Genomic DNA, 46,490 nt, shown 5'->3' on the forward strand with positions numbered 1-46,490 from the left:
CCGGTCGCATCCGACAGGAACTCGATGGCAAAGCCCATATGCACGGCGTGGATAATGGTCGACAGGTCACAATTATGCGTCATGTAGCCGACCACCGTGATCGTATCGATGGCATTGGCGCGAAGCCAGTTTTCCAGGTCAGTGCCGGTGAAGGCGGAGGGCAGGTTCTTTTCGACATAATGGTCGCGCTCGCGCCTGGCGATTTCGGGATGCAGTTCGCCGCCGTGACTGCCCTTGGCAAAGATCGGCGAGGTCTCGGGCGCCATCTGCTTGACGACCACCACCTTGATGCCGGCAGCAGTCGCTGCATCCATGGCGCGTGCCACATTGACGACGCTGTCGCGGAACGGCGGATGCTGGATGGCGAGATTGCCGCCGTCGTAATCGTTCTGCACATCGACGACGATCAGCGCCCGGCGCGGCGTGGTGTTGGCTGGGTCAGACATGGTGTTTCCTTTCCGGCTTGAATTCGATGGATGGAAGATAGGCGGGCTGCCAGACAGCCGAAAGTGACCCGATTGACATCATTCGAAAGAATTGGGACAATCCGCATCCAACCGCTGGAAGCACCCATGAACGACCCGATCATTGCCGTCCTCGCCTTCGACGGCATCAGCCCGTTCCATCTTTCCGTACCGTGCCTGGTCTTCGGCGAGGACAGGACGGCGCTTGGCCTGCCGCGCTTCGACTTCCGCATCTGCGCGGTCAAGGCCGGGCCGATCCATACCGAAGCCGGGCTGACAATTGCCGCGCCGCATGGGCTCGAAGGGCTCGACGGCGCCGATATCGTCATCATCCCGAGCTGGCATCATCTGAGCGAACCGGTATCGCCGCTGCTGATGGAAGCGCTGCGCCATGCGCACCAACGCGGCGCCTTGATTGTCGGCCTGTGCCTCGGCACCTTCGCCATTGCAGCGGCCGGGCTGCTTTCGGGCCGACGTGCCGCGACGCACTGGGCCTATTGCGAACAATTGCAAACACTCCATCCCGACATCGCTGTCGATGCCGCGGTGCTCTACGTCGACAATGGCGATGTCGTGACCTCGGCCGGCGTCGCCGCCGGCCTCGACTGCTGTCTCCACATCGTGCGCGCCCGCTATGGCGCGGAAGCAGCACTCCGGCTCGCCCGCCAGATCGTGCTTTCTCCGCACCGGCAGGGTGGCCAGGCACAGTTCATCGAGCATCCGGTGGCAAGAAGCGCGGACGCCGACCGCTTCACCCAGGCCCTCGACGCGGTTCGCGCGACGCTTGGCGAGGCGCATAGCCTGGACCGCGTCGCCGAGGCCGCCGGCCTGACCCGCCGCACCTTTACCCGTCGCTTTCAGAAATCGATCGGCGCCAGCTTTGGCGATTGGCTGACCAGCCAGCGGATCGAACTGGCGCAGCGTTTGCTGGAAGCGACGGAGAAATCGATGGACATGATCGCCTTCGAAGCCGGCTTCGGCAGCGCCACCTCGTTGCGTCAGCATTTTGCCGCGAGACTGAGGACATCGCCGGCGCAATACCGGCGCGAGTTTTCCAGGCGAGGCGATCAGGAAGAGCGCATGACGTATGTCCTGTCGTCCTGACCTGTTCAGCCCCGCTTGACCGGCCGCGCCGGATTGCCGATCACCGTGGCGTTCGCCGCCACGTCGCGCGTCACCACCGCACCGGCGCCGACGATGGCGCCTTCACCGATGCTGACGCCGCCAAGGATGACGGCTGAGCCGCCGATCCAGGCATTGGCGCCGATCTCGATCGGTCGGGCGATCTCCAGTCCGGCCTGCCGCCCACTGGCCTCCTTGTGGTGCTCGGCGCAGTAGATCTGCACGTTCGGGCCGAGCAGCGTTGCCTTGCCGATGCGCACGCTCGCCGTGTCGAGGATGGTGCAGCCGGCATTGAGGAAGACGCCGTCGCCGAGAAAGATGTTGAAGCCATAGGCGCAGTGGAACGGCGCCTCGATACGGGCGCCCTCGCCGGCTCTTCCCAGCAGTGCCTTCAGACCCGGCCCGAGATTGCCGCGTTGACGAGGCGGCAGCAAGTTGTGCTCGAACACCGCATCGCGCGCTATCATCCGCAACGACTCCAGTTCGTCATCGAGGCAGGTATACCATTCGCCGGCCACCATCTTCACGCGCTCGCTCTCAGCCATGATGCGGTCTCCAGTTCACGTCCTTGCAAAGCACAAGTGCAGCCAAAAGCGCCGATGCCAGTACTGGTCAAATATTGGACCTATGGTAGCCTGTGACTCAAGGCCATCTTGGCCCGTGATCGAGGGGGATCGACCATGCTCTACATTCTGGCACTTCTGATCGGCGTCATTGCCGGTCTTCGCGCCATGACGGCGCCGGCCGCCATTGCCTGGGGCGCTTATCTCGGCTGGCTGACGGTTGCCGGCACCTGGGCGAGCTTCATGAGCCACTGGGCGGCTGTCGGCATCTTCACCATCCTGGCCATTGTCGAGTTGGTCACCGACCAGTTGCCGTCGACGCCGAGCCGTAAAGTGCCGCAGCAATTCGGCGCCCGCATCGTCATGGGCGCCTTCACAGGCGCGGTGATCGGCGCGACAGGCGGCGCCACCATCGGCGGCCTGATCGCGGGGGCCATCGGCGCTGTCATCGGCACGCTGGGCGGCGCCGAAGCTCGCGGCCGGCTCGCGGCCGCCTTCGGCAAGGATCCGCCCGCCGCCTTTATCGAGGACGCGGTGGCGATCATCGGCGGCCTGCTGATCGTAGCGGCGGTGGCATGACGACGAAAACCTTCGACGCCATCATCATCGGTGCCGGACAGGCTGGCCCTCCGCTGGCCGGGCGGCTGACGGCCGCCGGCATGAGCGTCGCGCTGATCGAGCGCAAGCTGTTCGGCGGCACCTGCGTCAACACCGGCTGCATGCCGACCAAGACCATGGTCGCCAGCGCCTATGCCGCGCATCTGGCGCGCCGCGCCGCCGACTATGGCGTGACGCTCTCCGGGCCGGTCGGCGTGGATTACAAGGTGATCAAGGCGCGCAAGGACAAGGTCACAAACGACGCTCGCGGCAATCTCGAGACCTGGATTGCCGGCATGGACAAGTGCACCCTCTATCGCGGCCATGCGCGTTTCGAATCCGCCAACACGGTGCGCGTCGGCGACGATCTGCTGACCGCCGAAAAGATCTTCCTCAACACCGGCGGCCGCGCCTCGGTGCCCGACCTTCCCGGCATCCACGACATCGACTATCTGACCAACTCGTCGATGATGGATCTCGATGTGCTGCCGCGCCATCTCGTCGTCGTCGGCGGCAGCTACATCTCGCTCGAATTCGCTCAGATGTTCCGCCGCTTCGGCGCGGAAGTCACCGTCGTCGAGAAGAGCCCGCGCCTGACCGGCCGCGAGGACGAGGATGTCTCCGCCGCCATCCTGTCGATCCTCGAAAACGAAGGCATCGCGGTCCATGTCGGCGCCGACGACATTGCCTTCGCCAGACAGGGTGACGACATCGCCGTGACCTTCTCCGCCGGCAAGCCACCGGCGGTCGGCTCGCATGTGCTGCTGGCGCTGGGGCGCACGCCCAACACCGACGATCTCGGCCTGGAAAGGACCGGCGTCGAGGTCGACAAGCGCGGTTTTGTCACCGTCGACGACCAGCTGCGCACCAGCGTGCCCGGCATCTGGGCGATGGGCGACTGCAACGGCAGGGGCGCCTTCACCCACACCTCCTACAACGACTACGAGATCGTCGCCGCCAATTTGCTCGACAACGATCCGCGGAGGGTCAGCGACCGGATCGAAGCCTATGCGCTCTACATCGACCCGCCGCTTGGCCGCTGCGGCATGACCGAGGCCGCAGTGAAGAAATCCGGCCGTCGCGCGCTGGTCGGCCAGCGGCCGATGACCCGCGTCGGCCGCGCTATCGAAAAGGGCGAGACGCAGGGTTTCATGAAAATCCTGGTCGATGCCGACACCAGGGAGATCCTCGGCTGCTCGGTGCTCGGCCCCGGCGGCGACGAGGCTATCCATTGTGTGCTCGACCTGATGTACGCCAAGGCGCCCGTCGACACGCTGGCGCGTGCCGTGCACATCCATCCCAATGTTTCGGAGTTGCTGCCCACCATTGCCCAGGAGCTGAAGCCGCTGGCGTGACAGCCCGTTGAAGACCCCATTTTAAAGCTCTTCCTTTTCTGCATCGCTGCAATGCAGCAATGCAGCTTGCGTACGGCGGCGTGCTTCGCGCAGTCTGGAATTGAACCGATTCAGTCTGGACGCACCATGCCCTTGCCGATCCTTGCGCTTGCCATTGCGTCCTTCTGCATCGGCACCACCGAATTCGTCATCATGGGCTTGCTGCCTGAGGTCGCCGCCGACCTCGGCGTGTCGATCCCCGCGGCGGGCCTGCTGGTTACCGGATATGCGCTGGGCGTCGTCTTCGGCGCCCCGATCGTCGCCATGGCCACTGCGCATTTGCCGCGCAAGCCGGTGCTGGTCGGGCTGGCCGTGCTGTTCGTCGTCGGCAATCTGTTTTGCGCCATCTCGCCCAACTACTGGACGCTGATGGCCGCGCGCGTCTTCACCGCTTTCGGCCACGGCGCCTTCTTCGGCATTGGCTCGGTCGTTGCCGCCAGCCTGGTGCCGCGCAACAAGCGCGCCAGCGCTATCGCGCTGATGTTCGCCGGGCTGACGCTGTCCAACATCCTGGGTGTTCCCGCCGGAACCGCACTTGGCGAAGCGTTCGGCTGGCGCTCCACCTTCGTTGCCGTGGTCGGTATCGGCCTGATCTCGGTGGCAGCGATCGCCTGGTTGGTGCCGTCCGATGTCGCCGAGCCAAGCGGTGGCGGCCTGCGCGGCGAGCTGCGCGTGCTGGGCAAGCTGCAGGTCTGGCTGGCCATGCTGATCGCGGCGCTGACCTCCGCAAGCCTGTTCACCGTCTTCACCTACATCAAACCCTACCTCACCGAGGTATCGGGCTTGTCGACCTCGGCAGTCACGTGGGTTCTGCTGCTGTTCGGCGCGGGCATGACCATCGGCAACATCATCGGCGGCAGACTGGCCGACTGGAAACTGATGCCGACAGTGATCGGCACCCTGCTGCTGATGGCCCTGCTTTTCGTTGGATTCAGGCAGTTCGGCGCAATCGCCAGCGTTGCCATCGGCATCGTCTTCCTGTGGGGCCTGCTCATCTTCGTCGTCGTGCCGCCGTTGCAGATCCGGGTCGTCGAGGCGGCCTCCGAGGGACCGAACCTTGCCGCCACGCTGAACCAGGGCGCCTTCAATATCGGCAATGCCAGCGGCGCCTGGATAGGCGGCGTGGCCCTGTCCGCCGGTGTTTCCTATGCCAATTTGCCGCTGGTCGGCGCAGCACTCGCTCTTTTGGCGGTCACCGTCGCTGTGCTGTCGCAGGCGCTGGACCGGCGCGCGCCGGTCATCCCGCTTCCGGCTGAATAGTCTCTTGCGCCCATAGCGCGGCAGGCTGGACCAATCGACATCGGCGCCTTCAAATCGCATGTCTCTCGCTCCTGATGGAGGAAGTCATGCAGAAATCGATCGAACGCATCGCCGGCGAAAGCGAAGGGGTTTCCTACGAATTCCCGCTGTTCCGCTTCACTGGTTCCGACAAGGCTGCTCCTTCAGCCTATCTGCAGGCGGCACTCCATGCCGGCGAGTTGCCGGGTGTCGTCGCCATCGACGCGCTGATGCCGATGCTTGCCAGGGCGGAGGCCGAAGGCCGCATCAAGGGCAACCTCACCATCGTGCCCTGGGCCAACCCGATCGGCCGGGCGCAATATCATTTCGGCGAGCATCAGGGCCGCTTTCATCTCGGCACGCGCACCAATTTCAACCGCGGCTTTCCGCTGCTAACGGCGCCCGACACAGCGCTCTTGCCCGACACCACCCTTGGCAGCGTCGACCAGCGGCTGAAGACGCGGCTGGTGCAGCTGTCGCTCGGCCACGACATCGTGCTCGACCTGCACTGCGATGACGAGGGCCTCGCCTATCTCTACGTCCACACCAGCCTGTGGCCTGATATGGCCGATTGCGCCGCGGCCATGGGCGTCGACGCGGTCGTGCTGTGGAGCGAAGACACCGACGGCACCTTCGAGGGCGCCTCGATCATGCCCTATCAGAACGTCCCCGCCGATGTGGCCAAGCTCGACCGTCGCGTCGCCACCACCGTCGAATATCGCGGCATCCTCGATGTCGACGGTGCCTTGGCCGCCGCCGACGCCGACGGCCTCTACCGGCTGCTGGTGGCGCGCGGCGTGATCGCCGACAGCGCCCTGCCCGCGCCGGGTCCTTTCACCGGCTTCGTGGCGCCATTGGAAAACATCGACATGATGCCGGCGCCACGGGCCGGTGCCGTGCTCTATGACGTGAAGCCCGGCGACCGCGTCGCCAAGGGCGCGCGCCTCGCCACCATCGTCCATGCACCGGGTGAAGCCGATGGCCGCACCGAAGTGTTCGCGCCGCAGGACGGCATCATCCTGACCCGCCGCTCGCGCCGCATCATCCGCGCCGGCGAAGATCTTCTGAAGCTGGTCGGCGACAGGAAGAGCACTGATGCCCGATCGGGAACGCTGGAGGACTGACTTAGCCCGAAATAGCCAGTCGCGCCTTCGCCTCCAGCCATTCCGCCATCTGCCGGTAAGGCACCGGGCCGTGACTGATGCGGGCGACACCCAGTTCCGCCAGCCGCTGGCGCGGCGGCACATGCGCCAGCGCAATGATGTTGACCGGCAACGCAATTGCCTTGCAGAGCGTCTCGATCAGGCCTTCGTCGCCAAGGCCCGGCGCAAAGAAGCCGTGCGCGCCGGCTTTTTCGAAGGCCTGTGCGCGCTCGATGGCCTGGTCGAGCAGAACGTCATCATGCGCATCCGGTTTCGCCTTGAGGAAGATGTCGGTTCGAGCGTTGATGAACGCCGGTATGCCGGAAGCCTTGACGGCCGCCGCCGCGGCTTCGATGCGCTTTGCCTGCACGGAAATGTCATGCAGGCCGCTGCCACCGACAATCTGATCCTCGAAATTGAAACCGATAGCGCCGGCCCGCAGCGCCAACGTCACCGTGCGAGCGACGATTTCCGGGTCAACGCCGTAGCCGCCCTCGAGGTCCATGGTCACCGGCAGGTCGACCGACCCGACGATGCGCTTGATGTTGTCGAGCGCCAGTTCCAGCGGGATTTTCTCGCCATCGGCGTAGCCGAACGCGGCCGCGACCGGCCAGCTTCCGGTGGCGATCGCCTTGGCACCCGCTTTCTCGATGATCTTGGCCGAACCCGGATCCCAGGCATTGTAGAGGACGACCGGGTTGCCCTTGACGTGGAGGGAATGAAACGTCCGCGCGCGCTCGATCTGCTCGGTCATGGTTATTTTCCCGTCTTCCTGCTGTTGGATGAGCACTCTAAGCGGCACTGTCGGCTCTGGCGATGTGCCATGAGCCTGAGAAGCGGCGGCCAACGAACAGACTTTCAAACCTGTTGCGCATCCTTCTTTTCGCAGCTATGGATTTCGCCATGAACATGCGTTCGATCAAGACCATTTGGTGGTGGGCCTGCTGACAGCGGCCTGTTCGAACACGTGCGCGTGAATAGAGAAGGTGGCCGCAACGGAAAGTCCGGGCGGCCATTTGTTTTTTCCAAGCCATTCCCGGGTCCGTTGCCCCAAGAAGCTGATGGAGACGGCAATGACGATGAAGGTTCTGGAAAACGGCGCGGAAAGTTTCGTGACCGCGGGTGGCATCACCATCACCCGCGCGCGCCACGACCGGCCGTATGCGGGCGCGATCGACGCTTACGTCGACGGCCTGAATTCGCGCCGCGGCGCGGTGTTTTCCTCAAACTATGAATATCCCGGCCGCTACACGCGCTGGGACACCGCCATCATCGGCCCGCCTCTGGTTATCTCCGCGCGCGGCCGCGCCATGCGTGTCGAGGCCCTCAACGGCCGTGGCGAGGTGTTGTTGCCGGTCATCGGCAAGGCGCTGGGTAGCCTGGCCGATATCACCATCGCCGAGACATCGAAAAGGCTCATCCGTCTCGACGTCGCCAAGCCCGGCCGTGTCTTCACGGAAGAAGAGCGCAGCCGCGTTCCTTCGGTGTTCACGGTGCTGCGCGCCATCACCGCTCTGTTCAAGACCGAGGAAGACGCCAATCTAGGTCTCTACGGCGCTTTCGGCTACGATCTCGCCTTCCAGTTCGACCCGGTAGACTACAAGCTCGAACGCAAGCCAAGCCAGCGCGACCTGGTGCTGTTCCTGCCTGACGAGATCCTGGTCGTCGACCATTATTCGGCCAAGGCATGGACCGACCGCTACGACTATGCCGGCGAGGGTTTTTCGACCGAAGGGCTGCCGCGCGACGAAATCTCCGAGCCGTTCAAGAGCCCCGACCGCATCCCGCCGCGCGGCGACCATGAACCCGGCGAATACGCCGACCTGGTGCGCAAGGCGATGGATTCGTTCAAGCGCGGCGACCTGTTCGAGGTCGTGCCGGGCCAGATGTTCTACGAGCGCTGCGAGACGCAGCCGTCCGAGATTTCGCGCAAGCTGAAGGCCATCAATCCGTCGCCCTATTCCTTCTTCATCAATCTGGGCGAAGGTGAATATCTGATCGGCGCCTCGCCCGAAATGTTCGTGCGCGTCAACGGCCGCCGCGTCGAGACCTGCCCGATCTCGGGCACCATCAAGCGCGGCGACGACGCAATTTCCGACTCAGAGCAGATCCTGAAACTGCTCAACTCGAAGAAAGACGAATCCGAGCTGACCATGTGCTCGGACGTCGACCGCAACGACAAGTCGCGGGTCTGCGAGCCGGGTTCGGTGCGCGTTATCGGCCGGCGCCAGATCGAGATGTATTCGCGCCTGATCCATACGGTCGACCACATCGAAGGCAGGCTGCGCGAAGGCATGGATGCCTTCGATGCCTTCCTGTCGCATGCCTGGGCGGTCACCGTCACCGGCGCGCCGAAGCTATGGGCCATGCGCTTTATCGAGCAGAACGAGAAGAGCCCGCGCGCCTGGTATGGCGGCGCGATCGGCATGGTCAATTTCAACGGCGACATGAACACCGGCCTGACGCTCCGCACCATCCGTATCAAGGACGGCATTGCCGAAGTGCGCGCCGGCGCCACATTGCTGTTCGACAGCATTCCCGAGGAAGAAGAAGCCGAAACCGAACTGAAGGCATCCGCCATGCTCTCCGCCATCCGCGACGCCAAGACAGGCAATTCCGCCAGCACCGAGCGCACCACCGCGCGCGTCGGCGACGGCGTCAACATCCTGCTGGTCGACCACGAGGACAGTTTCGTCCACACGCTGGCCAATTATTTTCGCCAGACCGGCGCCAACGTCTCGACCGTTCGCTCGCCGGTGCCTGAGGAAGTCTTCGACCGGCTGAAACCCGACCTCGTCGTGCTATCGCCCGGCCCCGGCACGCCGAAGGACTTCGATTGCGCCGCAACCATCAAGAAGGCGCGCGCCCGCGAACTGCCGATCTTCGGCGTCTGCCTTGGCCTGCAGGCATTGGCCGAGGCCTATGGCGGCGAACTGCGGCAGCTGCACATACCGATGCACGGCAAGCCGTCGCGCATCCGCGTCTCCAAGCCCGGCATCATCTTCTCGGGCCTGCCCAAGGAAGTCACCGTCGGCCGCTACCACTCGATCTTTGCCGATCCGGTGCGGCTGCCCGACGATTTCATCGTCACGGCCGAGACCGAGGACGGCGTCATCATGGCCTTCGAGCACCGCAAGGAGCCGATCGCCGCAGTGCAATTCCACCCGGAATCGATCATGACGCTCGGGCACAATGCCGGCATGCGCATCATCGAGAACATCGTCGCCCACCTGCCGCGCAAGGCCAAGGAAAAGGCCGCCTGACGATCATGGCCGAAGCCGAGAACACGATGGCGATCGCGGCCAAGGCGGCCGCGAAGCGCAAGGTCGCGAACCTCGCCTTCTGGTCGATTATCGTCGCCTTTGTCGTGCTCGCGCTGAAAGCTGCCGCCTGGTACGTCACCGGCTCAGTCGCACTCTATTCGGACGCACTGGAATCGATCGTCAACGTCATCGCCTCGGTCGCCGCCTTCTGGGCGATCCAGATCAGCCACAAGCCGGCCGACCAGGATCATCCCTTCGGCCATCACAAGGCCGAGTATTTCTCGGCAGTGCTGGAAGGCGTGTTGATCGTGCTTGCCGCGCTATTGATCCTCAACGAGGTCTGGCGCTCCTGGCAGACTCCGTCACCCTTGGAACAGCCTTGGGAAGGTCTTGCGGTCAACGGCGTTGCCACGATTATCAACGCCTTCTGGGCCTGGACGCTGATCCGCGCCGGCAGGGCGGAGAAATCACCGGCACTGGTCGCCGACGGCAACCACATCATGACCGACGTGGTGACCTCGATCGGGGTCTTCGGCGGCCTGGTCGGGGCGATCCTGACCGGTTGGCAGATCCTTGACCCCGCACTTGCCGTCCTCGTGGCTTTGAACATCCTGTGGCAGGGCTGGCATGTCATAGGCTCGTCGATGAACGGCCTGATGGACCGCGCCGTCGACACCCAGGAACACATGCGCATCCGTGACGTCATCTCGGCCAATTGCAAGGGCGCGCTCGAGGTGCACGACCTCAAGACGCGCATCGCCGGCCGCGCCACCTTCATCGAGTTTCATCTGGTCGTCGACGCAGACATGTCGGTCGGCGCCAGCCATGTCATCTGCGACCGCATCGAGGACGCGCTGAAAGCCGAAATCCCCTCGGTGCGCGTCACCATCCATGTCGAGCCCGACGACGAGGCCAAGCTGCCGAAGGGCACAACCGCCGTGCCGTTTGCCTGAGGCGATTTCCTGTAGCGACTTGGGAAAATTAACCGAAGCTTCTCGACTTCGTCATCCACGGGCGAAGCAGGAGCGAAGCTCCGTCGCGGAGACCCGAAGATCCATGCCGCGACCTTGTCCGTAGAGTGCAGCGGAACAGAATTCTGCACCGCAGCAGCGCTCAGATGTCACGCATGAATCCTATGGTCTGCGCCGCCAGTCTCTATCGGCCTTCCAAAGCTGCCTCAACAAAATCGTCGTCAAGTGGCCCGGTCAAACTGTCGAGCCAGACCCAATCCTGCGCAAGCGGTTCGAGAACGACCGCTCGGCCCTCGCGACGGATTGAAATCTCGCCGGTATCGAAACGGTATTTCTTCGGCATGCGTACTGCTTGCGATCCGCCAGACCAAAAGACTTTTGCCTTATCCATTCGCGCCCTCCATTGAAGCTCAAGGCGAGCAGGCCGATTGCGGCATCGGCTGCAGCCGATAGACCTTGTCGTCGGATTTCGTCTTTCCGGCGTCCGCCTTCGAACACAGGTCGACGATTGCAAGCGCGCTGTTTGGGTTGGCCAGCATCATCGTGCCGTTGGCGCCACGCTTGAGGAAAATCTCCTTCTGCGCGATGTCGCAGGAGAAATCGCTCATCTTCGTGCCGGCCGCGCAGCGCCACTGGTCGGCTTCGCCCTGGCAGGAATAGGTCTGCGTCACCTTAGCCGATTTCTGCCGTGTGGTGACGGTAACGGCAATGTCGGCGCCGTCTGGCCAATTGGCGGTGTCACCGCCCGAGGCGAAGGACGCCAGTTCTACCTTGCCGCGGAAAACCCGGATCGACTGGGTGAGTTGATCGGGGTGCGAGCCGAGATGCGCTGCATCGTAGTCGCGCCCGTAGCAGAACGCCTGGTCCGGCTTCAGCCGCTCGCGCAACGGAGCTCCGAGCGCAGCGGCGACTGGATCGATGCGCGCGAACTCCGCCTGGCAGGTCGCTGCCGGCATCGGGTCGAGGCGGAAATTGTCATCCTCCGAGCCGAGCGCCTGCCTGTCATATTCCGCTGCGCCAAGCTCCTCTTCTGATCCGGCATCGAGATAGATGTCGGGCTGCAGATCCGAGAGGAACAGCCGACCCTTGTCATCGACCTTCAGCGACGCAAGCGTCCGGTCGCATTCCATGCCGCAATGGACCGGGCCCGTCTTGCCGTCCTCGGAAGCATGATTGCACCAGCCGCCGGCCCATTCAGGCGACTTGGCGCCGCGCACGGTGGTGGCGATGAAGGCATTGTAGGACGTGTCGGAATTCCCGGTCGGCTCCTCGTTCGGCCGGCTGACCGGATCATGGCCGTAGTAGAAGAAGATCCGCCCCACCTTCTGCTTCGGGTGCGCCTTGAGATGCCCCGCATCATAGACGCGGCCGAAACAGGCGTCAGCGCCGTTCGGACTGAGTTCGGTGAGCTTCAGCGCATCGTCGGCGGAGGCCGATCCGGCAAGCGCGCCGAGCAGCACGGCGCCAAACCCGGCGCCGGCAACCGTCTTCCATTCCCCCAACCCAAACGCCCATTCCTTCAACGCCATGTGACCTCTCCTCCGCATCGAAAGGACGCAACGGCAATTTATGCTAGTATTGCGGCTGGAGTCACGCAATTCGCGGTCAGCCGCCAAGCGGAGGAGGATGCCATGCGCAGGCGCGATATGTTCCGCACGGTTCTTGCCGGAACCGGAACGCTTCTCGGTCTGCGGGCAGCACAGGCAGCCGCCACCGAGCCCACAAGGCAAAAAGTCGCCTACCACTTGAGCGACACCGACAAGGTCAATTTCGTGCTCGGCAACATCAAGAACCATTATGAAGGCACCGGCGGCAAGGTCGACATCGTGCTGGTCGTGCATGGTCCCGCGCTCGCGGCCTTCAAGTCGAAAGGCATATCGGCCGCGATTTCCGGGCGCTTCGCCGGCCTGGTGCAGCAGGGACTGGAACCCCACGCCTGCGCCAACACCATGCACGGCATGGACATCACACTCCCCGACCTGCTCGCCGGATTTCATGCCGCCGACAAGGGCGGCGTCGTCAAACTCGCCGAACTGCAAGGCCAGGGTTACGCCTATCTGCGTCCGTAGAGCGGTTTGTTTGACGCAAATCCCCCGGGCAAAGCGCTCACACTTTTCCTTGAATTGCTCCAAGGCTTGAACACCGGGGTGGCAAGGGCCTACGAAGGGCAGGCAGACATCCCGGAGGAAGAACCGTGCCAGCCACCACACTCAGCATACCCGATCTTGCCGGCAAGGCAGTGCTGGTTACCGGTGCATCGACCGGCATCGGGGCGGCGCTCGCGCTGGCCTATGCAGCGCAGAAATGCAAGGTGGCGCTGCATTATAACTCGAGCCGCGACGCCGCCGAGAAGCTCGGCCTGACGATTGCCGACAAGGGCGGCGAGGTGTTTCTCGTCCAGGGCGATTTCTCCGTTGCCGCCGATGTCGAGCGCGTCGTCGAGGACAGTGCGCAATATTTCGGCCGCCTCGACGGGCTGGTCAACAATGCCGGCGGCATGCTCGGCCGCATCCCCTATGCCGAGCAGACCGAGGCGCACTACGATGCGGTGATGGACCTCAACGCCCGTTCGGTGCTGACTGCTTCGCGCAAGGCGATCCCGTGGCTGAAGAAACAGGGCGGCTTCATCGTCAACACCTCCTCGATCGCCGCCCGCAATGGTGCGGGCGGCGGCGCCGGGCTTTACGGCTCGGCCAAGGCCTTCGTCTCCAATGTGACGCGTGGCATGGCCAAGGAGCTGATCGGCTTCGGCATCCGCGTCAACGCGGTGGCGCCCGGCACAATTCTCACCCCGTTCCACGAGCGCTATTCGACCGACGAGCAGATCAAGGGCATGGTCGCCACCATTCCGCAGGGACGCGCGGGCACGGCGCAGGATTGCGTCGGCGCCTATCTGTTCCTCTCTTCCGACCTTCTCAGCGGCTACATCACCGGCCAGGTGATCGAGGTGAATGGCGGCCAGTTGATGCCTTGAACGGCTATCGGCATACTGGCGATCTGCACGCTCTTGTCGAAAACCTCAAAGGGAGACAACGGAATGTACGGACTGATCGGCAAGATGCGGGCGTCGCGCGGCCAGCGCGACGCGGTCATGGACCTCCTGCGCGCCAGCACCGGCGCCCTGCCGGGCTGCCTGAGCTATATCATCGCCCGCGATCCCGCGGACGCCGACGCGATCTGGGTCACCGAAGTGTGGACCGACGCCGAAAGCCACAAGGCCTCGCTGCAGCTTCCCGAAGTCCAGGCGGCGATCGCCAAGGCGCGGCCGTTCATCGCCGGCTTCGAATTCCAGGTCGAGACCCACCCCGTCGGCGGCTTCGGCCTGGCCGACAGCAAGACGGGGTGAGTTCGATGCCAATTTTGAGGAGCAATCTTTGACGCAGACAGTAAACATTCGCGATGCGAAAGCTCATCTGTCGCGCCTTGTGAGACGTGCAGCCCAAGGCGAGTCGTTTGTTATTGCCAAAGCCGGCAAGCCGTTGGCCAGAATCGTGCCGATCGAACAGCCGGCGCTGCAGGCGCGACGGGTCGGTTTTATGGCCGGCCAGTTTTCCGTCCCCGACGATTTCGACCGCACGGGTCGCAATGAGATCGAGCAACGGTTCAACGCCGGCTTGTGAGACCTGTTACTCGACACCTGGGCGGGTGAAACAATCATTTTTCTGTGAATCGCGGTTCGCATTTTTCGCCCTGCGGGTCTAAGAGCGAAACATGGATTCCTCGGCCGAGCAGCCCTCCCCGGACCTGCCCACACTCGAGCGCATGGCGCGGATGCGCAAGCTCTGGCAGTGGCTTGCCCTGCTGGTTGTTTCCTTGCTGTTTGCCGGCGCGCTGGAACTCGCCGCCCTGCCGGCGGCGCTGCTGATCGGGCCGATGCTGGCCGCCATCGTCGCCGGCACCAATGGCGCCACGGTGCGCGTGCCGCGTCTTCTGTTCGGCGCCGCCCAGGCGATCGTCGGCTGCCTCGTCGCGGCGTCGATCTCGGCCGACATCTTTCCGGTCTTCTACAAGGAATGGCCGCTGTTTCTTGGCGTCGTGGTGGCCACCGTCACGGCCTCCAGCCTGCTCGGCTGGCTGATCAGCCGCTGGCGCATCCTCCCCGGCACCACCGCCGTCTGGGGCTCGTCGCCGGGTGCGGCCACCGCCATGGTGCTGATGGCGGGTGCCTTCGGCGCCGATCAGCGGCTCGTCGCTTTCATGCAATATCTGCGCGTCATCTTCGTCTCGATGACGGCGGCACTCGTTGCCAAGATGTGGGTCGACACGTCTGAGGTCGAAATCCCCGCCATCGTCTGGTTTCCGCCGATCGATGCCCAAGCCTTCGCCGCCACCATCGGCATCGCGGTCGTAGGCGGCCTGGCGGGAAAGTTGTGCCGACTGCCCTCGCCCTTCTTCCTCGGCACCTTCATCTTCGGCACCGTCGTCCATCTCGGCTTGGGCGTGGAAATGCAATTGCCGCAATGGCTGCTGGCCGTCAGCTACGCCATGGTCGGCTGGTCGATCGGCCTGAACTTCACAAGGGCGATCCTGCGCCATGCGGCGCGCGCCTTGCCGCAGATCATCGCCTCGATCGTGGCCTTGATCGCCTTTTGCGGCGGCCTTGCCTTCATGATCAGCCATCTCCTGGGCATCGATCCGCTGACCGCCTATCTGGCGACCAGCCCCGGCGGCATGGACAGCATCGCCATCATCGCTGCAGCAGCGCAGAACGTCGACATCTCTTTCGTCATGGCCCTGCAATCAGCACGCTTCCTGATCGTGCTGCTGATCGGCCCGAGCGTGGCGCGGCTGGTGGCGAGAAGCGTCAGGCAATAGGCAGCGGCTAGTCCTCGCCGCCCTCGCCCACGCTGTGCGCGTCCCGGCGCCAGTAGGCCGTAACCAGGTGGCGGTCGCGCGGCAGGCCCCACTGTTTACGCACGATCTTGCGGATCTCCCGGAAGTCACCGAATTCGCAACTGGCCCAGACGTACAGGCCGTCGGCAAGCGCCATCTGATTGCGCTCACGCAAGGCGGTCGACAACAGGCCCGCGGTGCCGGCCTCGCGGCCGTGCCGGTAAAGCCAGGTGATGTCGATATTATCCCCTTGCGCCAGCGCCATCCGGTCGTCCGGCCCATCGATCTCGATCAGCGCCTCAGCGCGTGTTGACGGCGGCAGATCTTCCAGAATCCTGCCTATGGCGGGAAGTGCTGTGTCGTCGCCGAGCAGAAGCAAGGTCTGCGCCACCGGAGCGTCGCCGCCACCGGGTCCGATCATGCCGATGACATCTCCCGCCTGTGCATTTTGCGCGAAGCTGGCGGCGGGCGTCTCCTGGCCGGGGTGCAGCACGAAATCGACATCGAGCCAGCCGCTTGCGGCATCCAGCGCCCGGATCGTGTAGACCCGCACGGCAAGCGCATCGTCGCCCGAAGGCCAGACAATCAAGCCATCGGCACCGATCGACGGCCAGAGCGGCTGGCGGCCAGCCGGCGGCAGCAGCAGCCGTATGTGCAGGCCGCCATGGCTAAACCGGCCGAGATCCTTACCGGCGAAGCGCAGACGCTGCATATGCGCCGAGATCCGCGTCGACGACATCACCGTGATCTCGCGGAAGAAGACCGGCATGCCGGCGTCAATGCCGTCGCCTTGCCAATGGATGCCCCTGGTCGTGCCGAGATGTTCGGCGACATGGCCGGCAACCGTCATCTTCATGTAGGACAGGCAGGTTTCGTCGGACGCCGCGACGCGGATCAGTACGCTTTCATCATCGAGCGTGGCGCTCAACGAACCATAATAGAGGCGAAGCTCCCATTGGTCGGCGACGCCGGTGTCGATCTCGAATTCGCTGTGCTCGGCGCGCAGCCGGTCCATCACCGACCTGATCGCCGCGTCGCTGATCCGGGTTTGCGCGCTCAATTGGTCCATCATTCAAGTCCTATGCAACAGTTCGGGGCAAGCGCCGCAGCGCCCCCGCGGTCAGCGGCATGCCACAGCCGCTCAATCGCTTCCACACAAACATGACTATCACTGTCATATTATGCGATGAACGCCTAGCGCGCCGCAAGGCGATCGGGAAGGAAATCGACGAACACGCGCACCTTCGGCGACAAATGGCGGTTGGAAGGCCACAGCATCCGGAACTGGCCACGGCCGTCGACATGACCGTCGAGAACGGTACGCAGCCTGTCTTCGTGCAGCGCCTCACGCACCAGGAAATCCGGCATGCAGGCGATGCCGAGGCCGGCGATCGTGGCGCCCTTCAATGCTTCCATGTTGTTGCAGGTCAGCATCGAGCGGATCTGCGGTTCAGCGCTTCCGGTTATGAACGGCCACTCCAGCAGCCTGCCGCTGTTGAGGAAGCGGAAGTTTATGCCGAAATGCCTGATGAGATCCGCCGGCTCGCCGGGTGTGCCATGGCGCTCGAGGTAGGAGGGCGCCGCGCACAGCAGCATGCGGAAGGGCGCAACGGGTCTCGACACGAGGCGCGAATCAGGCAGCTCGCCGCTGCGGATCGCGACATCGATGCCCTCGTCGATGACGTCGACGATCCGGTCGTTGAAATCGATATCGAGCTCGATCTCGGGATAGCGGGCCATGAACTCCGACAGCACCGGCAGCAACAGATGATAGGTGACGATCGGGGTGGATATGCGCAGCCGCCCACGCGGTGTTTCCCGTGTCCGCGACAGCATCGCCTCGGCATCGTCGATGTCGTCGAGGATGCGGCGCACCCGCTCGTTGAACAGCTTGCCCTCTTCCGTCAGGCCAATGCGCCGCGTGCTGCGCTGCAGGAGCCGCACGCCGAGTTCCTGCTCGAGCCGGGCGACACTTTTGCCGACAGCGGAAGCCGAGATGCCAAGCGCCCGTCCGGCAGCGACGAAATTGCCGAATTCGGCGGTGCGGGCAAAGGCCAGGAGCCCGTTGAGACGATCCATCGTGTCATTCCATTCGAGCGTTTCAGTCCGATATACCAGGAGATATAACACCATTTTTCCGGAAATGCCGACGACCTATCTTGTCATCACGACCGGCTCCGCAATCGCGCGGCCCACCGGCGAGTGCTGTTTCAGATAGGAAAATCCATGACTTCCAGGACCACAACCGGCTCTGCCGAGAGATGGCTCGTGCTCTTGTCCGTGTGCCTTGCCGCCATGACGATGCCATTGACCTTCACCGGTCCGGCCGTCGCTCTGTCGCGCATCGCGGCCGATCTCGGCGGCAGTCCCATCGAGCTCAACTGGGTGACCAACGCCTTCATGCTGACCTTCGGCGCCACCCTAATGGCGTCGGGCGCCCTGGCCGACAACCACGGCCGCAAGCGCCTCTTCCTCGTCGGCCTCTCCCTCTATATCCTGGCATCACTGGGCGCGATGCTGGCGCCGGACATCATCTGGTTCGACATCTTCCGGGCCGTGCAGGGGATCGGCAGTGCGGCCGCCTTCGCTGGCGGCGCCTCGGCACTCGCCCAGGAATTCGAAGGGCCATTGCGGCTGCGCGCCTTCAGCTTTCTCGGCACCAGTTTCGGCATCGGCCTCGCCTTCGGCCCGATCGCGTCGGGCCTGCTTATCTCCGCATTCGGCTGGCGGTCGATCTTTCTTCTGGTTGCGGCACTCGCGATTGCCGCCGCCATGCTCGGCCTGCGCACCATCAGGGAATCGCGCGACCCGGATGCGACGGGCCTCGACTGGGCGGGAGCCGGCACCTTCACGATCGCGCTGGCGTCGCTGACCTATGGCGTGCTCCAGGCGCCGCAGAGCGGCTGGGCTGATCCCCTCGTCGTCACGCTTCTGGCCGCTTCTATCATCTGTTTTGTCGCCTTCGTCGTTGTCGAGCGGCAAGCACAACGGCCGATGCTCGATCTCACGCTGTTTGCCTACCCCCGCTTCGTCGGCGTCCAGTTCCTGGCTGCGGCACCCGCTTACGCCTTCGTCGTCCTGCTCGTCCTGTTGCCGATCCGTTTCATCGGCATCGAAGGGATGAACGAGATCAAGGCCGGGCAATTGATGATCTGCCTCTCAGGTCCGCTGCTGATCCTGCCGATGCTCGCCGGCCAGCTGGCGCGCTGGATCGCACCGGCCACCATCTGCGGCGTCGGCCTGCTCGTCGCTGCCGCCGGGCTTGTCTGGCTGAGCCTGACACCACCGGTCGATAGTGCGCTGATGGCGCCGCTGATGCTGATCGGCGTCGGCATCGCTCTGCCCTGGGGATTGATGGACGGGCTTGCGGTCAGCGTCGTGCCGAGGGAGCGCGCCGGCATGGCGGTCGGCATCTTCAACACCACCCGCGTCGCCTGCGAGGGTGTGGCGCTGGCGATCGTCATGGCGACGCTTTCCGGCTTTGCCGCCGCGCAGCTCGCCGCACAAGGAATGGCATCTTCGACGGACGCAGCGGCGGCAGCCCAGTTGCTGGTGACCGGCAATCTCGGCGAAGCAGCACAACATCTGCCCCAAGCCGGAGCCATTGTTCTGGTCCAGGCCTACGAGACGGCGTTCGACAGGCTGCTGATCGTGTTGGCGGCGATCACCGTCGTCACCGCCCTTGTCGTCTTCCTTGGCCTGCGTCGCGTATCGGCTTCGGAGCGCGAAACCGCCGCCCTGCCGGCATGCCAGGAAGGGTAGCCGTCAGCGGACGGGCCTCGCTATCAATCCAGCCTGTGCATCAGGTCCTCATCCAGCCAACGGCCGAAGAAATAGACCAGTTGCTTGTGCCACCACGGCCAGTCGTGGCTGACATCGCCGCCCCAGTAATCGACCCAGGCGGGAATGGATTTGTCGCGCAGGATCTGTTCCAACCTGCGCGTCTCGACCAGCATCCGCTCTTCCCACGCGCCCTGCCCGCAGCAGAAGATCAGCCTGAGCGTCTTCAGCCGGGCCAGCAGTTTGGGATCGACGATGCCGGGCAGATAGTCGAGTGGCGAGTTGTAGAAGATGTCGCCCTCGAGCGCTCTGCCGAAAAAATCGCGCGCCGAATAGACGCCCGACAGCGCGATGACGCCGCTGGTGAGTTCGGGAAAGCGGAAGACGAAGTTCGAGGAGTGATAGCCGCCCATCGAACAGCCCGAGAACAGCGGCTTCAGCTTGCGCCCGCCATTGGCCTGCTCGGCCGTGGACAGGAAGTCCGGCAGCGCTTCCTCGCGCACATAGCGGAAATAGGCCTCGTGGCGGGCAATGCGATGGGCCGCGTCGGCATGCTTGTCGAAGAAGGATTCCGAATCGACGCCGTCGACCGTGAACAGCTGGATGCGGCCGGTGTCGATGAATTCGGCCAGTGCGCCCACCCCGCCGGAATCCTCGAACTGGTAGAACCGGCCCTGCGAGGTCGGAAACACCACCACCGGCCGGCCGGCATGGCCGTAGCGCTTGTATTCCATGTCGCGGCCGAGCTGGCTCGAGAAATTCTTGTGATAGGAAATGTCCATCGCCTCACGCCTTTTCCGCGTGGATGTACGCGACTGCTTCGCGCAGCGCTGCTTCGTCTTTCGAGCGCATCTGGTAGGCGTAATTTCCCATGGCGCGGCTGAAAACCTCTTCGATGGCCTGATGGTGGACGATCTTGTCGCGGTGCGCGGCTAGCACGTCCTCATGGCTGTGCAAATAGTGGAGGCGTCGCTTGCGGCTGGCATAGGCGGTGAAATATTTGCCCTCGTAAGGGCCGCCGGCGGCATCCCTGACCACCATGTCGGCCCACGCCGCATAGACATCGATGTCGAACGTATAGTTGATCGCATCGGTCATCCAGGCGCCGGGCGGGCGCATGTTGACCTCCAGCGCGATGACACGGTCGTCCTTGGTCTCGAACAGCTCGATGTGGAAGAAGCGTTCACGCACGTCGAATGCTTTCAGGATCTTTCGACCGGCCTCCTCGACCGCCGGGTTGATCCTGGGAAAGCAGGTATAGCTCATGTGGCGGTCCTTGTTGACCACCTCCATGACGCTCTGGTCGTAGCGGTGGCTGGCCGCCAGCACCACCTCGCCGTCGCGGTTGACCAGCCCGTCATAGGTCACCACCAGCCCCTCGATGAACTGCTCCATGACGAAGGTCACGTCCTCGGGCTTGTCCCGGAAGAACTGGTCGAGCTCCTTGGCGTTGGAGATCTTGAAGGTGTTCGATGCGCCGGAACCGCTGTCGGGCTTGACCACCACCGGATAGCCGACGCGCCGGATAAAGGTCATGGCCCCGGCGCGGTCGGAACATTTGCGTTGCGCGATGGTGTCGACGCCGCTCTTGCGGAAGAAGGCACGCATGCGGCTCTTGCGCTTCAGGTTCTTCACGAAATCGAGCTTGGTGCCGTAGATGTTGAAATCGGTGCGGATGTTGGCTTCCAGCTCCAGCCAGTGTTCGTTGAGCGATTCGAAGCGGTCGATGCGGCCCCACTTGTGGATGAAATGCCCCATTGCCCGGAACACCGGATCATAGTCCTCCATGTCGGCGACACGGTAGTACTCGCTGAGCGCCGCCTTCAGCTTTGCGTCGAGCGCGTCATAGGGCGCGTCGCCGATACCGAGCACCCTGGCCCCGGCCTTCTTCAAACGGTCGCAGAAATCCGCGCCATTGGCGGGAAAATGCGGCGAGAAGAACACGAAATTCATGGACGACCCCTCCCGGCGACTGGACATCGCAACCCGTCGCCCAAGTCTGGCCCATTTGCCGCGCCTGGGGAAGAGCACGCGCGTCGGGGTGCCGCCCGTCTCAACCAGCCGGCAGACAAATCGGACAACTCATCTGCTGCCTAATCCGGACGACTGCTTACGACACGGCCTGCCGAACTCAGCTGAACAAAGGCCTGGCGGCGGCAGTCAGTTCGGCGGTGTTGGCAGCTTTTGTGCCGAAAGTTTTTTAATGATAGGAATTTTTTCTTGACTCCCTGCCCTCAGCTAAGGTACATTTTCATCCATGGTGCTGATTTGCGCCAGTGACCCGCCGCACAGGCGGGTTTTTCGTTTGACGCTTCGTCGGCCAACGCGCCGGCAAAGGCTCCGAAGCCCGTTAACCCGGATTCGTTGTCCTGCACGGCCTGCGGCCCGCTTCATCCCCCAGCCTCCATTCGCTGGCGATAAAACCGGACAACTCACGTGCTACCTAATCCGGACAACTCATGTGCTTACGACACGGCCCGCGGCCCACTTGCCTCCCACAAGCCGCTCCTGTAAGAGAACCGCCATGAACACGCGCGCCAGCAACGCTTCCCGTCCGACCGGTTTTTCCGGCGAGACCGTGCGCGCGCTGGCTTCGACCCTGCTTCTTCTCGGCCTTATCGGCGATCGCCGGGTTCGCTGAAGGAGCGCCCGGCGGTCGAACCGCCGCGCAAGCGCATGCTCCTTGGCAATCACATCAAGCGAACGAAATTCTGGTAAAGGCGCCGCTCGCCATCAATCCACCTGAAGGTGGATCCATGAGCCGCCGGGAGAAACGACGATGAACGCACGAGAAGAGATCCGCTCCGATGCCGCGGTAGCCGACACGGATTCGGCCAAAGGCATGCCCGACGCAGCCCGCAAATATCAGCCCTATCCGACCGTCGGTCTCACCGATCGCACCTGGCCCTCGAAGGTTATCGACAAGGCGCCGATCTGGTGCTCGGTCGACCTGCGCGACGGAAACCAGGCGCTGATCGATCCTATGGGCCATGAGCGCAAGGCACGCATGTTCGGCCTGCTGCTCGACATGGGCTTCAAGGAGATCGAGATCGGCTTCCCGTCGGCCTCGCAGACCGATTTCGACTTTGCCCGCTGGTGCATCGAGGAAGGCAACGTACCCGCCGATGTCTCGCTGCAGGTGCTGGTGCAGTGCCGGCCGGAGCTGATCACCCGCACCTTCGAGGCGCTGAAGGGCGCCACCAACCCGATCGTCCATTTCTACAATTCGACCAGCGAATTGCAGCGTCGCGTCGTCTTCGAGAAGGACGTCGGCGGCATCAAGCGGATCGCCACCGACGCCGCCAAGATGATCACCGACATGGCGGCCAAGGCCGGCGGAGGCTTTCGTTTCGAGTATTCGCCGGAAAGCTTTACCGGCACCGAGCTGGAAGTTGCGCTGGAGATCTGCAACGCCGTCACCGAGATCGTCAGGCCGACCGCTGACAACAAGCTGATCATCAACCTGCCCTCGACGGTCGAGATGTCGACACCCAACATCTATGCCGATCGCATCGAGTGGATGTGCCGCAACCTCGACAACCGGGAGAACCTGCTGGTCTCGCTGCATCCGCACAATGACCGCGGCACCGGCATCGCCACCACCGAGCTCGGCCTGATGGCCGGCGCCGACCGTGTCGAAGGCACGCTGTTCGGCAATGGCGAGCGCACCGGCAATGTCGACATCGTCACGCTGGCGCTGAACATGTACACGCAAGGTGTCGATCCGTTGATCGACTGCTCCGACATCAACCGGATGAAGGACGTCTATGAATATTCGAACCAGTTGAAGATCCCCGAGCGCCACCCCTATGTCGGCGAACTCGTCTACACCGCCTTTTCCGGTTCGCACCAGGATGCCATCAACAAGGGCATGAAGGCGCTGAAGAAGGCCAATACGAGCCTGTGGGAAGTGCCCTATCTGCCGATCGACCCGGCCGATGTCGGACGCAGCTACGAAGCCATCATCCGCATCAATTCGCAGTCCGGCAAGGGCGGCATCGCCTATGTGCTGCAGGCCGATTACGGCCTCAATTTGCCGCGCAACCTGCAGATCGAGTTCAGCCAGGAAATCCAGGCGATCACCGATGCCGAGGGCAAGGAAGTGCCGGCCAGGCGCATCTACGAGCGCTTTCTCGAGACCTATGTCGACCAGCCCGGCGCGCGGCTGAAATTCCTCGATCACCACACCTATCCCAGCACCGAGATCAAGGGCCGGCGCGTCGTCGAGGCGGTCATCCTCGACAACGGCAAGGAACTGACGATATCGGGCACAGGCACCGGCCCGATCGACGGCTTCGTCGATGCGCTGTCACGTCATCTCGGTGTCGAGATGTCGGTGCTCGACTATTCCGAACACTCGATGCAGCGCGGCTCGAACGCGTCGGCCATTTCCTATGTCGAGATGGAATATCCCGGCGGCAAGCTGTTCGGCGCAGGCATCAACACCAACATCGTCGCCGCCTCGCTGGAAGCAGTGATGTCCGCCGCCAACCGTATCGTCGGCAAAAAAGCCGGCTGACGCCCGACGGGAACAAAGATCGGAACCGTCCCAATCTGGTGATCGGTTCCGACCTTTCGGGCCGTTAACCACCGCGGAATTATCCGGTGGGTACGTGATCGCATAATGGGGTGTATACTTGTGTGGTGGTGCGGGACCTATATGATCGCGCCTCAACCTGTGCCGACTTCGAGAGGATCGACACTTGCAGCATGCCACGCCTGCCGCCCCCGCAGTGCGCGAGACACTGGAGCGACTGCTTGCCAGCCAAACGTTCGGCCGATCCGAACGCGCGCGCAAGCTGCTACGTTATCTTGTCGAACGTGAACAGGCCGGCGAAGCCGACAGGCTCAAGGGCTTTTCCATTGCCATGGATGTTTTCGGCAAGGACGGCGATTTCGACCCGTCCACCGATGCCGTGGTGCGGGTGCAGGCAGGCAGGCTGCGCGAGCTTCTGCAGCACTATTTCGCCAATGAGGGAATTGCCGAACCGGTCCGCATCGCCATTCCGCGCGGCGGCTATGTTCCTGCCTATGAATCGAATGCGATCGGCCTGCCGGATATTGCCGAGGCTGTTCCCGAACTCAGGCTGGACGGCGCATCCGCCGATCGGTCAAACGAAGCCGGCACGGGCACGCCGGAGGCGATGTCTCTGACTTCCGTACCGACTTCGCCTGCCCCCTCGGTGGCGCGCCATCTCCGCTTTTTCTGGATGGCGATCGCGCTGGTCATCGCCATGCTGGGCGTACTGATTCTTCGCCAGGGCAGCACTGCCTTGCTGGCAGGCGGCGACATCTCGGCAACGCCGGAGACCGCTGGTGCAACCGCAAGCATCACATCGTCGGCAAGGGCTGACGCCCTGCCGCAAGTCTATATCGGACTCAAGGCTGACGGCCCCGACGCCAGCCGTGTCGCCGCATCGCTGCGCGCCGGCCTGAGTGGCTTCGATACGATCGACTTCATCGGTCGCGACACCGTCAACGATCCAGCCGACGACGCTGCGAGCTTCATATTCGACATCCTGCCCGGACCGGACGCGGGCGATATCACGATAGAACTGCAAAGCATGGCGTCCGGACGGGTGCTTCTATCGCGCAATCTCACCCCTGCCGACAGCGCACCTGCGGCGGTCGAAGACCGTATTGCCGACATGCTGAGCTTGGCACTCCCCGCCTCCGGCACCATCTACAACTATATCGAGCAGACCGGCACGCCAAACGGTCTGACGCAGTGCCTGCTGCTCAACGGCAAATATTACCTCGACCAGAACGCCAGGACCCATGAGGCGGCCTATCGTTGCCTCGAGAAGCTGGCCAATGGTGGAACCAAGTCCTCGCTCGTCTATTCGGAACTTGCTTCCCTGCATCTCGAGGCGGTGTCCGATCATTACGCCTATCCGCCCAACGCGACGATTGAAACAGCCGTCGAGTTTGCCCATCGCGGCGTGCAGATGGGTCCGACCAGCCCTTATGCGCATCGCGCCTACGGCTATGTCAGTTCGCGCCTCGGCAATACGGACGAATCAATCCGCTGGATGCGCAAGGCCTATGAACTCAACCCCTACGATCTCGGCATGGCCGCCGCTTACGGCTACGGGCTGATCTTCGCCGGACGATACGCCGAGGGAACGCCGATCCTCGATCATGCGGCGGAGACCTTCAGCGGACACCCGACATGGTGGGACTATGGGCTGTTCGTCGGTGAGCTCATGCTCGGCGACACGAACAAGGCAGTCGCGGCCAGCATGGCACTGAGAACGACGGCAACGAAATCACACTATCTGGCGGCACGGCTGATCGGCGCCAAGGCTGCCGGACAGGACCATCTGGTGAGCACGCTGCTGAAACAGTTGACCACCGAGTTCCCCAAATTTGCCGCCGATCCGCGGGCGACTTTCGTCGAGCGGAAATATCCGGCCGACCTGACCGACCGGCTGGTTCAGGCACTGCGTGTTGCCGGGCTCGGCAGCCCGAGCTGACACCATCGACGTCCGCGCACTGGCTGCGCCATGTCCCGATGGGTTTACTGCGCTCGATCGCCGAATGCCGGTTGATCCCCAAGTTCTGTACACAACCGTACAAATCGCGAAAATTTTACTGGTCATCATGTCGGACTAGGAGCAATTCAGCCACGATTGGTGTCGCGCATTCTGCAATAACAAAAAATCAGCTTTCATGACCGCATCACTTTTTGCCGCCGAAGAGGGTGTTGGCTCGAAGGCCATCGTCCTGCTGCACGGTTTCGGCGGCTGCCACGATGTATGGCGCGAGGTGATTTCCGCTCTGACGCCTTCCACGCATACGCTGGCCTATGATCTGCCTGGGCATGGGATGTCGCTCGACTTTCCCGCCGCCGGTCCGGCCAGGGTGGCGGCCAAGGCCGTGCTGACCGACCTCTCGGAGCGTCGCCTGAAGCGCGTTCATCTCGTGGGCCACTCGATGGGTGGTGCCGTGGCGGCGCTGATGGCGCTGGCCGAGCCCGAAAAGATAGCCTCGCTGACGCTTCTGGCGCCGGGCGGCCTTGGCCCCGAAATCAATGGACCGCTGTTGCGCCGCTATGCCGAAGCCGCGGATCGGTCCGAGATCCGCTCCTGCCTCTCCGTGATGTCGGGACCTTCTGCCCTGCCGCTCGAACATACGGTAGACATCCTTTGGGAAATGCGCAGGCGACCCGGCCAACTCGAAAAGCTGGTCGGGATCGCGGCCGCCATGACCGTGGACGATCGGCAAGGCGTCATCCCGCACGATCGCCTCGATCGGCTGAACATGCCGGTAATGGTGGCATGGGGAACCAGCGATGCGGTGCTGCCCTTTACCCAGGCGGATGACCTGCCGGCGCATTTTCACGTGCACCACGTGCTGGAGGCGGGCCACATGCTGGCCGAGGAAGCACCCGACCTCGTTGCCGAGATCATTCGCCGCAACACCAGCCGCCGCGCCAGGCCGCACCGCCAGAAATTCGCCGCAGCAGCAAGCTGACCTTTTCGCGCACGACGACCCTCCTGAGCATCCCGACGCCGTCGATCTCGCCAGTGCATTTTGCCGGCGGCTGTGTTAACCCAGTGTTAACCAAACCCACGAGGCAGACGCCGATGAAGGAAGCAGGCGAGAAGACCATCGACCAGTCGAAGAAACTGTCCGATGCCATCCGTGATGTCAAAAATGCCTTCGCCGACCGCGACGATGTCGTCGTCGACATGCGCGAGGCGCATCGCATGCGTCTCGATCTGCTTGCCGCCGAGCTGGCGCCGGTTTTTGCCGATGTTCCGGCCGACATGGACAATTTCGACTTTGTCGTCTCGTCGGGCTTGCAGCCGCGCCTGTGGATCGACGCCATCAGCCATGTCGCCATGGGGCGCGACCGCCGCACCTATCGCTTCCTCAAGGACACCCGCATCGGCCGGGTGGTGCTTGCCGAATCCACTGAGATGAAATCGGTTGCCGATTCCGTGACGCGCTATGTCGCCGAGCGCATCGTCGAGCGTCAGAGGATGCTGGAAGGCGGCGTCGAACCCGCCGTCGCCGGCCTGAAACGTGCGTATGTGCCAGAAGCCGAACCGCCGCTGCGCGCGACGGAGCGCGGCAAACGCTGGTCGGCCCTTCTGTCCGGGCTTGGCCTGGTCGCTGCCGGCGCACTGGTCGGCCTTGTGGTGTCGGTCGTCCTGTTCTGGGACCGCATCGTGGCCATGGTTATCAATTTGCGGCCATAGCGGCCTCGGCGCCAAGCTCCACCGTCTGCAGATCGGATGGCGGTATGGACGGCCCGGTCAGGCCGCGCCGTGTCAGCCGGATCCGCCAGTTTCCCTTTTCACCGTCAATGTCGAACAGATTATACTGCGCCGCCGGGTGCTTGCCACCCGGCGCCTGGCCGGCGGCAGCGACACCGACCGCCGGGATCCTGACGCCTCGACCGCCGATGAAGAACAGCGACGGCAGATGCGAATGGCCGTGCAGCACAAGGTCGGCGCCATGGCGGCGAATGATCTTGTTGAAGCGGGCGATGCCGAACAGCCGCTTGTGCTGCGGGACCGCGCCGCGCACCGGCGGATGATGGATCATGATGACGCGGAACAGCCCCTGTCCGGCAGTGTCCTGGAGGATTTTGCCGAGCCTATCCCCCTGGCCTTCCATGAAAAACCCATTGGCCATGAAGGGTGCCGTGGCGCGCGCCGTCGAGACGCCGATCAGCGCGACATTGCCGCGTACACGCAGATAGGGGAAGGCGTTGCGGTCGACCGGCGTGTTGACGCCGTCGCCGCTCATCCACGCCGCCCAGGACCGGCAGACCTTGTCGAAGGCGCCCGGCACATAGGCGTCGTGATTGCCCGGAACGACCGAAACATCATGCGGCGGCCCCAGCGTCTCCAGCCAGTGCCTGGCCATCTCGATCTCGCCGTCGAGCGCCAGATTGACCAGGTCGCCGGTGACGGCGAGGTGATCAGGCGTGTTCGCCTTGATGTCGGCGACGATCGTGTCAATGACCGCATCATGCATATGGCGGCGGCGGTTGCGCTGCCAGTTGACATAGCCGAGCACGCGCTTGGAGGCAAGATCGCGATAGGATACATCGGGGAGCGGCCCCAGATGGACATCGGAAATATGCGCGAGCCTGAACATACAACCTTCATAGGCGACCCGCGCGCGGCTTTCCACCCACGGTTTCGCTATCAATGACGAGCCCTGAAGATGCCTTCCGCCAGACCGGCTGGCCAGGGTTGAGGGCCAGGCTGTTCCATCTCTATTTCGTGCTGCGGAGGCCGATGACGCTTGGCGTGCGCGGCCTGATCCACGACACAGCGTCCAGATCCGTCTTCCTTATTCGCCATACTTATGTACCGGGCTGGCAGCTTCCCGGCGGCGGCGTCGAAGTCGGCGAGACGATGAACGAGGCGCTGGCCCGTGAACTGGCCGAGGAAGGCAACATCGCTCTGACCGCCCCGCCGGTGCTCAAATCGATGCATTTCAACCGCCGCTCCAGCCACCGCGACCATGTCGGCTTTTATCTGCTCGAGCATTTCAGCCAGACGGCGCCGAAGCTGCCGGACCACGAGATCGCCGAAGCCGGCTTCTTCCCGCTCGACCGCTTGCCGCAGGGCACGACGCCGGCGACGCTGCGCCGGATCGCCGAGGTTTTTGACGGCGAGCAGCCCTCGCCCTACTGGTAGATCAGGCCGCCGCTTTCTCGAAGCGCGCCCGGTCATGCCGTGCGCCATAATCGAGATCCGGTCCGACAGGCACGATCCGCGTCGGATTGATCGTCTGGTGGCTGCCGTAATAATGCGCCTTGATGTGATGCATGTTCACCGTCCCGCCCACGCCAGGGACCTGATAGAGATCGCGCAGATAGTTGGACAGGTTCGGGTAGTCGGCGATGCGGCGCAGATTGCATTTGAAATGGCCGACATAAACCGGATCGAAGCGCACCAGCGTGGTGAACAGCCGCCAGTCGGCCTCGGTGATACGACCACCGACGAGATAGCGCTGTTTTGCCAGCCGCTCCTCCAACGTATCCAGCGCCGAGAACAGCTCGCCGAAAGCCTCTTCATAGGCGCGTTGCGTGGTGGCGAAGCCGGCGCGATAGACGCCGTTGTTGATGGCGGGATAGACCAGCGCATTGATGCGGTCGATCTCGCCGCGCAACGCCTTCGGATAGAAATCCAAGCTGGCGTCGCCCCATTCATCGAAGGCTGAATTCAGCATGCGGATGATTTCGGAAGACTCGTTGGAGACGATGGTCTGCTCCTTTTTGTCCCACAGCACCGGCACAGTCACCCTGCCCGAATAGGCGGGATCGGCCTTGGCATAGATCTGGTGCAGGAAGTCGAGGCCGTAGAGCGTGTCGCCCGTGGCGCCGTCCTCAGCTACGAACGTCCAGCCGTTGGCGCCCATGAAATGATGCACCACGGACACCGATATGATGCCCTCCAGCTTCTTCAGCGCGCGAAAGATCAACGTCCGGTGGGCCCACGCACAGGCAAGCGAGACATAGAGGTGATAGCGGCCGGGCTCGGCCTTGAAACCGCGCGTCCGGCCTTCGGCGGGCGCCCCGTCAACGGTGATCCAGTCGCGCCATTGCGACTGCGCCCGCACGAACCTGCCACCATTGTCCGCCGTATCGTACCAGCGGTCCTGCCATCTTCCTTCGACCAGCAATCCCATGCGAATCTCCTTGCGTCCTGTTGGTTGATGTAGGCGCAAGGCTGCCCTGTCGAAGACGTCAGGTGCTGAACAGACCGTCACTTGGCAGAAATGACGGACAGAAACGGCCGATTGCAGCGGCGGGAAATTGATGCTAGCGGACAATCCGCATGTTCGACTTTGCTTTGATCCGGTTTGACCGACGACGAAAGGGCGCCCGCGCTTGATGAAGCGCTGACTGGCGAATGCTGCCGTTTGCAGCAACCTTTCCTCCTTGTACCGGACCGCAAAGACCATGAGCCTTGCCGACGTGAAATACCTGCCGGAAACCCCGGCGCACGACCCCGAGATCGAAGCCATCAACGACGAAGCCTTCGGGCCCGGCCGCTTTGTGCTGGCCGCCTACAAGATTCGTGAGGCCGGAGGGCACGAGCGCTCGCTGTCCTTTGTCGCCGTCAATGGCGACATCGTCGTCGCCTCGGTGCGCATGACCCGCATCGCCGCCGGTGCCGGCCGCGCATTGATGCTCGGGCCGCTCGCCGTGCGGCCGGCCTTCAAGAATCTCGGCATCGGCCGCCGGCTGGTGGCGATCGCGCTCGAGGCCGCTGCCCGGGCCGGCGCACCTGCCGTCATGCTGGTCGGTGACGAGCCCTATTACGGGCCGCTCGGTTTCAAGCGGATTCCGCGCGGCCAGATTTCGATGCCGCGCCCCGTCGACCTCGACCGGCTGCTGTCGCACGAGATCGCGCCGGGCGCGGTCGCCAGGCTCTTGGGCGAGGTCTGCCACGCCGATCAGGCCAGGGTGACCGATCCTACCGCGGCGATGGCTTGACCTTTCCCATCGATCTGGCGCCTGATCCGTCCACTGTTCCTGAGATCAAAGGATGACGTCATGAACCCGAACGGCCAGATCGCGATCGTCACCGGCGGCGGCTCCGGCCTTGGCGAGGCAACGGCGCGCGCGCTGGCCACCAAGGGAGCCCGCGTCGCCATCTTCGATGTCGGTATTGACCGCGCGGCCAAGGTCGCGGCCGAGATCGGCGGTATTGCCGTCCAATGCGACGTCAGCAGCGCCGACAGTGGGACTGCTGCCCTCGCCGACGTCGCCGCCAAGCTTGGCGAGCCGCGTATCCTGATCAATTGCGCCGGCATCGCCATCGGCGTGAAGACGATCGGCAAGGATGGTCCCCATCCGCTTGATCAGTACCGCAAGGTGATCGAGGTCAATCTGATCGGCACGTTCAACATGATCCGCCTCGTCGCCGAACGCGCGTCGAAGCTCGAGCCGCTGCCGGGCGGCGAGCGCGGCGTCATTGTCAACACCGCTTCGGTTGCCGCCTATGATGGCCAGATCGGGCAGGCCGCCTATGCGGCGTCCAAGGGCGGCGTCGTCGGCATGACGCTGCCGGTGGCGCGCGACCTTGCCCGTTCCGGCATCCGCGTCTGCACCATCGCTCCCGGCATCTTCAAGACGCCGATGATGGCCGGCATGCCGCAAGAGGTGCAGGATTCACTGGGCGCCGCCGTGCCCTTCCCGTCGCGCCTGGGCGAACCGTCCGAATATGCCGCTCTCGCCCTGCACATCATCGAGAACCAGATGCTGAACGGCGAGACCATTCGCCTCGACGGCGCCATTCGCATGGCGCCGAAATAAACCGGTCATGAGCGCCGGCCTGTCCGCTGCCGCTAAAACCGGTCCGCTGACTGGGCTGAAGGTGATCGAGATGGCCGGGCTCGGCGCCGTGCCGCTGGCCGGCCTGATGCTGTCGGAGATGGGCGCGCAAGTGTTGCGCATCGAACGGGCGGGGACGAGCCAGCTCCTGCCGCTGCCGGATGAGTATAACATCGACCGCCATGGCCGCGCCGTGCTGCGCCTCGACCTGAAGCGCCGTGAAGGCACCGATCTGTTGCTGCGCCTTGCCGAAAAGGCGGACATGTTGCTCGAAGGCTTTCGCCCGGGCGTCATGGAGCGGCTCGGCCTCGGCCCGGAAACGGTGCTGGCGCGTAACCCGGCGCTGATCTACGGCCGTATGACCGGCTTCGGCCAGGGCGGTCCGCTCGCCGGCCGCGCCGGCCATGACATAACCTACCTCGCCTATAGCGGCGTGCTGCACGCCATCGGCCATGCCGGCGGCCGTCCCGTCCCGCCGCTCAACCTCGTTGCAGACTATGGCGGTGGCGCCATGATGCTGGTTGCCGGCGTGCTGGCCGCCCTGTTCCAACGTTCGCGCACAGGCAAGGGTGAAGTCATCGACGCCGTGATGGTCGATGGCGCCTCGATGCTGGCGGTGCCCCTGCACGCCTTGATGGCGGCCGGCTTGTGGAGCGACAAGCGCGGCGCGAACCTGCTCGATTCCGGCGCCCCGTTCTACGACACCTATGAGACGTCGGACGGACGCCATATCGCCATCGGCTGTCTCGAGCCGCAATTCTTCGCCGAATTCGCCAGGCTGCTGCCGCTCGACGAGCGCTTTGCATCCGGCCAGTACGACAAGGCCCTGTGGCCGCCGATGCGCGCCGCCATTGCCGATCGGATCCGGCAGAAACCACGCGACGACTGGGACCGGTTGTTCGCGCAAACCGATGCCTGCGTTGCACCCGTTCTGTCGCTGCAAGAGGCAAAGCACCACCCGCACAATCGGGCACGCAACGCCTCTGTGACGGCAGGTGCATTTGAGCGCCCGGCCCCGGCCCCGCGTTTCTCGAGTTCGCAACCGACATTGGCCACTATGCCCGGCGATGAGGATTTGTTGCCGTCGACAATGCTGGCACGTTTCGGCTTTGCGAAAGCCGAGATCGACGACCTTGTCAAATCCGGCTTGCTGACCGATAACTAGAGAACAAAGATCAACTTACTGCGGTGCTGCCTTGGACGAGCCGAAGAAGGACGTGATCCGTGAGACGGACGCCGAAGCGATCCGGCTGGCGAAGACGCTTCTGCGCAGCGCCCGCTTTGGCGCCCTGGCGGTGATCGAACCGCAAACCGGCTCGCCGCTGGCCAGCAGGGTTGGCGTGGCCACCGACATCGATGGCGCACCGCTGATCCTGGTGTCGATGCTTTCGGCGCACACCGGCGCGCTGCTTGCCGACCCGCGCTGTTCCCTGTTGCTCGGCGAACCAGGCAAGGGCGACCCGCTGGCGCACCCGCGCCTGACACTGGTCTGCCAGGCGGTAAGGATCGAGCGCGGATCGGCCGAACACGCCCGCACCGAGCGCCGTTACCTCAATCACAATGCCAGGGCGAAACTTTACGCCGGTCTCGGTGACTTTTCGATCTTTCGCCTCGATCCGCAACGCGCCAGCCTCAACGGCGGCTTCGGCAAGGCCTATCAGCTCGACCGATCGGATCTGCTCGCCAGCGGACCGGTCGTCGAGGAACTCGCGGCGCGCGAACAATCGGCCATCGACCACATGAACGCCGACCATCTCGACGCGATCGCCGTTTACGCACAGCATTTCGCCAAAGTATCCGGCAACGGCTGGCGTATTGCCGGATTCGATGCCGATGGCATGGATCTGGTGTCGGGGGACGATGCTTGCCGGGTCTTTTACCCGCAACCTCTGGGCGCAGCGGGTGAATTGCGGCACGTTCTGGTCGATATGGCGAGGGCGGGCCGAGCCATTGTCGACGCCGGGACTGAGACTTAATTATGCTGGATCAAAAGCAACACTTGAGATTTAGGTGAAATGCTCTACCTTTTAGTGACGCTGAATCGCCAGCGCCGATCGATAAGTGAATTTATGGAATCAGACGCCATTGCCCCCATGGCGTCGGGATGAACAGGAAGCATGGGGGATCGATGGTCTCGACAAAGCTAATCGTGAACGCCGAATCGGCGGCAGAGTTTCTCATGCTGATGGGCAATGAGAAGCGACTGTTGATCATGAGCTACCTCGCCGAAGGTGAAATGTCGGTGGGAGCCATAGCCGAGAAGGTGATGCTCAGCCAATCCGCCCTGTCCCAGCATCTCGCCAAGTTGCGGGCGCTCGACCTTGTCGACACCCGCCGCGACCGCCAGATGATTTACTACTCCTGCAAATCCGACGCCGTGCGAGAACTGCTTGTCATGCTGGACGGCATTTTCGGCAGCGGCAAGGATGACCTGTCCCAGATGGCGCACCGCTTGCGCCGTGCTGGAACCTGACCACACAGCCGCCGATCTCGCCGGCGATTCAGAGCGACATGCGCCGATTTGGGGCGCAAAAGCTGGCTGATTGTCCCGAATTGTCGCATCGTGCTTTCCAATCAAGGTGAGCGCCGGGAAGCGGTCCGGATTTTCGGGGCCGATGCGACGGTCGCGAGGAATGCATGGATCCCATTCGCATCGACGACCCGCAAGATCCGCGCGTCGCTGCCTATCTCGACATTCGCGAGCGTGACCTCGCCGGCCGGCAAGGCCGCTTCGTCGCCGAAGGCAAGGTGGTGCTCGACCTGCTGCTCACAACTGGACGCTTTGCCGCCGAATCGGCCCTCGTCCTGGAAAACCGGCTGGCGGGTCTCGACAAGATCCTGAGCAAGGCGCCCGCCGACCTCCCGGTCTATGTGGCCACCAGCGCGGTGATGGACGCAATCGCCGGATTTCACATGCATCGCGGCATCCTGGCCATGGGCCGCAAGGGAGCGCCGCAGCCGGCCGAAGCCCTGCTCGATGGCTTGCCGCCTCGTGCGCTGGTCGTGGTGCTCGTCGGCATCGCCAACCATGACAATGTGGGCTCGATCTTCCGCAACGCCGCCGCCTTTGGCGCTGACGCGGTTTTGCTGGATGCGACGTGCTGCGACCCGCTCTATCGCAAGGCGATCCGCGTTTCCGTCGGCGCCGCGCTCAAGATCCCGTTCGCATCGTTCACCGACACCGCCGGCTTCATAACGACGCTCGCCCGACGTGGCTTCGAACAATTCGCGCTCTCGCCACGCGGGAAGACCGACATCCGCGATGCGCAGCGCAGCGAGCGCCTGGCGCTCTATCTCGGCACCGAGGGCGAAGGCTTGCCGGACGACCTGCTCGCAAGCCTGCACGACGTGCGGATCACCATGGCGGAAGGCTTCGACAGCCTGAATGTCGCCGCGGCTTCAGCCATCGCGCTGCATCATTTTTCGGCTAGAGCAATTCTAGGAAAAGTGTGAAGCGGTTTTCCGTCCAGAATTGCGTCAAAGCAAAGAGTTAGGGCATTTCGCCGTTTCCGTGAAACGGTGAAATGCTCTAAGGAAGCCTGACTTCAGCTTGTCGCGTCAGCCTTCTGCAGCGCGCGCACGCGGTCGGCAAGACTGCGGTCACCGTTGCCGGAGCGTGCGTCCGACGGTACCGCCAATGCCATGGCGATCGGCGAACCAGGCCCCTCGAGCTTGGCCGTCAGATGGACGACCTCCGCCGCCAGCTCGTTCATCTGCTCGCGCAAGGCGGAGCTGCTGTCAGTGGCCTTGGAGGCGGCCAGTGCGGTGAGATCCGCCTTCAGCCGTTTGTTCTCGCGCGCCAGCGCCGTCAGCCTCGCCTCGAGCTGCTCACGGTCGCTGTCGAGCTTGGCGATTGCCTTGTCGAAATCATCGCTCGTCGCGACATCGCCGCCCTTGCCGACCAGCCGCAAGGCTGGCGCGCTGTCCTCGGATTTCGATCTTTCGTGCAAGCGTGCCAGTTCCTTTTCGCGGCGGTCGAGTTTGTCTTCTCGATCGGCAAGTGTGGCCAGCAACCGTTCGACCTTCTTGTCGAGCTCGGCGGTCTTTTTCTTCTCGGCTTTCAGGGCGTCCCGCGCGGCCTTGCTTTCGGCCGCGATTTCCTGGCCGCGCCTGTCGGCTTCCTTGCGCTGGCCGCGCAGCATCGCAATGTCACTGGCGAGTTTCTGCATTTCGGACTCTCGCGCCACGAGCTCGATCTGCCGGCTGCTCGAGGAAAAACTGGCGTCGTCATACATGCGCTCCAGCTTTTCCAGCTCAAGGGCGCGCTTTTCCAGCTTGCGTTCGGTTTCCTTCAGACGCTCCGAAAGCTGCTGCAACTCGCCCTCTCGCTGACGCAGCGCTTCGTTCTTCGCGCCCAGCTCGGTCAGCGCCTGGTTCTTGTCCGTCCGCTCGACCGCCAGGCCCTTCATGGCCTCGCGACCGCGATTGATCTCGACCAGTTGTTCGGCCGCCTTCTCACGCAACGCCTTGACGCTGATTTCCAGGCGGCGCGTCGCCATGGCGTATTCGGCGCGGATGCGATCCTTGTCCGCCTGGATTTCGGTCTGCGTCAGAGGGATCGAGGATTCGATGCGTTTGCGTGTAAGCGCGACCGCACGACGCCATATGGCCGGAGCCACCATGAGCGCCAGAAAGCCAGCGCAGAGAAAGCCGAGGACGAAGAACAGGACCGACTGGACCAAGTGACTACCCGTTGTGGCCGGCAAGCATCAAAAGCGCATAGACCGCTTTGACTGTGCCACGTTGACATGGCGGAAATCCAGCGTTGCGGCAAGGGTTTGCCGCAACGCTACGAGTTTAATGCATGTCGACCCAAAAGCGGTCCCGGATTTGGACAACGACAGTCAAGGACTTCAGCCTAGAACGGATTCCAGGTGGCCCGCTCGGTAAGCTTCAGATAGCCGAGATTGACGCCGAGCCGAGCACCGACGCCGGTGCGGATCGGCACCAGGAGAACATTGTTGTTCTTCAGCACGTTGAAGCCGACGCCCGCCACCACATAGGCTGAACCGGCAACGCCGCCATAGCGGTTGTAGAGGCTGCCCACATCATCGAGATTGTAGACCAGCATCATCACCCGCGACCCCTCGCCGCCGAAATCCCAGCCGAGCGACGGGCCTTGCCAGAACACTTTGTGGTCGCCGGCATTCTTGGTGTAGAGCGTGCCTTCGCCATAGGTCAGGCCACCGATCAGCGCACCAGAGCCCTCTTCGCCCAGCAGATAGCCGTTGGGCAGGCCGTAGGAGGCAAAAATCTTCTCGATCACCGTGGCGAGTCCGCCCGATGTGGCGCCAAAAAATTTGTGACCGGAATCGACAATCTCCTGAGCGGTGTATTCCTGGGCCCGCAGGGCTGAAGTCGAGAAGACGAGAACGCCCAGGAGCGTGACCGCCATTGAGAAGACACGGAGAAAGCTCCGGTCGTAGTATCGGGAAAACATGCTTCCAATCTCCGTCAGGGAGCACCTTCGCCGACGCCTCGCACCCCGTACGGCTCTTTTAGCCGGCCGTTAAGGGTAACTGTTAGGGGCAAATTATGCCGTAATCCTTTTTCAACCATTAAGCTCCCACATGAACATGGCGGTTCGAAGGCTGTTTGGGGTCGCTCAATTGGGGTCGGCAGCCTGCGTGAACACGCCATTTGCCACAACCACAATTTGGATTTGTTGCTGCACGCACGGGCGCTGTGTATTCAGAAAGCCTGAGGAGAGAGTGCGTGATTCGTGTGGCAGGCGACGATCGATCGCCCGGCCATGAGTTGTGAGATTTTGCAGGGATTTTTCGCCGATGGCCGATCTGTTCACCCTTTCCGCACCCGATCTGGCAGCGCTTTTGTGCAGCCGGGTCTGCCACGATATCATCTCGCCGGTCGGCGCGATCAACAACGGGCTCGAATTGCTTGATGAAGGCGGCGCCGATGAGGACGCCATGAAGCTGATCCGCCAGAGCGCCCGCAACGCTTCGGCCCGCCTTCAGTTCGCCCGCATCGCCTTCGGTGCCGCCGGTTCGGCCGGCATGTTGATCGATACCGGCGATGCCGAAGCGGTCGCCATCGCCTTCCTCAAGAACGAAAAGCCGGAACTGACCTGGAACGGGCCCCGCGCGTTGCTGCCCAAGAACAAGGTCAAGCTGCTGCTCAACCTGATCCTCGTCGCCAATGCCGCCATTCCGCGCGGCGGCAAGCTTTCCGTGACGCTGGAAAACCTTGAGACCGAACCGCGTTTCGCGCTTGCGTCGGCTGGCCCGATGCTGCGGGTGCCGCCGAAATTCCTCGAACTGCATTCCGGCCACAAGCCGGAGGAGCCGATCGACGCGCATTCCGTGCAGCCCTATTACACGCTGCTTCTGGCGCGCGAAGCCGGCATGACGATATCGATCCACGCGACGCCGGAAGAAATCGTGCTTTCGGCGGCCTGATGCGCAGCCGATAAACGAAGTATTTTTTCATTTAAAGCTGTAATTCCAGCTCATCGACTTGAAATGCGTCTGGTCGTTCAGGCGGTGCCAAAGCATTCGTGAATAAAAGTAGGCACCTGCCCATCTTTGTAAAAATTTTACCTAACGCCTTTTCGGCTTCTTTACCAGATTGGCCTATGGTGCGTCCTGGATGCCCCCGACGCTACCGGACTGCCAGAAGGCAAAGAGGACCCGGAAATGAAACGCTGCATGTTCGTCGACGATTCAAGCGTTATCAGGAAGGTTGCAAAACGCATCCTGGGCGGCTCCGAAATGATTGTCATCGAGGCCGCCAGCGGACTTGACGCGCTGGAGATGTGCGCCGCCGACATGCCCGACATCATCGTCGTCGATGGCGCCTTGCCCGACGTACCGGCGGTCGATCTCATCCGTCGCGTCCGCGCCATGGAGAGCCCGATAAGGCCGCAGATCCTGATTTCCCTGGTCGAGCTCGATATTGCTTCGATCATGCGGGCCAAGCGAGCCGGCGCCCAGGGCTATCTCTTGAAGCCGTTCAACCGCCCGCAGCTGCTCGAGCGCTTTCGCACCTTGAAGAGCGCACCTGATTCGGCATCCTTGAGCAACTCCAGAAAAAGTGCGTGACGGTCTTCTGCTCGGAAGCCCAAAAGCAGACCGTTACCAGCCCATCATGCAAAAACCCGGCCGAAGCCGGGTTTTTTATTGAAAAGATTCGAACGATTCGTCGCTCAGGCGCTGACGCGAATGTCTTCCGGTTCGCGCAGCACATAGCCGCGACCCCAGACCGTTTCGATGTAGTTCTGACCGCCCGATGCCGCGTCGAGCTTTTTGCGCAGCTTGCAGATGAAGACGTCGATGATTTTCAGCTCAGGCTCGTCCATGCCGCCATAGAGGTGGTTGAGGAACATTTCCTTGGTCAACGTGGTGCCCTTGCGTAGCGAGAGCAACTCCAGCATCTGGTATTCCTTGCCGGTCAGGTGCACGCGCTGGCCGCCGACTTCGACTGTCTTGGCATCGAGGTTGACCACCAGGTCGCCGGTGGTGATGACCGACTGGGCGTGGCCCTTGGAGCGCCGCACGATGGCATGAATGCGAGCAACCAGCTCGTCCTTGTGGAATGGCTTGGTCATGTAGTCGTCTGCGCCGAAGCCGAGGCCGCGCACCTTGTCCTCGATGCCGGCCATGCCGGAGAGGATGAGAATAGGTGTTTTGACCTTGGAAAGGCGAAGCGTTCTCAAGACCTCGTAGCCTGACATGTCAGGCAGGTTGAGGTCGAGAAGAATGATATCGTAGTCGTAGAGCTTGCCTAGATCGACGCCCTCTTCACCGAGATCGGTCGTGTAGACGTTGAAACTTTCCGATTTCAGCATCAGTTCGATGCTTTGTGCGGTTGCACTGTCATCTTCTATCAGCAGAACACGCATTTTATTCCCCTTTTCTGCTGCCGGACCATTTCACGACCCGTCCGGACCCGGGAGCAGTGGTTGCCTTGTGCAGAGGCTGCCATTGAATGGTTAACAAATCCTAATTTCCCGTCCATGACGGTACCAGATTTTTTAACCTCTTTCTACACCCTCTTGAATCTAATAACGAATCTCAGAACCAAATTCCTAATGCAACACATTAACAACCTGGACTAAGCGACTCCAGGGACTCATCGACGTCGCTTCCGCATCGGTGGCCGGAATTTTTACCCGGCCTTAAGTCCTGACCCGTATGATTAACAATGCCCGTAAACGAATGGTTACCGCCGGCAAAAAACTTTAGGGTTTTGTTTCCCATAGTTGGGGGAAAGCCGGTGGACACGGGTGCGGCCTGGGCGTTTCCAGGTGGTTTGGACGATAAGTGCGGGTGTGCGTTTCCGGGAGTACCGAATCATGAAGTCACGTGAAAACCTCGTTCGGCTGAAACAGTTTCAGGTGAATGAGAAGCGGCGGCAGCTGCTGCAGCTCGACATGATGATCGCCGAGTTCGAACGCATGGCCGTCGAGCTGGAGCTTCAGATTACCGCCGAGGAAAAGAAGGCCGGCATCACCGACATCAACCATTTCGCCTATCCGACCTTCGCCAAGGCGGCTCGCCTGCGCCGCGACAATCTCAGGAATTCCCAAAGCGACCTCGCCCAGCAGCGAAGCGCCGCCGAATCATTACTCGGCGAAGCTGAAGCGGAGCTTTCCAAAGCGGAAATGCTGGAATCGCGCGACACGAAGATCCGCGAAGCCGAAGTCGGTGGCCGCAGCGCCATGATCGGCTAAAACCCTGCCCTTGGCGACGTCAACGCTCGCCATCGGACTGGCGCATTGTCGCGGCTTGCGGCCCGGCGGGAATACGCCCAGAAGAATGAAAACCGCCCTACGCGGCCCAATCCCCTTCATTCTCGGCAATTGCCTTTGCACGGGCATCCTTGATATCCGGCGCATGCTGCTCCGCCCATGACCTGATCTGGGTAAGCAGTCCCGCCAGGTTCTGACCGAGCTCGGTCAATTCATATTCGACGCGCGGCGGAATGACCGGAAAGATCTCGCGCCGTACCAATCCGTCGCGCTCGAGCACGCGCAGCGTCTGCGTCAGCATCTTCGGCGTGATGCCGTCAAGCTTCCGGGCAAGCTCGCCATTGCGCAGCCGGCCTTTGCGCAGCGCGCAAACCACCAGATAGACCCATTTGCTGGCCAGCATCTCCAGCACTGTGTGCGAAGGACACGTTCGCCGGAACGCGTCATAGCCGAAACCGCAATCATCTTCACTATCCATGAGGTGCGTATGTATTAGGAAGGTACATACTGGACAAGGGGCTATTACTATCCAAATGATAGTGGCATCAACCGAGCAGGAGACATCTCAATGCGTGCCGCTATCCAGAATTCCGTCGGCGGACCCGACGTCCTTGTCATCGCCGATCAGCCCGATCCCACGCCAGAGGCCGGCGAAGTGCTGGTCGGTGTCAAGGCCGCGGGCATCAATCCGGTCGATGGCGCCGTCCGTGCCGGCTACTACCCCTTGCTCGGCGAGCCGCCCTTCATCCTGGGTTGGGATATCTCGGGAACTGTCAAAGCACTCGGCGCCGGCGTCACCGGCTTCAAGATCGGCGACGAGGTGTTCGGGATGCCGCGCTTTCCCAAGCAGGCCGCCGCCTATGCCGAGTTGGTTGCCGTACCTGCCGATCAAATCACACTGAAGCCGAAGGGCGCGGGCCACCTCGAGGCAGGCGCCTTGCCGCTGGCCGGCCTCACCGCCTGGCAAGGGCTTGTTCGCCACGGCGGGCTGAAATCGGGGCAGCGCGTATTGGTGCATGCGGGAGCCGGCGGCGTCGGTCATCTGGCGGTGCAGATCGCCAAGGCGCGCGGCGCCCACGTCGTCGCCACGGCCAGCCCGGGCAAGCTCGATTTCGTCCGCAACCTCGGCGCCGACGAGGTCATCGACTACACCAAGGGCGATTTCACCGAACATGTTCGCGACATCGATCTGGTGCTGGATCCAATGGGCGGCGACCACGCCCAACGCTCGCTGAAGGTGCTCAAGCGTGGCGGCGTGCTGGTGTCACTGCTCGATGTCAGCGACGACACCAGGGCGCAGGCCAGTGCGCGCGATATTCGGGTCGAGCGTATGTCGGTCGTGCCCGACAGGGAGGGCCTGCTGGAACTGGCTCGGTTGATCGATGCCAACAAGATCACCGTCCATGTGGCGAAGAGCTTCCCACTGGACCAGGCGGGGGCCGCTCACGCCTTCCTTGCCACCAAGCCGATCGGCAAGGTTGTGCTGTCGCTCTGAGCGGAACGGTGACCGTGAAAAACAGAAGGGCGCGGAGTTAGCCGCGCCCTTCGTCTAAATTCGCAATGGTCAGTGCCGGTATTGCTGGATGCGTGTCGTGCGCAGCCCGGCAAGGCCGTATTCGTCGATCGACGCCTGCCAGGACAGGAATTCCTCGGTGGTGAGCTTGTAGCGTTGGCATGCCTCGTCCAGGCTCAAAAGCCCGCCGCGCACGGCCGCAACCACTTCCGCCTTACGCCGGATAACCCAGCGACGTGTATTGGTCGGCGGCAGATCGGCAATCGTAAGAGGGCTGCCGTCAGGCCCGATAACATATTTGACTCTCGGTCTAACCAGATCGGTCATCGTACTCTCTACAAAAAACTCAAAGACCCAATCCCCGCCACGTTACCGCCACAGCTTTAAAAATTGCCTAAGCAGACCCTAATGACTAGGTAAGGATCATGAACGCCGCGTTAGTCTTTTCGCCGGCATTTGAAACATCTGCCCGCAAACCCTGATTTGCCGGGGGAAAATGCATCCCTTGGCGAAGATCGGCCACAAACGGTGAATCGCCCTGCACGCTGGCGCGCCGGTAAAGCTTGACCTATATTCTCGACATTGGCATTGAGGCGCCGCGCAGAACGAAAGCATCATGAACAGTCTCGATCTTCCCGGACGTCCCGAAAACACCCGCATCGTCGTCGCCATGTCCGGCGGTGTCGATTCATCGGTCGTCGCCGGCCTGCTGAAACGCGAGGGCTACGACGTCGTCGGCGTCACCTTGCAGCTCTACGACCACGGCGCGGCGACGCACCGGGCCGGCTCATGCTGCGCGGGGCAGGACATCGACGATGCCCGCCGTGTCTCCGAGACGCTCGGCATCCCCCATTATGTGCTCGACTACGAGGAACGCTTCCGCAAGGCGGTCATCGATCCCTTCGCCGAGAGCTACGTCGCCGGCGAGACGCCGATCCCGTGCGTTTCCTGCAACCAGACGGTGAAGTTCGCCGACCTCCTGGCCACCGCCAAGGAGCTCGGCGCCGACGCGCTGGCCACCGGCCACTACATCCGTTCCGGCGCCAATGGCGCCCAGCGCGCGCTCTACCGTCCGGTCGACGCCGACCGTGACCAGAGCTACTTCCTGTTCGCCACCACGCAGGCGCAGATCGATTATCTGCGCTTTCCCCTCGGCGGCCTGTCGAAGCCTCAGGTTCGCGCCATCGCCGAGGAGATGGGGCTGGCGATTGCCGCCAAGCAGGACAGCCAGGACATCTGCTTCGTGCCGCAGGGCAAGTATTCCGACATCATCGCCAAGCTGAAGCCAACTGCGGCCAATCCGGGCGACATCGTCCACATCGACGGCCGCGTGCTCGGCCGCCATGAGGGCATCCTGCGCTACACGATCGGCCAGCGCCGCGGCATCGGCATCGCTTCCGGCGAGCCGCTTTACGTCGTCCATCTCGATGCCGACCGGGCTCGCGTCGTGGTTGGCCCGCGCGAGGCGCTGGAGACGCACAAGATCTATCTGCGCAATATGAACTGGCTGGGCGACGGACCGCTCACAGACGTCCCTGCCGGCGGCCTGGAACTGTTCGCCAAGGTCCGCTCGACGCGGCCGCCGCGCCCGGCCGTGCTGCATCATCGTGCCGGTGCCACATGGGTGGAACTGGTCGACGGCGAGTCCGGCATCGCGCCGGGCCAGGCCTGCGTGCTCTACTCCGATGACGGCAACGAGGCCCGCGTGTTCGGCGGCGGCTTCATCGAGCGATCGGAGCGTGGCGCCGAGGCCGAGGCCATGCTGACCCGGCTTGCCGCCCGGCCGGCCCAGATTCCCGCGGAATAAGATTCCCGCGGAATAAGATTCTTGCCGAATAAGTTTGCTGCCGAATAATCCGCGCTTCAGGAATTCGACTTGGTGTGGGTGACCGTGCCGGCGGTCAGGATGCGCAGCACCCGGATCGCTTCCTCGCCGCTGGTACGCGGTTCGGCACGCGTCTCGATGCACTGGATGAAATGCTCCAGCTCGCGCGTCAGCGGCATGCCCTGGGCAACCGCGACATAGGACGGCTCATTGGTGGTGAAGGCCCATTGGCCGCTGTCCTGCCACACCGCGTGGCGGTAGACGGCCAGCTTGCGTTCCCATGGCTCGACGTCGTCGAACACCGCCATTGCCTTGGTGCCGACCACGGTCAGCCGCCGCTCGCGATAGGGATTGAGACGCGAGGTGAAGAGATGGCTGCGCAGGCCGTTGGGGAAGCGCATGTGCAGATGCGCGAAGTCGCTGAGATTGTCGAGCAGGGCGGCCCCCTCGCCGCGCACCTCGATCGGCTCCGTGCCGGTGATCGCCAGGATCATCGACAGATCGTGCGGCGCCAGGTCCCACAGCGCGTCGTTCTCTGTGTGGAACTTGCCGAGGCCGAGCCGGTGCGAATGGATGTAGCGGACTTCGCCAAGCTCGCCCTTGTCGATCAGCCCTTTCAGCGTCTCGAAGGCGGGGTGGAACCGCAGGACATGGCCGACCATGAAGACGCGGCCATTGTTCTTGGCCGCCTGCACCGCACGCTCGGCATCCGCCACCGTCAGCGCGATCGGCTTTTCCACCAGCACGTCCTTGCCGTTCTCGACGGCACGTACCGCAAGGTCGGCATGGAACTGCGGCGGCAGCGCCATGACGATGGCGTCGATATCGTCACGGACGAACAGCTGGTCCGGCTCGATCGCCAGGCAGTCCTGCTCGCTGGCAAAGCCTTCCGCGCGGGCCCGGTTGGTATCGGAGACCGCGTGCAGCGCGCCGAGCGCCTTGAGAGTGCGGATGTGGTTGCTGCCCCAGTATCCGCAACCGAGGACTGCTATGCGCGGCTTCATCTGTTTCAAACTCTAAAAACTCGTGGCCGAGACATAGCGACGTGCCCCTTCGAACTCAACCCCGGCGGCGGCAACCAAATGTCGCCGCGGCAAAGCTTTTCGATAATGAGGATAAGCCGGCAAGCCGGTTGCTTCGAAGCTTGACAGGCTCACCTTCCCAACCTTATATCCGCGCGACCTTGGCGAACGCCCCCGACATGCCTTTCGATTTGAGGCGGATTTCGGGCCTTTCGCCGCCCTGGCGGGGTAGCTCAGTTGGTTAGAGCACGGGAATCATAATCCTGGGGTCGGGGGTTCAAGTCCCTCTCCCGCTACCAAAATCCAGTTAAACCATTGAAATGGCTAAAAATTTATACGCGTTGGTAGCGCTTCCGGTTGAAATTGTTCAATAATTTCAATGCGGCGCCATCGTGTTCCTCGCCCCGGTAGAGACGAAAAAGAGTAACGCGTTCCTCGCTTGGACGAGGATTAATCCGATTGCATCGCTCGGACCTCGACCTATGCAAGCCGTTCCGCATGCCATCTCAAATGGTCGTCCATGAATGTCGAAATGAAGAAATACGAATGGTCGTATCCGTCCTGCATGCGCAACGTCAGCGGAATGCCGGCTTTGGCGCAGGCCGCCTCCAAAAGCCAGGGTCTCAGCCCGTCATTCAGGAACCCGTCCGATGTTCCCTGATCGACGAGAAATTCCGGGAAGCGGCGCCCGTCTTCAACAAGCGAAGTAGCGTCGTAGGCCCGCCACGAGGCCTCATCCGTGCCGAGATATTTTTCGAAAGCCGGCCTTGACCAGCCGGCAGCGCTTGGCTGCACGATCGGCGCAAATGCCGAGCAACTCCTGAACCGCTGCGGGTTTTTCAAAGCAATCGTCAGCGCGCCGTGTCCGCCCATCGAATGGCCCGTTATGGCTTGGCGCGACATGTCTGCCGGAAAATTAGCGGCGATCAGCGTGGGTAGTTCCTCGACGAGGTAGGAATACATCCGGTAGTTCTTCGCATAAGGCTCCTGCGTTGCATCAAGATAAAAGCCGGCGCCGCCGCCAAACTGCCAATTGTCCTTGTCATCAGGGATGTCGGCGCCGCGCGGACTGGTGTCTGGACAGACGACGATCAGGCCAAGTTCGGCGGCCATGCGCCTGTATTCGCCTTTGTCCATGACATTTTGATGGGTGCAGGTCAGTCCCGACAAATACCACACCACCGGGCAAGGCGTTTCCCGGGCCTGTGGAGGCACGAAAACGGCAAATGTCATGTCGCAGCAGCAACTCGTCGACAGGTGCGAATAGATGCCCTGCACTCCGCCATGGGATTTTGCCTGGGAGATGGTCTTCATGGGTTCCGGCATATTCCCTCTCCACGGATTTCAAACACCAATGGGCCGGTGTCTACGGCATCGACATTGATCGCGGCAACCCGGGCGGATCAGGTGGGGTCGAACCGACCGGCGGCGCGGACATCCGGAATGTCAGTCGCGCCGCCGGCCTAACGCCCGATGTCGGGGAGGCACGGTATTTTGGGAACACAGAGCCTTCTACGCGGGCGTGTCGTGTGAGCCGGTCAGTAAACCACGACGCTGCGAATGCTCTCCCCGGCATGCATGAGATCGAAACCCTTGTTGATGTCCTCGAGCTTGAGCGTGTGGGTGATCATCGGGTCGATCTGGATCTTGCCGTCCATGTACCAGTCGACGATCTTCGGCACATCGGTGCGGCCGCGCGCGCCGCCGAA

47 protein-coding genes, 1 tRNA gene and 1 pseudogene (1 of these 49 cut by a window edge) are annotated in these 46,490 nt (G+C 62.9%); 30 read left to right on the top strand and 19 right to left on the bottom strand.

All coding sequences use genetic code 11. The features are described from left to right. Positions 1-446, bottom strand: partial view of a cysteine hydrolase family protein gene (locus AC0L2D_RS22700; RefSeq protein ID WP_473542477.1) — the 5' portion only. Its footprint begins 199 nt before the window's first position; 446 of the gene's 645 nt are visible here — the first part of the coding sequence; it begins with the start codon at positions 444-446; its stop codon lies off the left edge, out of view. A gap of 126 nt (positions 447-572) precedes the next feature. Here AC0L2D_RS22700 and AC0L2D_RS22705 point away from each other — a divergent pair, with 126 nt between their 5' ends. Then, the gene (locus AC0L2D_RS22705; RefSeq protein ID WP_024504530.1) at positions 573-1,568 is read left to right on the top strand and encodes a GlxA family transcriptional regulator; all 996 of its coding nucleotides are present in this window, start codon (positions 573-575) and stop codon (positions 1,566-1,568) included. Positions 1,569-1,573: 5 nt separating this feature from the next. Here AC0L2D_RS22705 and AC0L2D_RS22710 read toward each other — a convergent pair whose 3' ends face one another. After that, positions 1,574-2,131: a sugar O-acetyltransferase gene (locus AC0L2D_RS22710; RefSeq protein WP_027162180.1), complete on the bottom strand. Its 558-nt coding sequence runs from the start codon at positions 2,129-2,131 to the stop codon at positions 1,574-1,576. 135 nt (positions 2,132-2,266) lie between these two features. On the opposite strand from AC0L2D_RS22710, the gene AC0L2D_RS22715 reads away from it, so the two are divergent. The 4 genes from AC0L2D_RS22715 to AC0L2D_RS22730 all read left to right on the top strand — a co-directional run bounded on the left by AC0L2D_RS22715 (position 2,267) and on the right by AC0L2D_RS22730 (position 6,542). Further along, entirely contained in the window at positions 2,267-2,728 is a 462-nt protein-coding gene (locus AC0L2D_RS22715) for a membrane protein (RefSeq protein ID WP_027162181.1), read from the top strand. Further along, positions 2,725-4,101: an FAD-containing oxidoreductase gene (locus AC0L2D_RS22720; RefSeq protein WP_473542480.1), complete on the top strand. Its 1,377-nt coding sequence runs from the start codon at positions 2,725-2,727 to the stop codon at positions 4,099-4,101. The genes AC0L2D_RS22715 and AC0L2D_RS22720 overlap by 4 nt, the downstream gene beginning before the upstream one ends. A 126-nt stretch (positions 4,102-4,227) precedes the next feature. Beyond that, positions 4,228-5,400, top strand: coding sequence for an MFS transporter (locus AC0L2D_RS22725; protein WP_013529942.1), 1,173 nt, complete (start codon positions 4,228-4,230; stop codon positions 5,398-5,400). 86 nt (positions 5,401-5,486) lie between these two features. Beyond that, on the top strand, positions 5,487-6,542 hold the full coding sequence (locus AC0L2D_RS22730) for a M14 family metallopeptidase (RefSeq protein WP_473542482.1): 1,056 nt from the start codon (positions 5,487-5,489) through the stop codon (positions 6,540-6,542). Between the two features lies 1 nt (position 6,543). Here AC0L2D_RS22730 and AC0L2D_RS22735 read toward each other — a convergent pair whose 3' ends face one another. Beyond that, positions 6,544-7,314: an isocitrate lyase/PEP mutase family protein gene (locus tag AC0L2D_RS22735; RefSeq protein ID WP_024504525.1), complete on the bottom strand. Its 771-nt coding sequence runs from the start codon at positions 7,312-7,314 to the stop codon at positions 6,544-6,546. Positions 7,315-7,633: 319 nt separating this feature from the next. Between AC0L2D_RS22735 and AC0L2D_RS22740 the strand changes: the two genes are divergently transcribed. Next, positions 7,634-9,823: an anthranilate synthase gene (locus AC0L2D_RS22740; protein ID WP_473542484.1), complete on the top strand. Its 2,190-nt coding sequence runs from the start codon at positions 7,634-7,636 to the stop codon at positions 9,821-9,823. Between the two features lie 5 nt (positions 9,824-9,828). Then, the gene (locus AC0L2D_RS22745) at positions 9,829-10,776 is read left to right on the top strand and encodes a cation diffusion facilitator family transporter (protein ID WP_013529938.1); all 948 of its coding nucleotides are present in this window, start codon (positions 9,829-9,831) and stop codon (positions 10,774-10,776) included. A gap of 202 nt (positions 10,777-10,978) precedes the next feature. On the opposite strand, the gene AC0L2D_RS22750 is transcribed toward AC0L2D_RS22745, so the two are convergent. Together AC0L2D_RS22750 and AC0L2D_RS22755 are read right to left on the bottom strand one after the other, a co-directional pair. Continuing rightward, entirely contained in the window at positions 10,979-11,185 is a 207-nt protein-coding gene (locus tag AC0L2D_RS22750; protein ID WP_032808618.1) for an antitoxin, read from the bottom strand. Between the two features lie 19 nt (positions 11,186-11,204). Continuing rightward, positions 11,205-12,323 (bottom strand): hypothetical protein, encoded by a 1,119-nt coding sequence (locus AC0L2D_RS22755; protein WP_473542486.1) that lies wholly within the window; start codon positions 12,321-12,323, stop codon positions 11,205-11,207. Positions 12,324-12,425: 102 nt separating this feature from the next. Between AC0L2D_RS22755 and AC0L2D_RS22760 the strand changes: the two genes are divergently transcribed. The 5 genes from AC0L2D_RS22760 (at position 12,426) to AC0L2D_RS22780 (ending at position 15,609) form a co-directional block, all read left to right on the top strand. Further along, positions 12,426-12,863, top strand: a complete 438-nt coding sequence (locus AC0L2D_RS22760) for a DsrE family protein (protein ID WP_013529935.1) — start codon at positions 12,426-12,428, stop codon at positions 12,861-12,863. Positions 12,864-12,988: 125 nt separating this feature from the next. After that, positions 12,989-13,768 carry an SDR family NAD(P)-dependent oxidoreductase gene (locus AC0L2D_RS22765; RefSeq protein ID WP_013529934.1) on the top strand — a complete coding sequence of 260 codons (780 nt, stop codon included), beginning with the start codon at positions 12,989-12,991 and terminating at the stop codon, positions 13,766-13,768. Positions 13,769-13,831: 63 nt separating this feature from the next. Then, the gene (locus AC0L2D_RS22770) at positions 13,832-14,140 is read left to right on the top strand and encodes a putative quinol monooxygenase (protein ID WP_013529933.1); all 309 of its coding nucleotides are present in this window, start codon (positions 13,832-13,834) and stop codon (positions 14,138-14,140) included. Between the two features lie 28 nt (positions 14,141-14,168). Next, the gene (locus tag AC0L2D_RS22775; RefSeq protein ID WP_127368478.1) at positions 14,169-14,414 is read left to right on the top strand and encodes a type II toxin-antitoxin system Phd/YefM family antitoxin; all 246 of its coding nucleotides are present in this window, start codon (positions 14,169-14,171) and stop codon (positions 14,412-14,414) included. A gap of 91 nt (positions 14,415-14,505) precedes the next feature. Further along, positions 14,506-15,609, top strand: coding sequence for an AbrB family transcriptional regulator (locus tag AC0L2D_RS22780; protein ID WP_473542489.1), 1,104 nt, complete (start codon positions 14,506-14,508; stop codon positions 15,607-15,609). Positions 15,610-15,616: 7 nt separating this feature from the next. On the opposite strand, the gene AC0L2D_RS22785 is transcribed toward AC0L2D_RS22780, so the two are convergent. After that, positions 15,617-16,696, bottom strand: coding sequence for a siderophore-interacting protein (locus AC0L2D_RS22785; RefSeq protein WP_275952408.1), 1,080 nt, complete (start codon positions 16,694-16,696; stop codon positions 15,617-15,619). Between the two features lie 125 nt (positions 16,697-16,821). Beyond that, positions 16,822-17,706 (bottom strand): LysR family transcriptional regulator, encoded by an 885-nt coding sequence (locus AC0L2D_RS22790; protein WP_013529929.1) that lies wholly within the window; start codon positions 17,704-17,706, stop codon positions 16,822-16,824. A 147-nt stretch (positions 17,707-17,853) separates the two neighbouring features. Here AC0L2D_RS22790 and AC0L2D_RS22795 point away from each other — a divergent pair, with 147 nt between their 5' ends. Then, the gene (locus tag AC0L2D_RS22795) at positions 17,854-19,389 is read left to right on the top strand and encodes an MFS transporter (protein WP_064994765.1); all 1,536 of its coding nucleotides are present in this window, start codon (positions 17,854-17,856) and stop codon (positions 19,387-19,389) included. Positions 19,390-19,412: 23 nt separating this feature from the next. Here AC0L2D_RS22795 and AC0L2D_RS22800 read toward each other — a convergent pair whose 3' ends face one another. Together AC0L2D_RS22800 and AC0L2D_RS22805 are read right to left on the bottom strand one after the other, a co-directional pair. Next, positions 19,413-20,189 carry an esterase family protein gene (locus tag AC0L2D_RS22800; protein ID WP_275952407.1) on the bottom strand — a complete coding sequence of 259 codons (777 nt, stop codon included), beginning with the start codon at positions 20,187-20,189 and terminating at the stop codon, positions 19,413-19,415. A 4-nt stretch (positions 20,190-20,193) separates the two neighbouring features. Continuing rightward, entirely contained in the window at positions 20,194-21,360 is a 1,167-nt protein-coding gene (locus AC0L2D_RS22805) for an ATP-grasp domain-containing protein (protein WP_024504514.1), read from the bottom strand. 826 nt (positions 21,361-22,186) lie between these two features. Between AC0L2D_RS22805 and leuA the strand changes: the two genes are divergently transcribed. The 4 genes from leuA (at position 22,187) to AC0L2D_RS22825 (ending at position 27,614) form a co-directional block, all read left to right on the top strand. Beyond that, on the top strand, positions 22,187-23,926 hold the full coding sequence (leuA, locus tag AC0L2D_RS22810) for a 2-isopropylmalate synthase (RefSeq protein WP_032899463.1): 1,740 nt from the start codon (positions 22,187-22,189) through the stop codon (positions 23,924-23,926). Between the two features lie 184 nt (positions 23,927-24,110). Continuing rightward, positions 24,111-25,883 carry a tetratricopeptide repeat protein gene (locus AC0L2D_RS22815; RefSeq protein WP_473542493.1) on the top strand — a complete coding sequence of 591 codons (1,773 nt, stop codon included), beginning with the start codon at positions 24,111-24,113 and terminating at the stop codon, positions 25,881-25,883. 196 nt (positions 25,884-26,079) lie between these two features. Then, complete coding sequence (locus AC0L2D_RS22820) at positions 26,080-26,883, top strand: alpha/beta fold hydrolase (protein WP_027162195.1); 804 nt, start codon at positions 26,080-26,082, stop codon at positions 26,881-26,883. A gap of 113 nt (positions 26,884-26,996) precedes the next feature. Continuing rightward, positions 26,997-27,614, top strand: coding sequence for a hypothetical protein (locus tag AC0L2D_RS22825; RefSeq protein ID WP_224675208.1), 618 nt, complete (start codon positions 26,997-26,999; stop codon positions 27,612-27,614). Here the strand turns inward: AC0L2D_RS22825 and AC0L2D_RS22830 are convergent. After that, on the bottom strand, positions 27,598-28,521 hold the full coding sequence (locus tag AC0L2D_RS22830) for a metallophosphoesterase family protein (RefSeq protein WP_013529920.1): 924 nt from the start codon (positions 28,519-28,521) through the stop codon (positions 27,598-27,600). The two genes, AC0L2D_RS22825 and AC0L2D_RS22830, sit on opposite strands and share 17 nt — an antisense overlap. A 53-nt stretch (positions 28,522-28,574) precedes the next feature. On the opposite strand from AC0L2D_RS22830, the gene AC0L2D_RS22835 reads away from it, so the two are divergent. Continuing rightward, positions 28,575-29,069: an NUDIX domain-containing protein gene (locus AC0L2D_RS22835; RefSeq protein WP_013529919.1), complete on the top strand. Its 495-nt coding sequence runs from the start codon at positions 28,575-28,577 to the stop codon at positions 29,067-29,069. Between the two features lies 1 nt (position 29,070). Here AC0L2D_RS22835 and AC0L2D_RS22840 read toward each other — a convergent pair whose 3' ends face one another. Then, the gene (locus AC0L2D_RS22840; protein ID WP_473542495.1) at positions 29,071-30,063 is read right to left on the bottom strand and encodes a glutathione S-transferase family protein; all 993 of its coding nucleotides are present in this window, start codon (positions 30,061-30,063) and stop codon (positions 29,071-29,073) included. Positions 30,064-30,337: 274 nt separating this feature from the next. Here AC0L2D_RS22840 and AC0L2D_RS22845 point away from each other — a divergent pair, with 274 nt between their 5' ends. From AC0L2D_RS22845 to AC0L2D_RS22870, 6 genes are all read left to right on the top strand, one after another. Then, entirely contained in the window at positions 30,338-30,874 is a 537-nt protein-coding gene (locus tag AC0L2D_RS22845) for a GNAT family N-acetyltransferase (protein WP_013529917.1), read from the top strand. Positions 30,875-30,934: 60 nt separating this feature from the next. Continuing rightward, positions 30,935-31,696, top strand: coding sequence for a 3-hydroxyacyl-CoA dehydrogenase (locus AC0L2D_RS22850; protein WP_013529916.1), 762 nt, complete (start codon positions 30,935-30,937; stop codon positions 31,694-31,696). Positions 31,697-31,703: 7 nt separating this feature from the next. Then, a complete protein-coding gene (locus AC0L2D_RS22855; RefSeq protein WP_473542498.1) occupies positions 31,704-32,879 on the top strand; it encodes a CaiB/BaiF CoA transferase family protein in 1,176 nt (391 codons plus the stop codon). A 31-nt stretch (positions 32,880-32,910) separates the two neighbouring features. Beyond that, positions 32,911-33,690, top strand: coding sequence for a HugZ family pyridoxamine 5'-phosphate oxidase (locus AC0L2D_RS22860; RefSeq protein ID WP_064994473.1), 780 nt, complete (start codon positions 32,911-32,913; stop codon positions 33,688-33,690). A 152-nt stretch (positions 33,691-33,842) separates the two neighbouring features. Next, positions 33,843-34,187, top strand: a complete 345-nt coding sequence (locus AC0L2D_RS22865) for an ArsR/SmtB family transcription factor (RefSeq protein WP_013529913.1) — start codon at positions 33,843-33,845, stop codon at positions 34,185-34,187. Positions 34,188-34,351: 164 nt separating this feature from the next. After that, positions 34,352-35,167, top strand: coding sequence for a TrmH family RNA methyltransferase (locus AC0L2D_RS22870; protein WP_473542500.1), 816 nt, complete (start codon positions 34,352-34,354; stop codon positions 35,165-35,167). Between the two features lie 92 nt (positions 35,168-35,259). Here AC0L2D_RS22870 and AC0L2D_RS22875 read toward each other — a convergent pair whose 3' ends face one another. Together AC0L2D_RS22875 and AC0L2D_RS22880 are read right to left on the bottom strand one after the other, a co-directional pair. Beyond that, positions 35,260-36,396 carry a coiled-coil domain-containing protein gene (locus tag AC0L2D_RS22875; protein WP_473542502.1) on the bottom strand — a complete coding sequence of 379 codons (1,137 nt, stop codon included), beginning with the start codon at positions 36,394-36,396 and terminating at the stop codon, positions 35,260-35,262. Between the two features lie 176 nt (positions 36,397-36,572). Then, complete coding sequence (locus AC0L2D_RS22880; protein ID WP_224621527.1) at positions 36,573-37,109, bottom strand: DUF1134 domain-containing protein; 537 nt, start codon at positions 37,107-37,109, stop codon at positions 36,573-36,575. Between the two features lie 391 nt (positions 37,110-37,500). On the opposite strand from AC0L2D_RS22880, the gene chpT reads away from it, so the two are divergent. Together chpT and AC0L2D_RS22890 are read left to right on the top strand one after the other, a co-directional pair. After that, entirely contained in the window at positions 37,501-38,130 is a 630-nt protein-coding gene (gene chpT, locus AC0L2D_RS22885) for a histidine phosphotransferase ChpT (protein ID WP_024504504.1), read from the top strand. Positions 38,131-38,367: 237 nt separating this feature from the next. Further along, a complete protein-coding gene (locus AC0L2D_RS22890; RefSeq protein WP_024504503.1) occupies positions 38,368-38,772 on the top strand; it encodes a response regulator in 405 nt (134 codons plus the stop codon). 104 nt (positions 38,773-38,876) lie between these two features. On the opposite strand, the gene ctrA is transcribed toward AC0L2D_RS22890, so the two are convergent. Next, positions 38,877-39,572, bottom strand: a complete 696-nt coding sequence (gene ctrA / locus AC0L2D_RS22895; protein WP_006203583.1) for a response regulator transcription factor CtrA — start codon at positions 39,570-39,572, stop codon at positions 38,877-38,879. A gap of 453 nt (positions 39,573-40,025) precedes the next feature. Between ctrA and AC0L2D_RS22900 the strand changes: the two genes are divergently transcribed. Next, positions 40,026-40,403 carry a flagellar export protein FliJ gene (locus AC0L2D_RS22900; RefSeq protein ID WP_013529907.1) on the top strand — a complete coding sequence of 126 codons (378 nt, stop codon included), beginning with the start codon at positions 40,026-40,028 and terminating at the stop codon, positions 40,401-40,403. Positions 40,404-40,500: 97 nt separating this feature from the next. On the opposite strand, the gene AC0L2D_RS22905 is transcribed toward AC0L2D_RS22900, so the two are convergent. After that, positions 40,501-40,899, bottom strand: coding sequence for a winged helix-turn-helix transcriptional regulator (locus tag AC0L2D_RS22905; protein ID WP_127368630.1), 399 nt, complete (start codon positions 40,897-40,899; stop codon positions 40,501-40,503). 90 nt (positions 40,900-40,989) lie between these two features. Here AC0L2D_RS22905 and AC0L2D_RS22910 point away from each other — a divergent pair, with 90 nt between their 5' ends. After that, positions 40,990-41,916, top strand: a complete 927-nt coding sequence (locus AC0L2D_RS22910; RefSeq protein ID WP_275952395.1) for an NADP-dependent oxidoreductase — start codon at positions 40,990-40,992, stop codon at positions 41,914-41,916. A 69-nt stretch (positions 41,917-41,985) separates the two neighbouring features. Here AC0L2D_RS22910 and sciP read toward each other — a convergent pair whose 3' ends face one another. Further along, the gene (gene sciP / locus AC0L2D_RS22915) at positions 41,986-42,261 is read right to left on the bottom strand and encodes a CtrA inhibitor SciP (RefSeq protein ID WP_013529904.1); all 276 of its coding nucleotides are present in this window, start codon (positions 42,259-42,261) and stop codon (positions 41,986-41,988) included. A 289-nt stretch (positions 42,262-42,550) separates the two neighbouring features. Between sciP and mnmA the strand changes: the two genes are divergently transcribed. Then, on the top strand, positions 42,551-43,741 hold the full coding sequence (gene mnmA / locus AC0L2D_RS22920; protein WP_473542506.1) for a tRNA 2-thiouridine(34) synthase MnmA: 1,191 nt from the start codon (positions 42,551-42,553) through the stop codon (positions 43,739-43,741). Between the two features lie 56 nt (positions 43,742-43,797). Here the strand turns inward: mnmA and AC0L2D_RS22925 are convergent, their stop codons facing one another. Further along, positions 43,798-44,763, bottom strand: a complete 966-nt coding sequence (locus tag AC0L2D_RS22925; RefSeq protein ID WP_473542514.1) for a Gfo/Idh/MocA family protein — start codon at positions 44,761-44,763, stop codon at positions 43,798-43,800. A 240-nt stretch (positions 44,764-45,003) separates the two neighbouring features. Between AC0L2D_RS22925 and AC0L2D_RS22930 the strand changes: the two genes are divergently transcribed. Next, positions 45,004-45,080 (top strand) — tRNA-Met (locus AC0L2D_RS22930). 181 nt (positions 45,081-45,261) lie between these two features. On the opposite strand, the gene fghA is transcribed toward AC0L2D_RS22930, so the two are convergent. Together fghA and AC0L2D_RS22940 are read right to left on the bottom strand one after the other, a co-directional pair. Continuing rightward, positions 45,262-46,107 (bottom strand): S-formylglutathione hydrolase, encoded by an 846-nt coding sequence (fghA, locus tag AC0L2D_RS22935; RefSeq protein ID WP_063172964.1) that lies wholly within the window; start codon positions 46,105-46,107, stop codon positions 45,262-45,264. Between the two features lie 212 nt (positions 46,108-46,319). Further along, positions 46,320-46,490, bottom strand: a pseudogene (locus tag AC0L2D_RS22940) (S-(hydroxymethyl)glutathione dehydrogenase); the annotation flags it as partial.

This window comes from Mesorhizobium sp. WSM4833, assembly GCF_055811095.1.

What these genes read in the sequence shown, in the direction of transcription:
- AC0L2D_RS22705 (WP_024504530.1), top strand. Translation starts at nt 573, where the DNA reads ATGAACGACCCGATCATTGCCGTCCTCGCCTTCGACGGCATCAGCCCG.
- AC0L2D_RS22710 (WP_027162180.1), bottom strand. Translation starts at nt 2,131, where the DNA reads ATGGCTGAGAGCGAGCGCGTGAAGATGGTGGCCGGCGAATGGTATACC.
- AC0L2D_RS22715 (WP_027162181.1), top strand. Translation starts at nt 2,267, where the DNA reads ATGCTCTACATTCTGGCACTTCTGATCGGCGTCATTGCCGGTCTTCGC.
- AC0L2D_RS22720 (WP_473542480.1), top strand. Translation starts at nt 2,725, where the DNA reads ATGACGACGAAAACCTTCGACGCCATCATCATCGGTGCCGGACAGGCT.
- AC0L2D_RS22725 (WP_013529942.1), top strand. Translation starts at nt 4,228, where the DNA reads ATGCCCTTGCCGATCCTTGCGCTTGCCATTGCGTCCTTCTGCATCGGC.
- AC0L2D_RS22730 (WP_473542482.1), top strand. Translation starts at nt 5,487, where the DNA reads ATGCAGAAATCGATCGAACGCATCGCCGGCGAAAGCGAAGGGGTTTCC.
- AC0L2D_RS22735 (WP_024504525.1), bottom strand. Translation starts at nt 7,314, where the DNA reads ATGACCGAGCAGATCGAGCGCGCGCGGACGTTTCATTCCCTCCACGTC.
- AC0L2D_RS22740 (WP_473542484.1), top strand. Translation starts at nt 7,634, where the DNA reads ATGACGATGAAGGTTCTGGAAAACGGCGCGGAAAGTTTCGTGACCGCG.
- AC0L2D_RS22745 (WP_013529938.1), top strand. Translation starts at nt 9,829, where the DNA reads ATGGCCGAAGCCGAGAACACGATGGCGATCGCGGCCAAGGCGGCCGCG.
- AC0L2D_RS22750 (WP_032808618.1), bottom strand. Translation starts at nt 11,185, where the DNA reads ATGGATAAGGCAAAAGTCTTTTGGTCTGGCGGATCGCAAGCAGTACGC.
- AC0L2D_RS22755 (WP_473542486.1), bottom strand. Translation starts at nt 12,323, where the DNA reads ATGGCGTTGAAGGAATGGGCGTTTGGGTTGGGGGAATGGAAGACGGTT.
- AC0L2D_RS22760 (WP_013529935.1), top strand. Translation starts at nt 12,426, where the DNA reads ATGCGCAGGCGCGATATGTTCCGCACGGTTCTTGCCGGAACCGGAACG.
- AC0L2D_RS22770 (WP_013529933.1), top strand. Translation starts at nt 13,832, where the DNA reads ATGTACGGACTGATCGGCAAGATGCGGGCGTCGCGCGGCCAGCGCGAC.
- AC0L2D_RS22780 (WP_473542489.1), top strand. Translation starts at nt 14,506, where the DNA reads ATGGATTCCTCGGCCGAGCAGCCCTCCCCGGACCTGCCCACACTCGAG.
- AC0L2D_RS22785 (WP_275952408.1), bottom strand. Translation starts at nt 16,696, where the DNA reads ATGGACCAATTGAGCGCGCAAACCCGGATCAGCGACGCGGCGATCAGG.
- AC0L2D_RS22790 (WP_013529929.1), bottom strand. Translation starts at nt 17,706, where the DNA reads ATGGATCGTCTCAACGGGCTCCTGGCCTTTGCCCGCACCGCCGAATTC.
- AC0L2D_RS22795 (WP_064994765.1), top strand. Translation starts at nt 17,854, where the DNA reads ATGACTTCCAGGACCACAACCGGCTCTGCCGAGAGATGGCTCGTGCTC.
- AC0L2D_RS22800 (WP_275952407.1), bottom strand. Translation starts at nt 20,189, where the DNA reads ATGGACATTTCCTATCACAAGAATTTCTCGAGCCAGCTCGGCCGCGAC.
- AC0L2D_RS22805 (WP_024504514.1), bottom strand. Translation starts at nt 21,360, where the DNA reads ATGAATTTCGTGTTCTTCTCGCCGCATTTTCCCGCCAATGGCGCGGAT.
- leuA (WP_032899463.1), top strand. Translation starts at nt 22,187, where the DNA reads ATGAACGCACGAGAAGAGATCCGCTCCGATGCCGCGGTAGCCGACACG.
- AC0L2D_RS22820 (WP_027162195.1), top strand. Translation starts at nt 26,080, where the DNA reads ATGACCGCATCACTTTTTGCCGCCGAAGAGGGTGTTGGCTCGAAGGCC.
- AC0L2D_RS22825 (WP_224675208.1), top strand. Translation starts at nt 26,997, where the DNA reads ATGAAGGAAGCAGGCGAGAAGACCATCGACCAGTCGAAGAAACTGTCC.
- AC0L2D_RS22830 (WP_013529920.1), bottom strand. Translation starts at nt 28,521, where the DNA reads ATGTTCAGGCTCGCGCATATTTCCGATGTCCATCTGGGGCCGCTCCCC.
- AC0L2D_RS22835 (WP_013529919.1), top strand. Translation starts at nt 28,575, where the DNA reads ATGACGAGCCCTGAAGATGCCTTCCGCCAGACCGGCTGGCCAGGGTTG.
- AC0L2D_RS22840 (WP_473542495.1), bottom strand. Translation starts at nt 30,063, where the DNA reads ATGGGATTGCTGGTCGAAGGAAGATGGCAGGACCGCTGGTACGATACG.
- AC0L2D_RS22845 (WP_013529917.1), top strand. Translation starts at nt 30,338, where the DNA reads ATGAGCCTTGCCGACGTGAAATACCTGCCGGAAACCCCGGCGCACGAC.
- AC0L2D_RS22850 (WP_013529916.1), top strand. Translation starts at nt 30,935, where the DNA reads ATGAACCCGAACGGCCAGATCGCGATCGTCACCGGCGGCGGCTCCGGC.
- AC0L2D_RS22855 (WP_473542498.1), top strand. Translation starts at nt 31,704, where the DNA reads ATGAGCGCCGGCCTGTCCGCTGCCGCTAAAACCGGTCCGCTGACTGGG.
- AC0L2D_RS22865 (WP_013529913.1), top strand. Translation starts at nt 33,843, where the DNA reads ATGGTCTCGACAAAGCTAATCGTGAACGCCGAATCGGCGGCAGAGTTT.
- AC0L2D_RS22870 (WP_473542500.1), top strand. Translation starts at nt 34,352, where the DNA reads ATGGATCCCATTCGCATCGACGACCCGCAAGATCCGCGCGTCGCTGCC.
- AC0L2D_RS22880 (WP_224621527.1), bottom strand. Translation starts at nt 37,109, where the DNA reads ATGGCGGTCACGCTCCTGGGCGTTCTCGTCTTCTCGACTTCAGCCCTG.
- chpT (WP_024504504.1), top strand. Translation starts at nt 37,501, where the DNA reads ATGGCCGATCTGTTCACCCTTTCCGCACCCGATCTGGCAGCGCTTTTG.
- AC0L2D_RS22890 (WP_024504503.1), top strand. Translation starts at nt 38,368, where the DNA reads ATGAAACGCTGCATGTTCGTCGACGATTCAAGCGTTATCAGGAAGGTT.
- ctrA (WP_006203583.1), bottom strand. Translation starts at nt 39,572, where the DNA reads ATGCGTGTTCTGCTGATAGAAGATGACAGTGCAACCGCACAAAGCATC.
- AC0L2D_RS22900 (WP_013529907.1), top strand. Translation starts at nt 40,026, where the DNA reads ATGAAGTCACGTGAAAACCTCGTTCGGCTGAAACAGTTTCAGGTGAAT.
- AC0L2D_RS22905 (WP_127368630.1), bottom strand. Translation starts at nt 40,899, where the DNA reads ATGGATAGTGAAGATGATTGCGGTTTCGGCTATGACGCGTTCCGGCGA.
- AC0L2D_RS22910 (WP_275952395.1), top strand. Translation starts at nt 40,990, where the DNA reads ATGCGTGCCGCTATCCAGAATTCCGTCGGCGGACCCGACGTCCTTGTC.
- sciP (WP_013529904.1), bottom strand. Translation starts at nt 42,261, where the DNA reads ATGACCGATCTGGTTAGACCGAGAGTCAAATATGTTATCGGGCCTGAC.
- mnmA (WP_473542506.1), top strand. Translation starts at nt 42,551, where the DNA reads ATGAACAGTCTCGATCTTCCCGGACGTCCCGAAAACACCCGCATCGTC.
- AC0L2D_RS22925 (WP_473542514.1), bottom strand. Translation starts at nt 44,763, where the DNA reads ATGAAGCCGCGCATAGCAGTCCTCGGTTGCGGATACTGGGGCAGCAAC.
- fghA (WP_063172964.1), bottom strand. Translation starts at nt 46,107, where the DNA reads ATGCCGGAACCCATGAAGACCATCTCCCAGGCAAAATCCCATGGCGGA.